Annotated in this window: 52 protein-coding genes (1 of these 52 running past the window's edge); 34 read left to right on the top strand and 18 right to left on the bottom strand. The window is 59.9% G+C overall.

Features of this window, described 5'->3' with window-relative positions:
• The 6 genes from fadB to BW33_RS16965 form a co-directional block, all read left to right on the top strand.
• Positions 1–1,079: the 3' portion of a fatty acid oxidation complex subunit alpha FadB gene (fadB, locus tag BW33_RS16990; RefSeq protein ID WP_024013640.1), read on the top strand. It extends 1,069 nt beyond the left edge of the window; only the last 1,079 of its 2,148 coding nucleotides appear in the window; its start codon lies off the left edge, out of view; it ends in the stop codon at positions 1,077–1,079.
• 29 nt (positions 1,080–1,108) lie between these two features.
• Positions 1,109–2,284, top strand: coding sequence for an acetyl-CoA C-acyltransferase FadA (gene fadA / locus BW33_RS16985; protein ID WP_047600135.1), 1,176 nt, complete (start codon positions 1,109–1,111; stop codon positions 2,282–2,284).
• Positions 2,285–2,383: 99 nt separating this feature from the next.
• Entirely contained in the window at positions 2,384–2,620 is a 237-nt protein-coding gene (locus BW33_RS16980; RefSeq protein ID WP_047600134.1) for a DUF1653 domain-containing protein, read from the top strand.
• Positions 2,621–2,734: 114 nt separating this feature from the next.
• Positions 2,735–5,365, top strand: coding sequence for a type I DNA topoisomerase (topA, locus tag BW33_RS16975; protein WP_047600133.1), 2,631 nt, complete (start codon positions 2,735–2,737; stop codon positions 5,363–5,365).
• A 144-nt stretch (positions 5,366–5,509) separates the two neighbouring features.
• Positions 5,510–6,034, top strand: a complete 525-nt coding sequence (locus BW33_RS16970; protein ID WP_047600132.1) for a DUF6586 family protein — start codon at positions 5,510–5,512, stop codon at positions 6,032–6,034.
• A gap of 106 nt (positions 6,035–6,140) precedes the next feature.
• Positions 6,141–6,374: a hypothetical protein gene (locus BW33_RS16965; RefSeq protein WP_003226592.1), complete on the top strand. Its 234-nt coding sequence runs from the start codon at positions 6,141–6,143 to the stop codon at positions 6,372–6,374.
• Positions 6,375–6,471: 97 nt separating this feature from the next.
• On the opposite strand, the gene sulA is transcribed toward BW33_RS16965, so the two are convergent.
• A complete protein-coding gene (gene sulA / locus BW33_RS16960) occupies positions 6,472–6,945 on the bottom strand; it encodes an SOS-induced cell division inhibitor SulA (RefSeq protein ID WP_047600131.1) in 474 nt (157 codons plus the stop codon).
• A gap of 10 nt (positions 6,946–6,955) precedes the next feature.
• Complete coding sequence (gene lexA / locus BW33_RS16955) at positions 6,956–7,564, bottom strand: transcriptional repressor LexA (protein ID WP_003226590.1); 609 nt, start codon at positions 7,562–7,564, stop codon at positions 6,956–6,958.
• A 229-nt stretch (positions 7,565–7,793) separates the two neighbouring features.
• On the opposite strand from lexA, the gene BW33_RS16950 reads away from it, so the two are divergent.
• The 3 genes from BW33_RS16950 (at position 7,794) to BW33_RS16940 (ending at position 10,421) form a co-directional block, all read left to right on the top strand.
• Positions 7,794–8,501 (top strand): TetR/AcrR family transcriptional regulator, encoded by a 708-nt coding sequence (locus BW33_RS16950; protein ID WP_007961819.1) that lies wholly within the window; start codon positions 7,794–7,796, stop codon positions 8,499–8,501.
• A gap of 158 nt (positions 8,502–8,659) precedes the next feature.
• Positions 8,660–9,670, top strand: a complete 1,011-nt coding sequence (gene nagZ / locus BW33_RS16945; protein WP_047600130.1) for a beta-N-acetylhexosaminidase — start codon at positions 8,660–8,662, stop codon at positions 9,668–9,670.
• Between the two features lie 13 nt (positions 9,671–9,683).
• On the top strand, positions 9,684–10,421 hold the full coding sequence (locus tag BW33_RS16940; RefSeq protein ID WP_047600129.1) for an S-methyl-5'-thioinosine phosphorylase: 738 nt from the start codon (positions 9,684–9,686) through the stop codon (positions 10,419–10,421).
• A 126-nt stretch (positions 10,422–10,547) separates the two neighbouring features.
• Here the strand turns inward: BW33_RS16940 and BW33_RS16935 are convergent, their stop codons facing one another.
• The 3 genes from BW33_RS16935 to mfd are packed head-to-tail and all read right to left on the bottom strand — an operon-like array spanning position 10,548 to position 17,276.
• The gene (locus BW33_RS16935; RefSeq protein ID WP_047600128.1) at positions 10,548–13,238 is read right to left on the bottom strand and encodes a DEAD/DEAH box helicase; all 2,691 of its coding nucleotides are present in this window, start codon (positions 13,236–13,238) and stop codon (positions 10,548–10,550) included.
• Positions 13,239–13,249: 11 nt separating this feature from the next.
• Positions 13,250–13,816, bottom strand: a complete 567-nt coding sequence (locus BW33_RS16930; RefSeq protein ID WP_047600127.1) for a CsiV family protein — start codon at positions 13,814–13,816, stop codon at positions 13,250–13,252.
• Between the two features lie 10 nt (positions 13,817–13,826).
• Positions 13,827–17,276, bottom strand: coding sequence for a transcription-repair coupling factor (gene mfd, locus BW33_RS16925; protein ID WP_047600126.1), 3,450 nt, complete (start codon positions 17,274–17,276; stop codon positions 13,827–13,829).
• Between the two features lie 354 nt (positions 17,277–17,630).
• Between mfd and BW33_RS16920 the strand changes: the two genes are divergently transcribed.
• Positions 17,631–19,094, top strand: a complete 1,464-nt coding sequence (locus BW33_RS16920; RefSeq protein ID WP_003226583.1) for a glyceraldehyde-3-phosphate dehydrogenase — start codon at positions 17,631–17,633, stop codon at positions 19,092–19,094.
• Between the two features lie 228 nt (positions 19,095–19,322).
• Here the strand turns inward: BW33_RS16920 and BW33_RS16915 are convergent, their stop codons facing one another.
• Positions 19,323–20,624 carry an MFS transporter gene (locus BW33_RS16915; protein WP_047600125.1) on the bottom strand — a complete coding sequence of 434 codons (1,302 nt, stop codon included), beginning with the start codon at positions 20,622–20,624 and terminating at the stop codon, positions 19,323–19,325.
• A gap of 74 nt (positions 20,625–20,698) precedes the next feature.
• Positions 20,699–20,914: a hypothetical protein gene (locus tag BW33_RS29420; protein ID WP_152546136.1), complete on the bottom strand. Its 216-nt coding sequence runs from the start codon at positions 20,912–20,914 to the stop codon at positions 20,699–20,701.
• 89 nt (positions 20,915–21,003) lie between these two features.
• On the opposite strand from BW33_RS29420, the gene BW33_RS16910 reads away from it, so the two are divergent.
• Together BW33_RS16910 and sthA are read left to right on the top strand one after the other, a co-directional pair.
• Entirely contained in the window at positions 21,004–21,990 is a 987-nt protein-coding gene (locus BW33_RS16910) for an FAD:protein FMN transferase (RefSeq protein ID WP_047600124.1), read from the top strand.
• 197 nt (positions 21,991–22,187) lie between these two features.
• Positions 22,188–23,582 (top strand): Si-specific NAD(P)(+) transhydrogenase, encoded by a 1,395-nt coding sequence (gene sthA, locus BW33_RS16905; protein ID WP_047600123.1) that lies wholly within the window; start codon positions 22,188–22,190, stop codon positions 23,580–23,582.
• 42 nt (positions 23,583–23,624) lie between these two features.
• Here sthA and BW33_RS16900 read toward each other — a convergent pair whose 3' ends face one another.
• On the bottom strand, positions 23,625–24,347 hold the full coding sequence (locus BW33_RS16900; RefSeq protein ID WP_047600122.1) for a glycerophosphodiester phosphodiesterase: 723 nt from the start codon (positions 24,345–24,347) through the stop codon (positions 23,625–23,627).
• 14 nt (positions 24,348–24,361) lie between these two features.
• Entirely contained in the window at positions 24,362–24,943 is a 582-nt protein-coding gene (locus BW33_RS16895) for a PilZ domain-containing protein (protein WP_039772787.1), read from the bottom strand.
• 94 nt (positions 24,944–25,037) lie between these two features.
• On the opposite strand from BW33_RS16895, the gene BW33_RS16890 reads away from it, so the two are divergent.
• From BW33_RS16890 to BW33_RS16880, 3 genes are all read left to right on the top strand, one after another.
• Entirely contained in the window at positions 25,038–26,288 is a 1,251-nt protein-coding gene (locus BW33_RS16890) for a lipoprotein-releasing ABC transporter permease subunit (RefSeq protein ID WP_047600121.1), read from the top strand.
• 7 nt (positions 26,289–26,295) lie between these two features.
• Positions 26,296–26,979 carry a lipoprotein-releasing ABC transporter ATP-binding protein LolD gene (gene lolD / locus BW33_RS16885; protein ID WP_177327499.1) on the top strand — a complete coding sequence of 228 codons (684 nt, stop codon included), beginning with the start codon at positions 26,296–26,298 and terminating at the stop codon, positions 26,977–26,979.
• A 64-nt stretch (positions 26,980–27,043) separates the two neighbouring features.
• Positions 27,044–28,288, top strand: a complete 1,245-nt coding sequence (locus tag BW33_RS16880) for a lipoprotein-releasing ABC transporter permease subunit (RefSeq protein WP_041068958.1) — start codon at positions 27,044–27,046, stop codon at positions 28,286–28,288.
• Positions 28,289–28,386: 98 nt separating this feature from the next.
• Here BW33_RS16880 and BW33_RS16875 read toward each other — a convergent pair whose 3' ends face one another.
• Positions 28,387–29,736: a heavy metal sensor histidine kinase gene (locus BW33_RS16875; protein WP_047600119.1), complete on the bottom strand. Its 1,350-nt coding sequence runs from the start codon at positions 29,734–29,736 to the stop codon at positions 28,387–28,389.
• Positions 29,736–30,416 carry a heavy metal response regulator transcription factor gene (locus BW33_RS16870; protein ID WP_047600118.1) on the bottom strand — a complete coding sequence of 227 codons (681 nt, stop codon included), beginning with the start codon at positions 30,414–30,416 and terminating at the stop codon, positions 29,736–29,738. Before BW33_RS16870 ends, BW33_RS16875 begins: the two co-directional genes overlap by 1 nt.
• A gap of 154 nt (positions 30,417–30,570) precedes the next feature.
• On the opposite strand from BW33_RS16870, the gene copI reads away from it, so the two are divergent.
• Both copI and queF read left to right on the top strand, forming a co-directional pair.
• Positions 30,571–31,104, top strand: a complete 534-nt coding sequence (gene copI, locus BW33_RS16865; RefSeq protein ID WP_047600117.1) for a copper-resistant cuproprotein CopI — start codon at positions 30,571–30,573, stop codon at positions 31,102–31,104.
• 61 nt (positions 31,105–31,165) lie between these two features.
• The gene (gene queF / locus BW33_RS16860; RefSeq protein WP_047600116.1) at positions 31,166–31,996 is read left to right on the top strand and encodes an NADPH-dependent 7-cyano-7-deazaguanine reductase QueF; all 831 of its coding nucleotides are present in this window, start codon (positions 31,166–31,168) and stop codon (positions 31,994–31,996) included.
• Between the two features lie 96 nt (positions 31,997–32,092).
• Here the strand turns inward: queF and BW33_RS16855 are convergent, their stop codons facing one another.
• Complete coding sequence (locus BW33_RS16855; protein WP_047600115.1) at positions 32,093–32,356, bottom strand: DUF4404 family protein; 264 nt, start codon at positions 32,354–32,356, stop codon at positions 32,093–32,095.
• Positions 32,357–32,465: 109 nt separating this feature from the next.
• On the bottom strand, positions 32,466–33,086 hold the full coding sequence (locus BW33_RS16850; RefSeq protein WP_047600114.1) for a hypothetical protein: 621 nt from the start codon (positions 33,084–33,086) through the stop codon (positions 32,466–32,468).
• Between the two features lie 197 nt (positions 33,087–33,283).
• Here BW33_RS16850 and BW33_RS16845 point away from each other — a divergent pair, with 197 nt between their 5' ends.
• Entirely contained in the window at positions 33,284–33,973 is a 690-nt protein-coding gene (locus BW33_RS16845) for an MlaA family lipoprotein (protein WP_047600113.1), read from the top strand.
• 52 nt (positions 33,974–34,025) lie between these two features.
• On the opposite strand, the gene BW33_RS16840 is transcribed toward BW33_RS16845, so the two are convergent.
• Positions 34,026–34,325, bottom strand: a complete 300-nt coding sequence (locus BW33_RS16840; protein WP_047600112.1) for a PilZ domain-containing protein — start codon at positions 34,323–34,325, stop codon at positions 34,026–34,028.
• A 274-nt stretch (positions 34,326–34,599) separates the two neighbouring features.
• On the opposite strand from BW33_RS16840, the gene rssB reads away from it, so the two are divergent.
• Both rssB and rssC read left to right on the top strand, forming a co-directional pair.
• Positions 34,600–35,784, top strand: coding sequence for a two-component system response regulator RssB (gene rssB / locus BW33_RS16835; RefSeq protein ID WP_007968217.1), 1,185 nt, complete (start codon positions 34,600–34,602; stop codon positions 35,782–35,784).
• Positions 35,781–36,263, top strand: a complete 483-nt coding sequence (gene rssC, locus BW33_RS16830; RefSeq protein WP_003226553.1) for an anti-sigma factor antagonist RssC — start codon at positions 35,781–35,783, stop codon at positions 36,261–36,263. The genes rssB and rssC overlap by 4 nt, the downstream gene beginning before the upstream one ends.
• 237 nt (positions 36,264–36,500) lie before the next feature.
• Here rssC and tal read toward each other — a convergent pair whose 3' ends face one another.
• Both tal and BW33_RS16820 read right to left on the bottom strand, forming a co-directional pair.
• The gene (gene tal / locus BW33_RS16825; protein WP_047600111.1) at positions 36,501–37,427 is read right to left on the bottom strand and encodes a transaldolase; all 927 of its coding nucleotides are present in this window, start codon (positions 37,425–37,427) and stop codon (positions 36,501–36,503) included.
• Between the two features lie 206 nt (positions 37,428–37,633).
• Positions 37,634–38,584, bottom strand: coding sequence for a hypothetical protein (locus BW33_RS16820; RefSeq protein ID WP_047600110.1), 951 nt, complete (start codon positions 38,582–38,584; stop codon positions 37,634–37,636).
• 291 nt (positions 38,585–38,875) lie between these two features.
• On the opposite strand from BW33_RS16820, the gene BW33_RS16815 reads away from it, so the two are divergent.
• From BW33_RS16815 to BW33_RS16780, 8 genes are all read left to right on the top strand, one after another.
• Positions 38,876–39,316, top strand: coding sequence for a low molecular weight protein-tyrosine-phosphatase (locus BW33_RS16815; protein WP_047600109.1), 441 nt, complete (start codon positions 38,876–38,878; stop codon positions 39,314–39,316).
• Between the two features lie 38 nt (positions 39,317–39,354).
• Positions 39,355–41,583 (top strand): polysaccharide biosynthesis tyrosine autokinase, encoded by a 2,229-nt coding sequence (locus BW33_RS16810; protein WP_047600108.1) that lies wholly within the window; start codon positions 39,355–39,357, stop codon positions 41,581–41,583.
• Between the two features lie 40 nt (positions 41,584–41,623).
• On the top strand, positions 41,624–42,706 hold the full coding sequence (locus tag BW33_RS16805) for a glycosyltransferase (RefSeq protein ID WP_047600107.1): 1,083 nt from the start codon (positions 41,624–41,626) through the stop codon (positions 42,704–42,706).
• A gap of 14 nt (positions 42,707–42,720) precedes the next feature.
• Entirely contained in the window at positions 42,721–43,833 is a 1,113-nt protein-coding gene (locus tag BW33_RS16800; protein WP_047600106.1) for a polysaccharide pyruvyl transferase family protein, read from the top strand.
• On the top strand, positions 43,830–45,059 hold the full coding sequence (locus BW33_RS16795) for a polysaccharide biosynthesis C-terminal domain-containing protein (protein WP_047600105.1): 1,230 nt from the start codon (positions 43,830–43,832) through the stop codon (positions 45,057–45,059). The genes BW33_RS16800 and BW33_RS16795 overlap by 4 nt, the downstream gene beginning before the upstream one ends.
• Positions 45,050–46,153, top strand: coding sequence for a hypothetical protein (locus BW33_RS16790; RefSeq protein WP_047600104.1), 1,104 nt, complete (start codon positions 45,050–45,052; stop codon positions 46,151–46,153). Before BW33_RS16795 ends, BW33_RS16790 begins: the two co-directional genes overlap by 10 nt.
• 12 nt (positions 46,154–46,165) lie before the next feature.
• Positions 46,166–47,209 carry an acyltransferase family protein gene (locus BW33_RS16785; RefSeq protein ID WP_047600103.1) on the top strand — a complete coding sequence of 348 codons (1,044 nt, stop codon included), beginning with the start codon at positions 46,166–46,168 and terminating at the stop codon, positions 47,207–47,209.
• Between the two features lie 222 nt (positions 47,210–47,431).
• A complete protein-coding gene (locus tag BW33_RS16780) occupies positions 47,432–48,559 on the top strand; it encodes an SGNH/GDSL hydrolase family protein (protein ID WP_047600102.1) in 1,128 nt (375 codons plus the stop codon).
• 87 nt (positions 48,560–48,646) lie between these two features.
• On the opposite strand, the gene BW33_RS16775 is transcribed toward BW33_RS16780, so the two are convergent.
• Both BW33_RS16775 and galU read right to left on the bottom strand, forming a co-directional pair.
• The gene (locus tag BW33_RS16775) at positions 48,647–49,051 is read right to left on the bottom strand and encodes a mannose-1-phosphate guanylyltransferase (RefSeq protein WP_047600101.1); all 405 of its coding nucleotides are present in this window, start codon (positions 49,049–49,051) and stop codon (positions 48,647–48,649) included.
• A 38-nt stretch (positions 49,052–49,089) separates the two neighbouring features.
• The gene (gene galU / locus BW33_RS16770; RefSeq protein WP_047600100.1) at positions 49,090–49,923 is read right to left on the bottom strand and encodes a UTP--glucose-1-phosphate uridylyltransferase GalU; all 834 of its coding nucleotides are present in this window, start codon (positions 49,921–49,923) and stop codon (positions 49,090–49,092) included.
• 389 nt (positions 49,924–50,312) lie between these two features.
• On the opposite strand from galU, the gene galE reads away from it, so the two are divergent.
• The 6 genes from galE to BW33_RS16740 all read left to right on the top strand — a co-directional run bounded on the left by galE (position 50,313) and on the right by BW33_RS16740 (position 56,510).
• Positions 50,313–51,329, top strand: a complete 1,017-nt coding sequence (gene galE, locus BW33_RS16765; protein WP_047600099.1) for a UDP-glucose 4-epimerase GalE — start codon at positions 50,313–50,315, stop codon at positions 51,327–51,329.
• Positions 51,330–51,560: 231 nt separating this feature from the next.
• Complete coding sequence (locus BW33_RS16760; protein WP_003226528.1) at positions 51,561–51,797, top strand: hypothetical protein; 237 nt, start codon at positions 51,561–51,563, stop codon at positions 51,795–51,797.
• Between the two features lie 144 nt (positions 51,798–51,941).
• Complete coding sequence (locus BW33_RS16755) at positions 51,942–53,003, top strand: polysaccharide biosynthesis/export family protein (protein WP_047600098.1); 1,062 nt, start codon at positions 51,942–51,944, stop codon at positions 53,001–53,003.
• Positions 53,004–53,011: 8 nt separating this feature from the next.
• Positions 53,012–53,677 (top strand): YjbF family lipoprotein, encoded by a 666-nt coding sequence (locus tag BW33_RS16750; RefSeq protein WP_047600097.1) that lies wholly within the window; start codon positions 53,012–53,014, stop codon positions 53,675–53,677.
• A complete protein-coding gene (locus tag BW33_RS16745; RefSeq protein WP_330217175.1) occupies positions 53,674–54,435 on the top strand; it encodes a capsule biosynthesis GfcC family protein in 762 nt (253 codons plus the stop codon). Before BW33_RS16750 ends, BW33_RS16745 begins: the two co-directional genes overlap by 4 nt.
• Positions 54,432–56,510, top strand: coding sequence for a YjbH domain-containing protein (locus tag BW33_RS16740; protein ID WP_047600096.1), 2,079 nt, complete (start codon positions 54,432–54,434; stop codon positions 56,508–56,510). Before BW33_RS16745 ends, BW33_RS16740 begins: the two co-directional genes overlap by 4 nt.
• The last annotated feature ends 837 nt before the right edge of the window (positions 56,511–57,347 follow it).

Raw genomic sequence — 57,347 nt, 5'->3', positions numbered from 1 at the left:
CCGCCAAGCTGCTGGTTGGCCGCGTTGACAAAGGCCGCATGACCGCCGCGAAAATGGCTGAAGTGCTCAACGGCATTCGTCCGACCCTGTCCTACGGTGACTTCGGTCACGTCGACCTGGTCGTTGAAGCCGTGGTCGAGAACCCGAAGGTCAAGCAAGCGGTACTGGCTGAAGTCGAAGACAAGGTCAAAGAGGACACCATCCTCGCGTCCAACACCTCGACGATTTCCATCAGCCTGCTGGCCAAGGCCCTCAAGCGTCCGGAAAACTTCGTCGGCATGCACTTCTTCAACCCGGTGCACATGATGCCGCTGGTGGAAGTGATCCGGGGCGAGAAGTCCAGCGAGCTGGCGATTGCCACCACCGTTGCCTACGCCAAGAAAATGGGCAAGAACCCGATCGTCGTCAACGACTGCCCGGGCTTCCTGGTCAACCGCGTCCTGTTCCCGTACTTCGGTGGTTTCGCCAAACTGGTCAGCGCCGGCGTGGACTTCGTCCGCATCGACAAGGTCATGGAAAAATTCGGCTGGCCAATGGGCCCGGCGTACCTGATGGACGTGGTCGGCATTGACACCGGTCACCACGGTCGTGACGTGATGGCTGAAGGCTTCCCGGATCGCATGAAGGATGACCGTCGCTCGGCTATCGACGTGCTTTACGAAGCCAAACGTCTGGGCCAGAAGAACGGCAAGGGCTTCTACGCCTATGAAGCCGACAAGAAAGGCAAGCAGAAGAAAGTCGCCGATCCGTCGGTGCTGGAAGTGCTCAAGCCGATCGTTTACGAGCAGCGCGAAGTCACTGACGAAGACATCATCAACTGGATGATGATTCCGCTGTGCCTGGAAACCGTGCGTTGCCTGGAAGACGGCATCGTTGAAACCGCCGCCGAAGCCGACATGGGTCTGGTCTACGGTATCGGTTTCCCTCCATTCCGTGGCGGTGCGCTGCGCTACATCGATTCGATCGGTGTTGCCGAGTTCGTTGCCCTGGCTGACCAGTACGCTGATTTGGGCGCGCTGTACCACCCGACCGCGAAGCTGCGCGAAATGGCCAAAAACGGCCAGAGCTTCTTCGGTTAAGCGCCCCCAACTAGAGTGAGAGTGAACTTATGAGCTTGAATCCTAGAGACGTCGTGATTGTCGACTTCGGTCGTACTCCGATGGGCCGCTCCAAGGGCGGCATGCACCGCAACACCCGCGCCGAAGACATGTCGGCGCACCTGATCAGCAAACTGCTGGAACGCAACGCCAAGGTCGATCCTGCTGAAGTCGAGGACGTGATCTGGGGCTGTGTGAACCAGACCCTGGAGCAGGGCTGGAACATCGCGCGCATGGCGTCGCTGATGACCCAGATCCCGCACACCTCGGCCGGCCAGACCGTCAGCCGCCTGTGCGGCTCGTCGATGAGCGCTCTGCACACCGCGGCGCAAGCGATCATGACCGGCAACGGTGACGTATTCGTGGTTGGTGGCGTCGAGCATATGGGTCACGTGAGCATGATGCACGGTGTCGATCCGAACCCGCACATGTCGCTGTACGCGGCGAAAGCCTCGGGCATGATGGGTCTGACCGCAGAAATGCTCGGCAAGATGCACGGCATCACCCGTGAGCAGCAGGACGCCTTTGGCGTGCGCTCCCACCAGCTCGCTCATAAGGCGACGGTGGAAGGCAAGTTCAAAGACGAAATCATCCCGATGCAGGGCTATGACGAAAACGGCTTCCTGAAGCTGTTCGACTACGACGAAACCATTCGTCCGGAAACCACTCTGGAAAGCCTGGCGGCCCTCAAGCCTGCCTTCAATCCAAAGGGCGGCACAGTGACTGCGGGTACTTCGTCGCAGATCACCGATGGTGCTTCGTGCATGATCGTGATGTCGGCGCAGCGTGCACAGGATCTGGGGATCCAGCCGATGGCGGTGATCCGTTCGATGGCAGTGGCGGGTGTGGACCCGGCGATCATGGGCTATGGTCCAGTTCCGGCAACACAAAAAGCCCTGAAGCGTGCGGGCCTTGGCATCAACGATATCGACTTCTTCGAGCTCAACGAAGCTTTCGCTGCACAGGCCCTGCCAGTGCTGAAAGATCTGAAAGTGCTCGACAAGATGAACGAGAAGGTTAACCTGCACGGCGGCGCGATCGCCCTGGGTCACCCGTTCGGTTGCTCCGGCGCCCGTATTTCCGGCACCTTGCTGAACGTGATGAAGCAGAATGGCGGCACCTTCGGGGTGGCCACCATGTGCATTGGTCTCGGCCAAGGCATCTCCACCGTCTTCGAACGCGTTTAAGCGTCTCGTCGATGGAAGCCGGGGCCAAGTGCCCCGGTTTTTGTTTTTGCGGATTTATTTTTGTATTTATTTTGAAAAAATTTGAGTGAGGGCCGAAGCGTGCCGATACAACCTGGGCTCTACCGACATTACAAAGGTCAGCAGTACCGCGTATTCAGTGTTGCGCGGCACTCCGAGACCGAAGAAGAAGTGGTCTTTTACCAAGCCCTGTATGAGGATTACGGCTTTTGGGTACGCCCTTTGAGCATGTTCGTCGAGTCGGTCGAGGTTGACGGCAAGCAGGTGCCACGCTTTGCTTTGGTGCAAGCCGAACCGAGCCTTTTTTCCAAGGCATAAGGCGAGTGCGCACAGAACCCTGTGCTTGACCTCACCTTGTAGCCACTATATATAGCGGTGCCGCGTCAGGCGCCAACCGCCTTTCACTTCTAGAATTCAGGAATTTTCTGATCCATGGGCAAATCGCTGGTCATTGTGGAATCCCCGGCTAAGGCCAAGACCATCAACAAGTATCTGGGCAACCAATACGTGGTGAAGTCGAGTATCGGCCATATCCGAGACCTGCCCACCAGCGGTTCGGCTAGCGCCAGCAAAGAGCCAGCCGCCAAGCGCGGCAAGGCCGCCGCGGGCGAAGGGCCGGTGCTCACGCCGAAAGAGAAAGCGCGCAAGCAACTGGTCTCGCGCATGGGTGTCGATCCCGATCATGGCTGGAAAGCCCAGTACGAGATCCTCCCAGGCAAAGAGAAGGTCATCGAAGAGCTGCGCCGGCTCGCCAAGGATGCTGACACCATCTATCTCGCAACCGACTTGGATCGCGAGGGGGAAGCCATTGCCTGGCACCTGCGCGAAGCCATCGGTGGTGACGACAGCCGCTACAAGCGCGTGGTGTTCAACGAAATCACCAAGAAGGCGATTCAGGAAGCCTTCTCCGAGCCGGGCGAACTGGACATCGATCGTGTAAATGCCCAGCAGGCGCGTCGTTTCCTCGACCGCGTTGTGGGTTACATGGTCTCGCCGCTGTTGTGGGCCAAGATCGCCCGTGGCCTGTCGGCCGGTCGCGTGCAATCGGTTGCCGTGAAACTGGTGGTCGAGCGTGAGCGCGAGATTCGTGCATTCAACCCGGAAGAGTACTGGGAAGTGCATGCTGATCTCGGCACCGCCAAGGGGGCGACCGTACGTTTCGAAGTGGCGCGCGAGAAGGGCGAAGCCTTCAAGCCGCTCAACGAGGCTCAGGCCACGGCTGCGCTGGAGAAGCTCAAGTCTTCCAGCTACAGCATCGTCAAGCGCGAAGACAAGCCGACCAGCAGCAAGCCGTCGGCGCCGTTCATCACGTCCACCCTGCAGCAGGCCGCGAGCAACCGTCTGGGCTTCGGCGTGAAGAAAACCATGATGATGGCCCAGCGTCTCTACGAAGCCGGCTACATCACTTATATGCGTACCGATTCGACCAACCTCTCGGCTGATGCCGTGGCGATGGCGCGCACTTACATCGAAGACGAGTTCGGCAAGAAGTACCTGCCGGAAACGCCGAACGTCTACAGCAGCAAAGAAGGCGCACAAGAGGCTCACGAAGCGATTCGTCCGTCTGATGCCAACACCACGCCGAGCAAGCTGGCGGGCATGGAGCGTGATGCGGAGCGCCTCTACGAGCTGATCTGGCGCCAGTTCCTCGCTTGCCAGATGCTGCCGGCGCAATATCTGTCGACCACCGTCAGCGTAGGAGCTGGCGACTTCGAGCTGCGCGCCAAGGGCCGAATCCTCAAGTTCGACGGTTACACCCGCGTCATGCCGCAGATCGCCAAGCCTGGCGATGACGATGTTCTGCCGGACATGGCACAGGGCGACGCGATGAAGCTGATCAAGCTCGATCCGTCGCAGCACTTCACCAAACCACCGGCCCGTTACTCGGAAGCCAGTCTGGTGAAAGAAATGGAAAAACGTGGCATCGGTCGTCCTTCGACCTATGCGGCGATCATTTCGACCATTCAGGATCGCGGTTATGTGACCCTGCACAACCGTCGTTTCTATTCGGAAAAGATGGGCGACATCGTCACCGAGCGTCTGTCGGAGAGCTTCTCGAACCTCATGGACTACGGTTTCACCGCCGGCATGGAAGAGAATCTCGATGATGTGGCTCAGGGCGAGCGCGACTGGAAAAACGTGCTGGACGAGTTCTACGGCGACTTCAAGAAAAAGCTCGAAGTGGCAGAAAACCCGGAAAGCGGCATGCGCGCCAACCAGCCGGTCATGACTGATATTCCATGCACCACGTGCGGTCGCCCGATGCAGATCCGCACTGCATCGACCGGCGTGTTCCTCGGTTGCTCGGGTTACAGCCTGCCACCGAAAGAGCGCTGCAAGGCCACCGTCAACCTGGTGCCGGGCGACGAGATCGCCGCGGACGACGAGGGGGAGTCGGAGTCGCTGGTACTGCGCGGCAAGCATCGCTGCCCGATCTGCAGCACGGCGATGGATGCTTACCTGCTCGATGAGAAGCGCAAGCTGCACATCTGCGGTAACAACCCGGATTGCGCCGGCTACGAAATCGAAGAGGGTAACTACCGCATCAAGGGCTATGAAGGTCCGAGCCTGGAGTGCGACAAGTGCGGCAGCGAGATGCAGCTCAAGACCGGCCGTTTTGGCAAGTTCTTCGGTTGCACCAATCCGACCTGCAAGAACACCCGCAAACTGCTGAAGAGCGGTGACGCGGCGCCGCCGAAGATGGACCCGGTGAAGATGCCTGAGCTGAAATGCGAAAAGGTCAACGACACCTATATCCTGCGCGACGGTGCTTCCGGCCTGTTCCTGGCGGCCAGCCAGTTCCCGAAAAACCGCGAGACCCGTGCTCCGCTGGTGATCGAGATTCTGCCGCACAAGGATGAGATCGATCCGAAGTACCACTTCCTCTGCGAAGCACCGCAGAAGGATCCTGATGGTCTGCCAGCGGTCATTCGTTACAGCCGCAAGACCAAGGAGCAATACGTGCAGACCGAGGTCGACGGCAAGCCTACTGGCTGGAAGGCTTACTACGACGGTGGCAAGTGGACTGTTGAAGACAAGCGCACGAAAGCCAAGGCTGAGTAAGCGTTAGCCTGATACACAAAAGGCCGCATGATGACCCTCGGGTTTTCATGCGGCCTTTTTGTTTTGTGCTTGCGGTCGGATCCGTTGATCCACGACACTGTCGGGTCTGTGTGACGCAATTATTTCGCTGTGGAGACTGCCGGCATGGCGCACGAACTCTATACCCGCACCAATCAGAAGATCTATTTCGCCGGCCTGTCGCTGGAGGCTCTGGCTCGCGCCGAAGAGGGGCGGGCGATGAATTCGTTGGCGTTGATTCAGGCTGGCCGCGAATCAGCGTTGTTTCACCTCTATGGCGCGCTTCTGGGACTGTGTCACGAGATCGCCGGTTTCTACCGTCTGCCTCAGGCCAATGCATCGCGAGCTGAAGCGTTACTGACTGGCGAAGTCCTGGAATCGATTGCGATCCCTGAGCTGGCCGAGATGGTGGAGCTGGCCGGTAACCCTGAAACCTGGCTGGCGAAACTGCTGGCGGCGCACTCGGCGTTGTTCCAGCCGCCACGGGTGCCACACAAGCCCAAGGGTGATGTGACGAAGCCATTGATTCAGGCCGTTAATCTGGATGAAGAAGAGGCGCCGCAGGAATTGAGTCGGGAAGAGCTGGAGAGCTGGCGGCAGCATCTCAAAGGTCTGGCCATCCGCTTTCGCGAAGGCTTGAACGAATGCTGAGGACCATTGACACGGTGGCAATCTGAAACATGCTGCTGGTCAAGATCCCGAGCGAAGCCTGAATGATGTCTATATAATGCCTGCCTTTCGTGGAGAACAGACCTATATGCCAACGTCCTTTCTAGAAATTGTCGAGCTACCAGACGGCCGAATCGAACTGCGCAGGGCTGAGGACGAGGGTTCTCTGGTGACTCTGGATTTCTCCGAGGATGCCAAGGCGTTCCTGCAAGGCCAGCACGTGGAAATCGCCAAGGCGATGTTGAGCGTCGGCGTACAGATGGCCGGTCGTATGGTCGAAGGCGAATTTGATAAGGAAGAAGGGCCGCGGGTTCTTCATTGATCCTCGCTGCTTTGAGGCGCTTGCCGCAACCGCATCAAGTCGGCTTCTCTGTCCCTGGAGAAGCCATGCGCTTCACACAGCGCGCGTTACAAGTGAATCAACCCAATCGAATGTTCAGGCTCTGAGCGTCGCCCGTGCGGGCTGCACTGATCAGTTGTTGCCGTGAACTTGTGTTCAGCGGATTGAGCCAGGTTACCACCGTATGGCTACGACCCAGGCGCAGTGCTTCGCAGGCCAGTTGCTGAGCGCTTTGCGCACCACGAGGTTGCAGCAGCAGAATGCGTTCACGGTTCAGGCCGGCCTCTCGCAGCCAGATCTGGGTCAGGCTGGCTGGAGGGGCGATCAGCGTCAGCCAGCGAGCATCCTGATCCTCGCTCAGTTCGCGAAGGATCGGAGCCAGCAGGTTCAGACAGTTCCCGGCCGCGCCGCGCAGTGACAGTTCACTGAATACTTCAGGTTCGGCAATCCATGGGCGCTCGACCACATCTTTCAGGATCGGTGCCATCGGTTGTGCAAGAAACGCTTCGAATAAAGGCAGTTGTGTTTGCTGAGGTGCGTGTGGGAACTGCATAAAGCCTCCTTTAGCGGCGGATTACGCCGACACTCAAGCCTTCGATCACCAGTTCCTGATCTTTCAGGTCGACTTCGATAGGGGCGAACTCGGGGTTTTCGGCAATCAGCCAGACTTTGCTGCCTTCGCGCTTGAAGCGCTTGACCGTCACTTCATCGCCGATACGTGCCACGACAACCTGGCCATTGCGTGCTTCACGGGTGGTATGAACCGCCAGCAGGTCACCGTCGAAAATGCCGATGTCCTTCATGCTCATGCCGTGCACGCGCAGCAGGTAATCAGCGCGAGGGTGGAAGAAAGCCGGGTTGATGTTGCAGGATTCTTCGATGTGCTGTTGGGCGAGGATCGGTGCGCCGGCAGCGACCCGGCCAATGATCGGCAGGGTAGAGTCGTCAGCCTTGGCCTCGAAGCCCGGGATGCGAATGCCGCGGGAGGCGCCCGGGGTCATCTCGATGGCGCCTTTGCGGGCCAGGGCCTTGAGGTGTTCTTCCGCCGCGTTGGGCGACTTGAAACCCAGTTCCTGAGCGATTTCCGCGCGGGTTGGCGGGTAGCCGTTGTCTTCGAGGCAGCGTTTGATGAAGGCCAGAATCTCGGCTTGGCGTGGCGTCAGCTTTAGCATATTGATCGCTCTGTCTTTTTATACAGTGACTGGGATTATATACAGTGAAGCGGTCTTGGCAATGCCCGTTTTTTTGCAGGCCGCCGGACGGTCGGTTGTCGTGCTTATTAATGCGCCGGGCGAGTGTGGTTAAATAGCTGACCGACCATTCCCAAAACGAACTGGCAGGCTTGACAAGGCTTGGGCTGAAACGTATGTTTCAAACAAGTGTTTGTCAGGCGGAGTAGCCATGGCCCAGTCGGAAACCGTTGAACGCATTCTTGATGCTGCCGAGCAGTTGTTCGCGGAGAAAGGTTTCGCCGAAACCTCATTGCGTTTGATCACCAGCAAGGCCGGGGTAAACCTGGCGGCGGTGAATTATCATTTCGGCTCCAAGAAAGCGCTGATCCAGGCGGTTTTCTCGCGCTTCCTCGGGCCGTTCTGCATCAGCCTCGACAAGGAGCTGGAGCGGCGTCAGGCCAAGCCTGAAAACAAGCCGACTCTTGAAGAGCTGCTGGAGATTCTCGTCGAGCAGGCGCTTGTGGTGCAGCCACGCAGCGGTAACGACCTGTCGATCTTCATGCGCTTGCTCGGCCTCGCGTTCAGCCAAAGCCAGGGTCACCTGCGTCGTTATCTGGAAGACATGTACGGCAAGGTGTTCCGCCGCTACATGCTGCTGGTCAACGAAGCGGCTCCGCGCATTCCGCCTATCGAGCTGTTCTGGCGCGTGCACTTCATGCTCGGTGCTGCGGCGTTCAGCATGTCCGGGATCAAGGCCTTGCGCGCGATTGCCGAGACCGATTTCGGCGTCAACACCTCGATCGAACAGGTGATGCGTCTGATGGTGCCGTTCCTTGCCGCTGGCATGCGCGCCGAAACCGGTGTCACCGACCCGGCGATGGCGACTGCGCAACTTCGCCCGCGCAGCAAATCGACTCCGGTGGCCGCCAAGGTTTAACCGCGCACGGGTGGGCGCGGCTGCTTGTATCCGCTAAGCTAGCCGCCCATGCCGACTCTCGTTCTGAACCCGTTCCCGATCAACATTGCCAACCTGCCGGGCACCGCCCTCAGTGGCGATGTCGTGCGGATCGGGTTTTTCGTTTTCAAGGAATCTCTATGACTGCTGGCCTGCAAGGCTCGTTGATGGTGGACGTCGCCGGTACCTGGCTGACGGCCGAAGATCGCCAATTGTTGCGTCAACCCGAAGTGGGCGGCCTGATCATTTTCGCGCGCAACATCGAGCATCCGCGCCAGGTGCGTGAGTTGAGCGCAGCCATCCGCGCGGTTCGCCCGGATCTGCTGCTGGCGGTCGATCAGGAGGGCGGTCGCGTGCAGCGCCTGCGTCAGGGCTTCGTGCGCCTGCCGGCCATGCGCGCCATTGCCGACAACCCGAACGCCGAATACCTCGCCGAACAATGCGGCTGGATCATGGCCACCGAAGTGCTCGGGGTCGGCCTCGACCTGAGTTTCGCCCCGGTGCTGGATCTGGATTACCAGCGCAGCGCCGTGGTTGGCACCCGTTCGTTCGAGGGTGATCCCGAGCGCGCCGCGTTGCTCGCCGGTGCCTTCATTCGCGGTATGAATAGCGCGGGCATGGCCGCTACCGGCAAGCATTTCCCCGGTCACGGTTGGGCTGAAGCCGACTCCCACGTCGCGATCCCGAATGACGAGCGCAGCCTCGACGAGATCCGCGCCAACGACCTCGTGCCGTTCGCCAGACTCAGCAAGCAGCTCGCGGCGGTCATGCCGGCGCACGTCATCTATCCGCAAGTCGATTCGCAGCCGGCCGGGTTCTCCCGCCGCTGGTTGCAGGACATTTTGCGCGGCGAGTTGCAGTTCGACGGCGTGATCTTCAGTGACGACCTGTCGATGGCTGGCGCCCATGTGGTCGGCGACGCCGCCAGTCGGATTGAAGCTGCGCTCAGCGCCGGTTGCGACATGGGCCTGGTGTGCAACGACCGTGCTGCGGCCGAACTGGCTCTGAGTGCTGCGCAACGGATGAAGGTCAAGCCGTCCGCGCGCATTGCGCGGATGCGCGGGCAGGCGTTCGCCAGTACCGATTACCGCCAGGATCCGCGTTGGCTCACCGCCATCGGCGCGCTAAAAGATGCTCAATTGATCGATTAAGGACTCATTCGTTATGACGGTTTACGCAATCATCGGTGGCACCGGCCTGACTCAGCTCGAAGGCTTGAGCATTCGTCAGTCGTTGGCGGTGGATACGCCCTACGGCGCGCCGTCGGCTGAAGTGCAGATCGGCGAATACGCCGGCAAGGAAGTGTTGTTCCTCGCCCGTCACGGCCATCCGCACCGTTTCCCGCCGCACAAGGTCAACTACCGCGCCAACCTCTGGGCGCTGAAGCAGGCCGGCGCCGAGGCGATCATCGCGGTCAATGCTGTGGGCGGGATTCATCCGGCCATGGGCACCGGCCATTTTTGCGTGCCGCATCAGATCGTCGATTACACCAGCGGTCGCGAGCACACGTTTTTCGCCGATGATCTGGAGCACGTCACCCACATCGACTTCAGTTTCCCTTACAGCGAGCCGCTGCGTCAGCAACTGATCGCCGCGCTGGCTGCCGAAGGCTGCGAATACAGTGATCAAGGCGTCTACGCCTGCACTCAGGGCCCGCGTCTGGAAACGGTCGCCGAGATCGTGCGTCTGGAACGTGATGGCTGCGACATCGTCGGCATGACCGGCATGCCGGAAGCGGCACTGGCCCGTGAGCTGGATCTGGATTACGCCTGCCTGTCGCTGGTGGTGAATCCGGCAGCGGGCAAGACCACGGCGGTGATCACCATGGCCGAGATCGAGCAGGCGCTGCATGACGGCATGGGCAAGGTGAAATCGACGTTGGCGCGGGTGCTCAAGGGCTGATCCGGGCTTTGCACCGCGTCGACTGCATCGCGAGCAGGCTCACGCCTACAAAAGATTTGTGAACACCACAGATCAATTGTAGGCGTGAGCCTGCTCGCGATTGCGATCGGTCTGGTAACGCAAATCTCAACGCTTGTCGAACTTGTCCGGCAACGGCGCAAACAGCGCCTCGATATCATCGCTCTGCAGTTTCCAGTCCCCGGCCTTGCGCCCATCCAGCACGCCCGCTGCCAGGTCAGACTTTTCCTTCTGCAGGTGCTGAATCTTCTCTTCCACCGTGCCACGAGCAATCATCTTGTAGACGAACACCGGTTTCTCCTGGCCGATTCGATACGCGCGGTCGGTTGCCTGATTCTCGGTCGCCGGGTTCCACCACGGATCGTAATGGATCACCGTGTCCGCTTCGGTCAGGTTCAAGCCGACGCCGCCGGCCTTCAGGCTGATCAGAAAGATCTGACGCTTGCCGCTCTGGAATTCCTTCACCGGCGTGCGCCGATCGCGGGTCTGGCCGGTCAGCAAGGCGTAGGCCACGTTGCGTTTCTTCAGTTCATCTTCGATCAGTGACAGCATCGAGGTGAACTGCGAAAACAACAGAATCCGCCGGCCTTCCTCGAACAGCTCTTCGAGCATTTCCATGAGGCTATCGAGCTTGCCCGAGGTGCTGCCACGGGCGGGCAGGGTAGCGTCGTTGACCAGGCGCAGGTCGCAGCAGACCTGACGCAGCTTGAGCAAGGCTTCAAGAATAATGATCTGGCTGCGCGCCACGCCCTTGCGAGTGATCTCGTCACGGACTTTCTTGTCCATCGCCAGACGCATGGTTTCGTACACGTCGCGCTGGGCTTCGTTGAGATCGACCCAGTGGATGATCTCGGTCTTGGGCGGCAGTTCGGTGGCCACTTGTTCCTTGGTGCGGCGCAGCAGAAACGGTTTTATCCGCCCATTGAGGTGCTGCAGCCTGACTTCGCTGGCGCGTTTTTCGATCGGCACGCGGTAGTCGGCATTGAAGCTTTTGACATCGCCGAGCCAGCCCGGCAGCAGAAAATGGAACAGCGACCACAACTCACCCAAGTGGTTTTCCAGTGGTGTGCCACTCAGGCACAGGCGCTGGCGTGCGTTGAGTTCGCGAGCGGCTTGCGCGGCCTTGCTGTTGGGGTTCTTGATGTACTGCGCTTCGTCGAGCACCAGAACGTGCAACGGCTGTTGTGCCAGCCGTTCGACGTCCTTGGGCAGCAGTGCATAGGTGGTGAGGATCAGGTCGAAGCCGGCCAGATGCTCGAAATGCTTTTTGCGGGCGGCACCGTACAGCGCGACCACTTTCAGTTGCGGCGTGAAGTGCGCAGCCTCGTCGAGCCAGTTCGGGATCAGGCTGGTGGGCATTACCACCATGCACGGCCGATCCAGGCGTCCGGCGTTTTTCTCACTGAGAATATGCGCCAGGGTCTGTAGGGTTTTACCCAGACCCATGTCGTCCGCCAGAATCCCGCCGACCTCAAGCTGACGCAGGGACTGCATCCAGCTCAAACCTTCGAGTTGATAGGGGCGCAGCGTCGCGTTCAAGCCCTTCGGCGCTTGTGCACTGTAGTCGCGGATGTCGCGCAGGCGTTGGGCGAAACTGCGAATCTGTTCGCCACCCTCCCACAGCAGGGGAAGGCCTTCCAGCGAGTTGAGCCGCGTGGCGTCGGCCTTGCTCAGGCGCAGGGTGGTTTCGCCCGGCTCCTGCAGGTAGAACTCGCCCAGCGTCGCCAGTACCGGTTTCAGTCGCCCAAGGGGCAGCGCCACTTGCAGTGGCCCGTGCTCACTGTTGCGTTGCGGAATATTGACCAGAATCAGCTCGTCATCGCGTCGCCGCGCCAGGCGTTCCGGGTTGAGGATTTCCGCGTGCGAGCGCATCAGGTTAAGCAGGATCGGTAGCAGGCTCAGGCGTTCGCCATTGACGATGATCCCCAATTCCAGATCGAACCAGTCGCGCTCCGGCGCCTGTTCGACGGTGGCGTACCAGTCGTCGACGGCGGTCAGGTCGAAACCGAATTCCTCGTCGATCTGCAATTCCCAGCCTTGGGTGCGCAGCTTCGGCAATTCGTTGAGGGTGAACGTCAGCCACGCGCTGTCGTTGACCATCTCGTACAGCTCGCCAGCGCTTTCCGGCAGCGCTTTGCTCTGACGCGTGGCGATGCGAAAGCCGAGGATGCGTAACTGTTCGCGGTAGGATTGTTCGACTTCAGGGTGGCGTTTTATCCGCAGGCTCTGGGTTTCCTGACGAATCAGGATGTCGCTGTTTTTCTGTCCGCTGACGTATTCATCCAGATAACTGAACGACAGCGCGGCGCGATGCTGGATGTAGCGCTGCATCTTGCCGTTGCGCGGTTCGAACGCACTGAACTCGACGCTGGCCAGCCATAGCCGCGGCAACGGTTGCACGTTGTCCACCAGCACTTGCGGCGGCGCTTTGGGGCTACGGTTCTCCAATACGGCCTGGAGCTTTTCCAGCAGTTCGGCGTCTTTGGCGGCGGCAGGGTATTCGAGGGTTTCCTGCACTTGCAGCAGCACCGCAGCGCAGTGTTTACAGTTGTTGCGCACCGGGCAGGTACAGGTGGCGTCAACCAGTAGCAGGGTGCCTTTGGCTGACTCGCGCAAGTGAATGGTCTGACGGTAGACGTTACCGCCAGAGCCTTCGCAACTGGCGGTGATGGTCGCATCGCCCACCTGCGCGATGCGTACCCGGTTCTCCAGGGCGTAGCGGCGGCCACGCTCCAGGCTCTGTTCCTTGAATCGGCTGACCCAGGAAGGTGCCAACGGTTTGCTCAGGGGCGGGGACATAAGGACTTCGATCAGTCCGGAATCGCTTCAGGGGCTTGCCGTGGGGCGGGCGCCGTCAGGGAAGTGATCTTGATCAGCAGCGCCAGGTGGCCATTGTCGAGATAGTTGAGCTGGCCGTTTTTGGTGTGGCTGTCCTGCTTCAGGCGTTCGCTGGCGGTGACCATGCCGTTGGCGTCGATCTGGTTGACCCAGAAATCGGCGTTCACGTCGGTGAAACGCCCGAGTTTCATTTCCAGAGTGCCCTCGATCGGGAACTGGCCGAACTGTTCCTTGCCGTCGCTGACGGCCACCTTGGTCGGCGCTTCGCCGAGGGGCTGCTGCCAGGCCTTGTGCATCAGCACGCTGTAATCACCGCTGGCGCTGAGTTTGCTGGCAACGTCGCCGAGCGCAGGTGTGCGCAGGCTGTCATCGCCCAGACGTTGAGCGCCGGCGGCCCAGTCTTCCGGGGCGGCGCGGCTGACGATAGCCGGCACGGCGTTCTGGCGCACCAGAATCATTTCGACCTGATACAGGTCATCGGCGAAAACCGAAGGGGCTACTAAAGCAAGTAGCAAAGTCAGTGAGCGAAACAGGCGCATGCGGCGTCCTTCAAACAGTTTTCGGGAGGAGGCGCTCGAACAGCGCCTCTACAGTATTAAAGCGCTCTTCCGGGCGTTCCATCGGCACCTGGAACTTGAACATCGTGGCGCCTTCGAATTTGTAGCGTTTTGGCTGAGTCTGGATCAGTTTGATCAAGGTCATCGGATCGACTGGCGTCTGTGCGGCGAACTCGATACGCCCACCCTGAGGACCGCCGTCGACTTTCTTGATGCCCAGCTGTTCGGCCTGCAACTTCAGCGCAGTGATGCGCACCAGATTCTTGGTCGGCTCCGGCAGCAGACCGAAACGGTCGATCATCTCCACTTGCAGATCCTTCAGGCCTTCCTCGTCGGTGGCCGAAGCGATGCGCTTGTAAAGAATCAGGCGGGCGTGAACGTCCGGCAGATAGTCTTCCGGAATCAGCGCCGGCACGCGCAGGTTGACCTCCGGGCCACCGCCGAGCGGTTGATCGAGGTTCGGCTGCTCGCCTTTGCGGATCGACTTCACCGCGCGTTCGAGCATTTCCATGTAGAGCGTGAAGCCCACGGCCTGAATCTGCCCACTCTGACCATCGCCCAGCAGTTCGCCGGCGCCACGGATTTCCAGGTCGTTGGTCGCCAGGACGAAACCGGCGCCGAGATCCTGGGTGTTGGCAATCGCTTCCAGACGCTTTTCCGCATCGGCAGTGATTTGCTGGCGCGGCGGCGTCAGCAGGTACGCGTAAGCCTGGTGGTGACTGCGGCCGACGCGTCCGCGCAACTGGTGCAATTGCGCCAGACCGAACTTGTCGGCGCGCTCGATGATGATGGTGTTGGCGCTCGGCACGTCGATGCCGGTCTCGATGATGGTCGAGGCGATCAGCACGTTGAAGCGCTTGTGATAGAAGTCGCTCATCACCTGTTCGAGTTCGCGTTCGCGCATCTGCCCGTGGCCGATGCCGATCCGTGCTTCCGGCACCAGTTCGGCGAGATCCGCCGCGCACTTCTCGATGGTCTTCACGTCGTTGTGCAGGTAGTAAACCTGACCACCGCGCAGCAGTTCACGCAGCAGGGCCTCTTTGACCGTGCTCTTGTTCTGCTCCATGACGAAGGTGCGTACCGACAGGCGGCGCGCCGGCGGCGTGGCGATGATCGACAGATCGCGCATGCCCGACACCGCCATGTTCAGCGTGCGCGGAATCGGCGTGGCGGTCAGGGTGAGAATGTCGACTTCGCTGCGCAGGGCCTTGAGCTGTTCTTTCTGTCGGACACCGAAACGGTGTTCTTCGTCGATGATCACCAGACCAAGGTTTTTGATCTTCACATCGTCGGACAGCAGCTTGTGCGTGCCGATGACGATGTCGATCTTGCCTTCCGCCAGATCGGCAATCGCCGCGTTGACTTCCTTGGCCGACTTGAAGCGGCTCATCACTTCCACGGTCACCGGCCAGTCGGCGAAGCGGTCGCGGAAGCTGTTGTAATGTTGCTGGGCGAGCAGGGTGGTCGGCACCAGAATCGCTACCTGACGCCCGCCGTGCACGGCGATGAACGCGGCGCGCATCGCCACTTCGGTCTTGCCGAAACCGACGTCGCCGCAGACCAGGCGATCCATCGGCTTAGGCGCGAGCATGTCTTCGCGCACGGCTTCGATGGTGGCTTGCTGATCCGGGGTTTCTTCGAACGGGAAACCGGCGCTGAAGGTTGCGTAATCGGCTTTCGGGTCGGCAAACGCATAGCCTTCGCGCGCGGCGCGACGGGCATAGATGTCGAGCAATTCAGCAGCGACATCACGCACCTGTTCGGCGGCTTTGCGCTTGGCTTTCTGCCAGGTCTCGGAGCCGAGGCGGTGCAGCGGCGCCAGTGAGTCATCGCTGCCGGTGTAACGGGCGATCAGGTGCAGGTTGGCCACCGGCACGTAGAGCTTGGCGTTCTCGGCGTATTCCAGGGTGAGGAATTCGGCTGCCTGATTGTCGATTTCCAGAATTGTCAGGCCCAGATAACGCCCGACACCGTGATCGATGTGCACCACCGGCGCGCCTTCGCGCAGTTCGGTGAGGTTCTTGATCACCGCATCGTTGTTGGCGTCGGCGCGTTTTTCTCGGCGACGGCGCTGCATCACCCGCTGACCGAACAGCGGACTCTCCGCCACCAGCGCCAACGCCGGGTCATCGAGCATCAAGCCTTCGTCAAGCGGGGCAATGGTGATCGCCAGGCGATCCTTGCTCGAAACGAAGTCCGGCCAGCTGTCGACGGTTTTCGGCCGCAGCTTCAGACGCTCCAGCAGTTCCAGCAGGACTTCACGCCGGCCCGCGGATTCGGCGGTGAACAGCACGCGTCCGGGGAATTCGTCGAGGAACGCCGAGAGCGCCGCCAGCGGTTGTGTGGCCTTGGCTTCGATCGCCAGGTTCGGCAGCGCTTGCGCCGGGAAGCGCTCGCGGCCGGCACCGGATTCGACGTCCTGCTGACTGGCGACTACCCGTGGCCAGCTCTTGAGGCGGGCGAAGCAGTCTTCCACCGGCAGGAACAATTCCGCTGGCGGCAATAGAGGACGGGATGGATCGACGCGGCGCTCTTCGTAGCGATTGCGCACATCGTTCCAGAAATTTTCTGCCGCTTGTTCGATGCCCGGCAGCGAGAACACTTGAGTGTCCTGCGGCAGGTAATCGAACAGCGTCGACGTTTCATCGAAGAACAGCGGCAGGTAGTACTCAATGCCGGCCGGGGTGATACCGCTGCTCAAGTCCTGGAAGATCGGGCAGCGCCGGAAGTCGACATCGAAACGCTCGCGGAACCGCGCCTTGAAGCGGGTCACCGCATCTTTCTGCAGCGGAAATTCTCGGGCCGGCAGCAGCTTTACCGATTCGACCTTGTCGATGGAGCGCTGGTTTTCCGGGTCGAAAGTGCGCAGGGTTTCGATTTCGTCGTCGAACAGGTCGATGCGATAGGGCAGTTTGCTGCCCATCGGGAACAGGTCGATCAGCGCACCGCGTACGGTGAACTCGCCGTGTTCGTAAACCGTATCGACGTAGCGATAGCCGCTGGCTTCGAGCCGCGCGCGCATCTGTTCGACATCGAGCTTCTGCCCGACATCCAGCACCAGACTGCTGCCGAGCAGGAACCTGGTCGGCGCCAGGCGGTGCAGGGCGGTGGTGATTGGCACCACCAGCACGCCGTGCGCCAGTTCCGGCAGTCTATAAAGGCTGGCGATACGCTGGGAAATGATGTCCTGGTGCGGCGAGAACAGATCGTACGGCAGGGTTTCCCAGTCGGGAAAATGCAGCACGGGCAAATCCGGGGCGAAGAAACTCAGCTCCTGTTCCAGCCGTTCGGCACTCTGGCTGTCGGCGGTCAGTAGCAGGGTGAAGCGCTTGGCAGCGCTGGCAGCCTCGGCAATCGCGAGGCTGAGGGCAGCACCGGGCAGGTTGCCCCAATGCTGTTTACCTGCCGCGGCAGGGAGAAGCGGTAGACGCAGAACGGGCACGGAAGGTTGAGCTCCAGGCTTTGCGACAAAGTCGGTAATTGTAGCGGCGTCCGGTGCCGGCTGTCAGTTGCAGACTGCGTCTATCTTCGCGGTTTACGCGAAATGTAGTGGTAACCATAAAAACGAGCACTTTTTTAGTGGTTATGTAGTGCCGAAACTGGCTGGTGTTACGGAGGGTTACAGACATCGTCTAACAGTCGTCGAAAAATTGACTGCGCTGAAAGCCCCGGTTTTACTGGGCTGGCGCGAGGCGTAATTTTTTTGAACGGAATTTTGTTACCGATTGCGCGACAAGCGCGCATTGCTACAAGAGGTTCTCGGCGGCATAATGTAGCCCCTTTTTTCTGCCCCTACATGTGGAAGGTTCCCGTGACTCAGAAGCCCGACCAGTGTCTTGGTGAATGGATCGACCGTGAAGCACTCGCAGAAGCGATGATTCCGCTTATCGGTCAGCTCTACCGCAATAACAACGTGGTGAGCTCGATCTATGGCCGCAGCCTGATCAACCAGTCTGTCATCGCGATTCTCAAAGCTCACCGCTTTGCTCGCCACCGTTCCTCCGACGATAGCGAACTCTCCGTCCACGAAACATTCCCTCTGCTTAAAGCCATGAGCGAGCTCAAGCTCGGCGCGGCTTCGGTAGACCTGGGCAAGTTGGCGTTCAAATTCCGCAGCGAAGGCAATGGCCGCAGCGCCGAGCAGTTCGTGCGTGAAGAACTGGCTGACGTGGTTGGTCAGCAAAACGCTTCGGCCCGCAAAGGCACTGACGTTGTGCTGTACGGCTTCGGTCGTATCGGCCGTCTGCTGGCGCGCATCCTGATCGAGAAAACCGGTGGTGGCGACGGTCTGCGTCTGCGTGCCATCGTCGTGCGCAAGGGCGCCGAAAACGACCTGACCAAGCGCGCCAGCCTGCTGCGTCGCGATTCGGTACACGGCCCGTTCAACGGCACCATCGTCATCGACGAAGAAAACAACACCATCACCGCCAACGGTAACCTGATCCAGGTGATCTATGCGAAGAACCCGACCGAGGTGGATTACACCCAGTACGGCATCAAAGACGCGCTGCTGGTGGACAACACCGGTGTATGGCGTGACGCCGATGGCCTGGGCCAGCACCTGCAATGCCCGGGTGTCGCTCGCGTTGTTCTGACCGCGCCTGGCAAAGGCAAACTGAAGAACATCGTTCACGGTATCAACCACAACGAAATCACCGCTGACGACAAGATCGTGTCCGCCGCTTCCTGCACCACCAACGCCATCGTGCCGGTGCTGAAAGCTGTGAATGACAAGTTCGGCATCATCAACGGTCACGTCGAAACCGTTCACTCGTACACCAACGACCAGAACCTGATCGACAACTTCCACAAGGGCGATCGCCGTGGCCGTTCCGCCGCGCTGAACATGGTGATCACCGAGACCGGTGCTGCCACCGCTGCTGCCAAGGCCCTGCCTGAGCTGGCCGGCAAGCTGACCGGTAACGCGATCCGCGTTCCGACGCCAAACGTGTCGATGGCCATTCTTAACCTGAATCTTGAGAAAGCCGCCAGCCGTGAAGAGATGAACGAGTACCTGCGCTACATGGCGCTGCACTCCGATCTGCACAAGCAAATCGACTTCGTCAACTCGCAGGAAGTGGTGTCCACTGACTTCGTGGGCTCGCGTCACGCCGGTGTGGTCGATGCTGAAGCGACCATCGTTCAGGACAACCGCGTTGTTCTGTACGTCTGGTACGACAACGAGTTCGGCTACAGCTGCCAGGTGGTTCGCGTGATGGAAGACATGGCCGGTGTAAACCCGCCAGCGTTCCCGCGCTAAGCCTTGGCTGCAAATGAATACGCCCCGACTTAGGTCGGGGCGTTTTTGTTTGGAGAAGATCAAAAGATCGCAGCCTTCGGCAGCTCCTGCAGGGGATCGCATTTGATCCTGCAGGAGCTGCCGAAGGCTGCGATCTTTTCTTTAAGGTCATTTAGAAATTTAGTGCCAGAAGGGGATCTGTGTCGTTCACAAATCCCCTGTGGGAGCTGGCCTGCCAGCGATGGCGTCCTATCGGGCGCCACCTGCCACAGCCGCTTGCGCAGTCCGCAGCTCATGTTTGTTGCCGCGGAACAGCACCAACGTCGCAATCAGCCCCAGCACCGCCGCACCACTGAGCCAGATACCCGGCGCAGCCTTGTTGTCCAGTACATGAATCAGATAAGTACAGGCTGCCGGGGTAAACCCGCCAAAGGTCGCCGTCGCCAGGCTGTAAGCCAGCGAGAACCCCGTAGTGCGCACTTCCACCGGCATGATTTCGGTCAGGGCCACCACCATCGCGCCGTTGTACGAGCCGTACAGGAACGACAACCAGAGTTCGACGATCAGCAAATGACTGAAGCTCGGGTTCGCCACCAGCCACGACAGCGCCGGATAAGCAGTCAGGATCGCCAGAAGGGTCGCCGCCAGCAGTAGGGGTTTACGCCCGATCTTGTCGGACACCGCGCCCATCACCGGCAGCCAGAAGAAGTTCGACAGACCAATGCACACGGTCACCAGCAGCGCGTCAAGGTCCGACAGATGCAGTTCAGCCTTGCCGAAGGTCGGGGTGTAGGCAGTGATCAGGTAGAACGAAACCGTAGTCATCACCACCAGCGCCATGCCGGCGATGACGATGCCAAAGTTCTGACCGATCGAGCGGACGATTTCCCGCAGGGTAGGGCGATGTTTGCGCGCCTGGAATTCCGGGGTTTCTTCCAGCGAACGACGAATGATGAAGATCACCGGAACGATCATGCAGCCGATCAGGAACGGCACGCGCCAGCCCCAGTCACCCATTTGTTCAGGGCTCAGCCAGTGGTTGAGGCCAACCCCGAGCAGGCCGGCGAACACCACCGCCGCTTGCTGGCTGGCGGACTGCCAACTGACGAAAAAGCCTTTGCGGCCCGGCGTGGCGATCTCCGCCAAGTACACCGAAACACCGCCCAGCTCGACGCCTGCCGAGAAGCCTTGCAGCAAGCGACCGAACAGCACGATCAACGGCGCGGCGACACCAAGGGTGGCATAGCCCGGCACGCAGGCAATCAGGATCGTGCCGGCGGCCATCAGCGCAAGGGTGATGATCAGACCCTGGCGACGACCGTGACGGTCAATGTAGGCACCAAGGAAGATCGCGCCCAGCGGACGCATCAGGAAGCCGGCACCGAAGGTGGCCAGGGAAAGCATCAGGGAAGCGAAGGCGCTGTCGGCCGGGAAAAAGGTTTTGGCGATGGCCGTGGCGTAGAAGCCATAGACCATAAAGTCGAACATCTCGAGAAAATTGCCGCTGACAACGCGAAAAATCGCTTTGCCTTTGCCCGTGGTCGAGGACATTGGTTCGTACTCTCTGTTGGCTGTCTTATTGGAAATCCCTGATCTAGACACGTCCTCGCCGTCACGCGGCAAACTCAGGCAGTACCCGTGAACAGTTTTGTAACCATATGTGTATAAAGATCGTTAGGCAACAACTGGTTAGGGCGCTGCTTAAACGATGTAGCCATTACAAAGGCCAGCATGGCGCTATCAAGCGGATGAAAAACATGTAGGCGCTGCGGCACGCTGCGATCTTTTGATCCTGACCTTGATTTAAAGATCAGGATCAAAAGATCGCAGCCTCGTTTCACTCGGCAGCTCCTACAGGTTCTGGCGCATAATCTTCAACTTTGTGTGGGGAGTAGGGGATTTGTCTAAAGGGGGGCTGATTGGCCTTTTGATGCTGGTGGGCAGCTTTTCCGGCTGCGGCAACGGCGACTCCATGGAAAGCTTCGGCGGCCCGACCATGGGCAGCACCTATTCGGTCAAGTACGTGCGCCACGCCGGCCTTCCCGAGGCTGTGCAGGTTCAGCTGGAAGTGGAAAAAATCCTTAGCGACGTTGATCGGCAGATGTCGACCTACCGCAATGACTCCGACATTGAGCGCTTCAATGCGTTGCCGGCGAACAGCTGTCAGACCATGCCGGCTGCCGTGCTCGAATTGGTTCGTGTCGGCGAACAGCTGTCAGAGCAAAGCGAAGGTTCCTACGACCTGACTGTCGAGCCGTTGATGAATTTGTGGGGTTTTGGCCCGCAAGGGCGTGGAGAGAAAATCCCCGACCCCACCGCGCTGGCCGAAACCCTGCAGCGGGTCGGTTATCACCATCTGCATATCGACGGCGACCGCTTGTGCAAGGACGCCGCTGTCGAAGTCGACTTCAACAGCATCGCTGCCGGCTACGCCGTTGACACCATTGCCGCCCGGCTCGAATCGATGGGCATCCATGACTATCTCGCCGAAGCCACCGGCGAGCTGAAGGCCAGGGGCAAGAAGCTCGACGGCTCGGCATGGCGCATCGCGCTGGAGGCGCCGCGTGACGATCAACAGGTGGCCGAACGGATCATTCAGGTCGATGGCTACGGCGTCTCCACCTCCGGTGATTACCGCAACTATTTCCTGCAGGATGGCCGGCGTTATTCCCACACCTTCGATGCGCGTAGCGGGGCGCCGGTCCTACACAGCCTGGCGTCAGTCACGGTGATTCATCCTTCAGCGTTGATGGCCGATGGACTATCGACGCTGTTGCTGATTCTCGGGCCTGAAAGGGCTTGGGACTATGCCGAAAAACACGACATTGGTGCATTCTTCGTCATTCGTGCCGATACAGGTTTTGTTATCCGCATCAGTACGGCTTTCGAACGCCTCGGTGGCGCAAAAGTTGACTGAAAACAGTACGAAAGCTGGCGTTGTAGTGCAGGCAAAAGTAGCCTACGACGCGACCAAGGGTTAATGTGCGCGGCGTTGACGCTTCTATAGACTGTGTCCGGGTTCTTTACTGACCCCCAATTGTTCCTTCGCGCCGCGATTCGGCGTGATTTAGCCGCCGGTGCTGCTGGCACCGCGGCCTGTTCTGAGGAGTACGCATGGCTGTCTACAACTACGACGTGGTGGTGTTGGGTTCCGGCCCGGCGGGAGAAGGCGCGGCAATGAATGCCGCCAAAGCAGGGCGCAAGGTGGCGATGGTCGACAGCCGTCGCCAGGTCGGCGGTAACTGCACCCACCTCGGTACCATCCCGTCCAAGGCCCTGCGTCACTCGGTCCGGCAGATCATGCAGTTCAACACCAACCCGATGTTCCGGGCGATCGGCGAGCCACGCTGGTTCTCCTTCCCGGACGTGTTGAAAAGCGCCGAGAAAGTCATTTCCAAACAAGTCGCTTCGCGCACCGGCTACTACGCCCGTAACCGCGTCGATGTGTTCTTCGGCACCGGCAGCTTCGCCGACGAGCAAACCATCGAAGTGGTCTGCGCCAACGGCGTGGTCGAGAAGCTGGTGGCCAAGCACATCATCATCGCCACCGGTTCGCGCCCGTATCGCCCGGCGGACATCGATTTCAATCACCCGCGCATCTACGATAGCGACACCATCCTCAGCCTCGGCCACACCCCGCGCAAACTGATCGTGTACGGCGCCGGCGTGATCGGCTGTGAATACGCTTCGATCTTCAGCGGTCTGGGTGTATTGGTTGAACTGGTGGACAACCGCGGTCAGTTGCTGAGCTTCCTCGACTCGGAAATCTCCCAGGCGTTGAGCTACCACTTCAGCAACAACAACATCACCGTGCGCCACAACGAGGATTACGATCGCGTTGAAGGCGTGGACAACGGCGTGGTCCTGCACCTCAAGTCCGGCAAGAAGATCAAGGCTGACGCCTTGCTCTGGTGCAACGGCCGTACCGGTAACACCGACCAGCTCGGTCTGGAAAACATCGGGGTCAAGGTCAACAGTCGTGGCCAGATCGAAGTCGACGAGGCTTACCGCACTTGCGTGCCGAACATCTACGGCGCCGGCGACGTGATCGGCTGGCCGAGCCTGGCCAGTGCCGCCCACGACCAGGGTCGGTCGGCTGCCGGCAGCATCGTTGATAACGGTAGCTGGCGCTTCGTGAATGACGTGCCGACCGGCATCTACACCATTCCGGAGATCAGCTCGATCGGCAAGAACGAGCAGGAGCTGACCCAGGCCAAGGTGCCGTACGAAGTCGGCAAGGCGTTCTTCAAGAGCATGGCGCGTGCGCAGATCGCCGGCGAGCCGCAAGGCATGCTGAAGATCCTGTTCCACCGTGAAACCCTGGAAGTGCTGGGTGTTCACTGCTTCGGTTATCAGGCGTCGGAGATCGTGCACATTGGTCAGGCGATCATGAGCCAGCCAGGCGAGTTGAACACGCTGAAGTACTTCGTCAACACCACGTTCAACTACCCGACCATGGCCGAAGCCTATCGGGTAGCGGCGTACGACGGCCTCAACCGGCTTTTTTGACGGGCTCCGGCCGGTGGCCTGAGCCGGCCGGGGAGACCGATTTCAGCAATTCTCGAGGGTGGCAGTGGCCAAACCGGGAAAGTCTGTAATCAGGCTGTCAACGCCGAAGTCGGCGAGTCTGCGCATCAGCGCGGGCTCGTTGACGGTCCACACCGACACATGCAGCCCCTGACGCTGCGCCTTCTGCAGACGTTCCGGCGTACACAGCGTCCAGTTCAAAGCCAGAATCTCACAGCCATAGCTGGCGGCGACCTTCAACGGGTCGAGCCAGGCGTATTCGGCCACCAGTCCGCGCGACACATCCGGCACCAGATCCAGCGCCGCTTTCAGCACTTCCCGTGAGCTCGAAGTAATGGTGACCTTGTCCAGCAAGCCGTGACGCTGGGCCATTTCGCGAATCGCCAGTACGGTAGTCGCGGCGCGGGTGCGTGAAGCGCTTTTGACTTCCAGTTGCCAGTGCTCGAAATCACACTGCTCGAACAATTCTTCCAGGGTCGGAATCGGGCACGGTTTGATCCAGCCCGGGCCGCCCTTGCGCGCGTCATAGGTCACCAGTTCGGCGGCGGTGTGCTCGACCACCTTGCCACGCCGGTCGGTGGTGCGCTTGAGGGTCGGGTCGTGGATCACCATCAGCTCGCCGTCCTTGGACAGGTGCAGATCCAGTTCGCAACGGCGCACGCCGTGCTTGAGACATTCCTGAAAACTGGTCAGGGTATTTTCCGGTGCTTCGCCCTTGGCGCCGCGGTGGCCGTAGATGAGGGTCACGGTGCTTCCTTAATTTAAATGCCTGATTCGTTCTGTTCACGGGCCAGGCGTCGTTCCTGGGCCTGTTTCTGCAAGATATAGCGGGCGAGCAACTGACGCTGGGCGTCGGTCAAGTGTTCGAACTCGGTGCCGACGTCGTAGCCGTCGCCCTTGCGGTCGCAATGGGTGACGCGGGCGCGCAGCAGCAGGCCCAGTGCCTGCGGCATCAGCACCAGTTTCACCGACAGGTGCGCGCCAGTGGCAATCGGGGTCGGGTGCTGAAAGTCGATCCCGCCTTCGGAGATGATCACCGGTTGTGGCTCGCCGATATGGCCGAGCACGGTCAGGGCGACCACCTGGCTGAGCAGATCGATGCGTTTGTTCTGGGATTTGAGGAACGCGGCGATAGCCCGGTCGCGCTCGCTGATCTGGCGCAACAGGTGCTGCGATTCGAATTCGCTCAGGTGCAGTTCGCTGAGCAGGTTGAACAGCGGGGAAGCATCCTGCAACACTTCCTGGCCTGCGGCTTCGGGAGCGGACAGGGGCCGAATTTCCAGTGCGATCGTGTCCTCGATACGGTAGTATTCGCGGCGATCTTCTTCATCTAATGTCGACATGGCGAACCCATGGTAGCGGCGGTGGTCTGAGTGTAAAGCTGGTTATCGACCCCCGCCACAAGGACGTTCCTTTTCCCTCCGAACAAGCCCCGACATGTTCAGACCTCTCTTCGTATTTATCGGCACGCGTTATACCCGTGCAAAGCGTCGCAATCATTTTGTGTCATTCATTTCCCTGACTTCGATGATCGGGCTCGCCCTTGGCGTGGTCGTGATGATCGTGGTGCTATCGGTAATGAACGGCTTCGATCATGAGATGCGCACCCGCGTGCTGGGCATGGTGCCCCACGCGACTCTTGAAACCGGCGAACCGATCAACGATTGGCAAAGCCTCGCCGCCAAGGTCAAGCGCAACCCTGAGGTGACGGCCGTTGCGCCGTTCACCCAGATGCAGGGTTTGCTGACCAACAACGGCCAGGTGTCCAAGGTGTTGCTCAACGCCATCGACCCCGCGCTCGAGCGCAATGTGTCGATCATCGACAACTTCATGAAGCAGGGCAAACTCGATGACCTGACGCCGGGCAGCTTCGGCATCGTCATCGGCGACAAGGCCGCGACCAAGCTCGGCGTGGGCCTCGGTGACAAAGTCACCTTCGTCGCGCCGGAGGTCAGCGTGACCCCGGCCGGAATGTTCCCGCGCATGAAGCGCTTTACCGTGGTCGGCATCTTCCATGTCGGCGCCGGTGAGCTGGACGGCTATCTGGGCGTCACCAACCTGCAGGATCTGGCGAAGATGCACCGCTGGAAGCCTGATCAGGTACAGGGCATCCGGTTGAAGTTCGATGATCTGTTCCAGGCGCCGCGCGTGGCGTGGACCATCGCCCAGCAGTTGGGCGAAGACCATTACTACGCCCGCGACTGGACCCGCACCCACGGCAACCTGTATCAGGCAATCCGCATGGAAAAAGCCATGATCGGCCTGCTGTTGCTGCTGATCGTCGCGGTGGCTGCGTTCAACATCATTTCCACGCTGGTGATGGTGGTGAACGACAAGAAGAGCGACATCGCCATTCTGCGCACCCTCGGCGCTACGCCGGGGACGATCATGCGCACGTTCATGGTGCAGGGCACCGTGATCGGCGTGGTCGGCACGGCGATTGGCGCCGTGGTCGGGATCTTCGCCGCGCTCAACGTCAGCGCCGCGATTTCCGCCCTCGAAGGGCTGATCGGCCACAAGTTCCTCAACGCCGACGTGTATTTCATCGATTACCTGCCGTCGCAGGTGCAGAGCCAGGACGTGGTCATGGTCTGCGCCGCTGCGTTGGTCCTGAGTTTCCTCGCCACCCTGTATCCCGCCTGGCGTGCTGCGCGCACCCAGCCGGCGGAGGCGCTACGTTATGAGTGAGTCGGGCATGAGTGATAAAGCAATCTTGAGCTGCCGCAACCTGGGCAAATCCTACGAGGAAGGCCCGGAGTCGGTGCAAGTGTTGGCCGGTCTGCAACTGGAGTTGCACCCGGGCGAGCGTGTCGCGATCGTCGGCAAATCCGGTTCGGGCAAAAGTACCTTGCTCAACCTGCTGGGCGGTCTCGACACGCCGACCGAGGGCAGCGTCTGGCTCGACGGCGAAGAGCTGTCAGCGCTCAGCGAGAAGAAGCGTGGCCTGCTGCGTAACCGTGCCCTCGGGTTCGTTTACCAGTTCCACCACTTGCTGCCGGAATTCACCGCGCTGGAAAACGTCTGCATGCCGCTGCTGATCGGCAAGACTGCGATCCCGGAAGCACGTCAGCGCGCTACCGCGTTGCTGGAACGCGTGGGTCTGGGCCATCGTCTGGAGCACAAACCGGCCGAGCTGTCCGGTGGTGAACGCCAGCGTGTGGCCATCGCCCGGGCGCTGGTGAACAATCCAGGCCTGGTGATGCTCGACGAGCCAACCGGCAACCTTGATTCGCACACCGCCGAAGGCATTCAGGACTTGATGCTGGAACTCAGCACCTCGATGCGCACGGCGTTCCTGGTGGTGACTCACGACATGAACCTGGCCCGCCAGATGGACCGCGTCCTGCAGTTGCAAGAAGGCTGCTTGACCACCATCTGACCGACCGAAACCCGGTGTCTGTGTAAGGCATCGGGTCTTTTATTTTTATACGGTGCCCCAGCGAATGTTCAGACCGTTATCGATCTTTATCGGCACGCGCTATACCCGCGCCAAGCGCCGCAATCGCTTTGTTTCGTTCATCTCGATGACTTCGATGATCGGGCTCGCTCTCGGCGTGCTGGCGATGATCGTGGTGCTGTCGGTGATGAACGGCTTCCAGCGCGAGATGAGCTCGCGCATCCTCGGTATGGTGCCGCACGCGACCATCGTTGGCGTCAAGCCGATCGATGATTGGCAGCCGGTGGCCGCCGCCGCGTTGAAAAATCCCGAAGTGACTGCCGCCGTGCCGTTCACCGAGATGGAAGGCATGCTGTCCTACAAGGGCTTGATGCAGCCGATCCAGATCAGCGGTGTCGATCCGGCCCAGGAAGGCAAGGTATCGATCGTTGCCCAGCACATCGTGCAGGGACGTCTCGATGACCTGAAACCGGGCGAGTTCGGCGTGGTGATCGGTGAAATCACCGCGCGCCGGTTCCGCCTCAACGTCGGCGACAAGATCACTCTGATCGTCCCGGAAGTCAGCACCGCACCGGGTGGCATCACCCCGCGCATGCAGCGGCTGAACGTGGTCGGTGTGTTCAAGGTTGGCGCCGAACTGGACGGTTCGATGGGCCTGATCCACGTGGCCGATGCCGCGACCATGCAGCACTGGCAACCGAATCAGGTGCAGAGCGTGCGCCTGGCGGTGAAGGATCTGTACGCCGCGCCGAAAGTCTCCTCGGACATCGCCGCCGGCCTCGGTGCCGAGTTCAAGGCTGACGACTGGACTCACACCCAGGGCAGTCTGTTCAGCGCGATGAAAATGGAGAAAACCATGATCGGCCTGCTGTTGCTGATGATTGTCGCCGTGGCGGCGTTCAACATCATCGCCACGCTGATCATGGTGGTGAACGACAAAGGCGCGGACATCGCGATCCTGCGCACCATCGGCGCCACGCCACGGCAGATCATGGCGATCTTCATGGTGCAGGGCACGGTGATCGGCATTGTCGGCACATTGATTGGCGGCGTGCTCGGCGTGATCGCCGCGCTGAACGTCAGTGAAATGGTTGGCTGGGTCGAGCGCGTTACCGGGCAGCATATCTTCAGTTCCGACGTGTACTTCGTCAGCAACCTGCCTTCGGAATTGCAGGGCGGCGATGTGCTGTTGATCTGCTCGGCAGGCTTTATTCTGAGCTTCCTGGCGACGGTGTACCCGGCGTTGCGAGCGGCGAAGATTGAGCCGGCGCATGCACTGAGATATTCGTAAGCGCCAATACCGCCTTCGCGAGCAGGCTCGTTCCCACAGGGAAATGCATTCCAATTGTGGGAGCGAGCCTGCTCGCGAAGAGGCCGATCCTATCGACCTTATTTTCCTTTGGGCAACTCAATCACAAACCGCGTCCACCCCGCAGCCGATTCGCAATGAATTTGCCCACCATGCGCGCGGACGATCGATTGGGTAATCGCCAACCCCAGCCCCGCATGCTCACTGCTGCCTTCCTGTCGCGCCGGATCCGCCCGATAAAACCGGTCAAACAACCGCGGCAACAATTCTGCTGAAATGCCTTCGCCACTGTTCTGCACCGACACCTGCGCCATGTGCGGTTGATCGACGATGCGCAAGCGCACGCTGCCCGCCGCGGGGGTAAAGCGCAGCGCGTTATCCAGTAGATTCGACAAGGCCCGGCGCAGCATGCTGCGATCGCCTTCTATACGCGCATGACCTTCGCGGCTCAGCGTCACCCCGGCGTCCTCGGCCAAGGGCGCAAAAAACTCCAGCAACACATCGCTCTCATCCGCCAGCTCCAGCGCCTCACGGTTAGGCATCAGCAATCCATGGTCAGCCTTGGCCAGATAGAGCATGTCGTTGACCAGTTGTGCCATCCATTGCAGTTCTTCGAGGTTGCTGTGCAGGGCTTCGCGGTAATCCTCGATCGGGCGTGGGCGGGTGAGGGTGACTTGGGTATGGGTCAGCAGGTTCGACAGCGGTGTGCGCAATTCATGGGCGATGTCGGCAGAGAACGCCGACAGCCGTTGAAACGAGTCATCGAGGCGTCCGAGCATGGCGTTGAAGCTGTGAGCCATTTCCGCAAGCTCCGGCGGCATTTGCGCTTCCGGTAGTCGGGCGTTGAGCGAATGCGCAGAAATCCCACGCGCCACTGCACTCATACGGCGCAACGGACGCAAACCGCTGCGCGCAGCCCACGCGCCGAGCAGCGCGGTGGCCAGGGCCGACAAGCCGATGGTCAGCCAAATCAGATGCTGCATGCGCTGCAGGAAGTGCTGGTGATGGGTGATGTCCAGCAGCAGCGTCAGTTGCGGCGAATCGGGTTGCTCTGGATCGAGCGGGGCTTTGAGCACGCGGTAGTCGGCGCCGTCATGGCTGATGGTCGACAGGCCCGGCTGTTGCGGTAAGTCCTGCGGTAAATTGATCGAGCTGTCGTACCAGCGCTGGCCGTCACTGCCGGTAATACGCAGCGCCAGATCGGCCTGACGGCTCAGCTCATCCGCCAGCTGCGCCTCACGCTGAGCGGGTTGCACATCCTGCAAGGCCCGGCGCAAACCGATCAGCTTGCCGTCCAGCAATTGCTGATCGAGCTCAATGAAGTGCGCCTCGCTGGCGCGGTTGAACAGCACCCCGGCGAACAGCGAGACCACGGCGGTGCAGGCGGCAAACAGCAGCGCCAGACGAGAACTCAGGGACAGACGACGCATCAGGCCGGACGCTCTTCAAGCACGTAACCCATGCCGCGCACGGTGTGGATCAGTTTGTTGGGGAAGTCATCGTCGATCTTCAGGCGCAGGCGACGGATCGCCACTTCGATCACGTTGGTGTCGCTGTCGAAGTTCATGTCCCAGACCTGCGAGGCAATCAGCGATTTCGGCAACACTTCACCCTGGCGGCGCAGGAGCATTTCCAGCAGGGCGAATTCCTTGGCGGTCAGGTCGATGCGCTGGCCGTTGCGTTCGACCCGGCGGCGAATCAGGTCCAGACGCAGGTCGGCCAGTTGCAGACTGGTTTCCTGGGGCAGGGCGCTGCCACGGCGCAGCAGGCTGCGCACCCGGGCCAGCAATTCGGAAAAGGCGAACGGTTTCACCAGATAGTCGTCGGCGCCGAGTTCGAGGCCATGCACCCGGTCTTCCACGGCGTCCTTGGCGGTGAGAAACAGCACCGGTGTGTCGAGGCCGGCGCTGCGCACCGCCTGCAGAATCTGCCAGCCACTGCGCCCGGGCAGCATCACGTCGAGAATCAACAGCGCATAATCACCGCTCAAGGCCAGTTGCTGGCCGCTGACGCCGTCGGCCACCAGTTCTGTGTTGAAGCCGGCCTCGGTCAGGCCCTGGCGCAGGTAGTGGCCGGTTTTCGGTTGGTCTTCGACGATCAGCAGTTTCATGGGCGGCTCGGGTTGTAGGAACAAAAGCGTTATACCGTGGGAGCAGGTGACACGCGCCAACCTGACAAAGTTGTAATCTGCCTGTCAGGTAGCTGCCAGCGCAGGCGGGCTAGAGTTTCCCACAGGCTGAACCTTATCTTGTTGGAGTATGACTATGTTTTTGCGCAATCCTCTGGCCCTCGCCGCTTGTGTGCTGGCGCTGAGTTCACCTGTCTGGGCCGCATCCGCGCACAGCTATGACTTCGGCCAGCCGGCCCCGGCGGCCCAGGCCACCCGCAGCATCGAGGTGGTGCTGAGCGACATGTCGTTCGACCCCAAGGCGATTCAGGTCAAGGCCGGTGAGACGGTTCGCTTTGTGCTGGTGAATAAAGGTCAGTTGCTGCACGAATTCAACCTCGGTGACGCGGCGATGCATGCCCAACACCAGCAGGAAATGTTGCAGATGCAGCAAAGCGGCATGCTCACGCCTACCGGTATGAAGGAAATGTCCCACGACATGGCGGGCATGGATCACGGCAGCATGGACCACGGCATGAAACATGACGACCCCAACAGCGTGCTGGTCGAGCCGGGCAAGACCGCCGAGCTGACCTGGACCTTCAGCAAGGCAACCAGCCTGGAATTTGCCTGCAATATTCCCGGTCACTACCAGGCGGGCATGGTCGGCAAACTGACTGTCAGTCAGTAAGCACTCAAAGGCGGGCGCAAAGGCTGATAGAATCCGCTGATTATTCAGTCAGGTTTCCGCCATGCATCCCGCAGCCGAACATTCGCCGCTGGGCAAGTCCAGCGAATACATCGCCACGTACACGCCGTCCCTGCTGTTCCCGATTCCGCGCACCGCGAAATGGGCCGAGCTGGGCCTGACCGCCGAAACCCTGCCGTATAAAGGTGTGGATTTCTGGAATTGCTTCGAACTGTCGTGGCTGCTGCCGTCGGGCAAGCCGGTGGTGGCGATCGGTGAATTCAGCATTCCGGCGGACTCGCCGAACATCATCGAATCCAAGTCGTTCAAGTTGTACCTGAATTCGCTGAATCAGACGCCGTTTACCGATATCGCAAGCCTGGAAGCGACACTGGTCAAGGACCTGTCGGCCGCTGCCGGCAAGCCAGTGGGCGTGCGGGTGCGCAGCCTGAAAGATGTCGAAGCCGAAGGCGTTGTGGCGTTGCCGGGCGTGTGCATCGATGATCTGGACATCAGCGTCAGCAACTATGAGCATCCGCGTCCGGAACTGCTGCGTTGCGATGATTCGCGGATTGTCGAAGAGAGCGTGCACAGCCATCTGCTCAAATCCAACTGCCCGGTGACCAGCCAGCCGGACTGGGGCAGCGTGGTGGTGGAATATCGTGGCGCGGCGCTGGATCACGCCAGTCTGCTGGAATACATCGTCAGTTTCCGTCAACACTCGGATTTCCACGAGCAGTGCGTGGAGCGGATTTTCCTCGACCTGCAGCGCCTGCTGAAGCCGGAGAAACTCACGGTGTTTGCGCGCTATGTGCGCCGGGGTGGGCTGGATATCAACCCGTATCGCAGCACCGAAGCGGTACAACTGCCGAACCACCGCCTGGTCCGTCAGTAAGATCAAAAGATCGCAGCCTGCGGCAGCTCCTACATGAGATTCCCTGTAGGAGCTGCCGCAGGCTGCGATCTTTTGCTTTTTAGGGTTACCCGGAAATCAGATCCCCATACTGCCCAGCGCATTGACGATATTGCGCAGGGTGCCGGCAATGGCCGGGTGTTCGAGTTCGAAGCGGTCCACCGCCAGATTCACGCCATCGGCGATGCTGGTGTCCTGAGTGGCGCTCTCCAGTTTGATTTCCGATTCGATCTGCACCATCAGATCATGCAGATCTTTACGCTCGGTTTCGGACAGCGGTGGACTCTGCTCCAGTTGCTCGCGCAGGGTGTCGAGTTGTTTTTGCAGTTCTTGGGCGGGCATGGTGGGGTTCCTTTTATCAAGAGGCACTGGCATTGACCGCAGCCGCGCGCCAAAGGTCTATGACTGACCTTTAGATTAATCCACTCTCGTCCACCCTGCATGATCCCGGTCAGGGCTTTTCGCCTTTGAGGCGGCGCAGGTTGATGTCGGCCAGGCAGGTGTCGAGTTCGCCCAGATGATCGATCACCGAATGCACACCCAGCCCGAACAGTTGCAGGGTGGCCTTGCCGCGCCGCTGCTCGCGCTCCCGCTGGTTCAAGGCTTGCCACTCGCTCGGCGACAGGCCGCACAGCGAACCGCAGGACGCCAGGCCAATAGTCCACAACCCGGCGTTGAGGCCCGATTGCAGTAACCGAGGCTCGCCGCTGACCAGCACGCAGCCATCCAGACGGCTGACGTTCAAGCCCATCAGTGCCTGCCAGCAGGCATTCGGCGCGGGCCATGGATTGATTGTTGCTGAATATTGCGTCGGTTTGATCCACCCCGGTAGTGCGGCCGCCAAGGGTTGGGCGAGGGCAGGGGGCAGTTCATCGATCCACGCACAGGGAATCTGCTGGCGCTGCAGGCTGAGCAGGCTGTCGAGGGCGCCAGGGGTGGCGTCGGCGTGCTCGGGCAGTACGCTGGCGTGTTGATGGGCACGGGCGCCGAAATCCACCAGACAGCCAGAGAGTCCGAACAGCACGGCGGTCAGGCCGGGCGCGGCGACAGGCAAGGCTTCAGCGTGGGTCATGGCAACGTCCCTGAAATAGACATGAGGCTAGGGGACATCAGTGACAGTTGGATGACAGGTGTGTGAAGGCGCGCTCTGGAAACGTCCTGCATTAGTCTTTACGAGTGGACTGCCCAAAACGGCTTTTGCGCTTATACTAGCGGTCTTAACGCCTGGGCCCGGGTGCCCGCGCCAGTAAAAATCCAAGGAGTTTTTCTATGCGCTGGAGCAATCCTCTCGCTCAGCTATGTGTATGTGCCAGCGTCCTGCTGGTTCCGTTCGCCGCCAACGCCGCAACGGAAGAAGACCCTTGGGAAAGCGTCAACCGCCCGATCTTCCAGTTCAACGACTTCGTCGACACTTACGCGCTCAAGCCGCTGGCGCAGGGCTATGAGTTCGTGACGCCGCAGTTTCTCGAAGACGGCATCCACAACATGTTCCGCAACGTCGGTGACGTCACCAACCTGGCGAACAACATTCTGCAGGCCAAGCCCGCAGCAGCCGGTGTCGATACCGCGCGTATCATTTTCAACACCACCTTCGGCCTGCTGGGCTTCTTCGACGTCGGCACCAAAATGGGCCTGAATCGCAGTGACGAAGATTTCGGCCAGACCCTCGGCTACTGGGGCGTCAGCAGCGGCCCGTACGTGATGCTGCCATTGCTCGGCCCGAGCACCCTGCGTGATGCACCGTCGAAGTACGTCGACAGCTACACCAGTCCGTACCGTTACATCAACGACGTGCCTGTCCGTAACTCGGTGTTTGGCCTGAACATCGTCGACACTCGCGCCAGCCTGCTGTCGAGCGAGAAGCTGATCAGCGGCGACAAGTACACCTTCATCCGCAACGCCTACCTGCAGAACCGCGAGTTCAAGGTCAAGGATGGTCAGGTCGAAGACGATTTTTAATATCGACCGATGACAAGAAGGCGGCCCATGAGGCCGCCTTTTTTGTGTGCGCTTATTTCATCTTCAGAATGGTCAGGCCGAGCTTCTGGCTATCCCCATCCTCGGCCTTGACCCAGACCACTTCGGTCTCCGCTTCCAGCCCGCTCAATGCGGCATGCTCGGAATCGATGCGCACGCTCAAACGGTCGCCAACCGCGAACTGGCGCGGTGTCTGGACCTGCATGCCGCTGCTCGAGAGGTCGATGCACACCGCTGATACCTCGTCACCCTCATGGATCAACACCACATCGGCGTCGACCCGCATGCGGATGAAATCACGCTTTTCGCTGTAGTCCCGACCGGTTTGACTCATGGCTTCGTCCTTCCATTGGGTTACGGTTTGAGCTGTTCTTATAACTCTCGGTGATTTGACAAGTAAAGTCGTCAAGCGACCATCGGCGCATGCTTGAAACGCCCCGCGGATGGGAGTACCGTCTGCGCCTTAGAAGGGCACCTCTGGTGCAATCGCGTTCCGGCTCAGTGCTCGAAAGCGGTGCAGCAGAGAGGCTAGAAAGCGAATCCAGTAGTCTGAGCCGGGCCGATGCCCCGCCTGCTACGCCAACCTAATTCTGGCGCCGTTTGCCCACATGCCAAAAACCAGTGCCACGCTGCTGATAATCGATGATGACGAAGTAGTGCGCGCGAGCCTCGCGGCCTATTTGGAAGACAGTGGTTTCAGCGTCCTGCAGGCCAGCAACGGCCAACAGGGTCTTCAGGTATTCGAGCAAGACAAGCCCGACTTGGTCATCTGCGATCTGCGCATGCCGCAGATGGGCGGTCTCGAACTTATCCGTCAGGTCACCGAGCGGTCACCGCAAACGCCGATGATCGTCGTTTCGGGTGCCGGCGTGATGAACGACGCGGTCGAGGCGCTGCGCCTGGGTGCGGCGGACTACCTGATCAAGCCTCTCGAAGACCTGGCCGTGCTCGAGCACTCGGTGCGTCGTGCGCTCGATCGTGCGCGCCTGCTGCTGGAGAACCAGCGCTACCGCGAGAAGCTGGAGAAGGCCAACCGCGAGCTCGAAGCCAGCCTGAACCTGCTCCAGGAAGACCAGAACGCCGGTCGCCAGGTGCAGATGAACATGCTGCCGGAAAGCCCGTGGCGCATCGACGAGTTCCAGTTTGCTCACCAGATCATCCCGTCGCTGTACCTGTCGGGTGATTTTGTCGACTACTTCCGTGTCGACGAGCGCCGGGTGGCGTTCTACCTGGCCGACGTATCGGGCCATGGCGCCTCTTCGGCGTTCGTCACCGTGCTGCTGAAGTTCATGACCACGCGCCTGTTGTTCGAGTCCAAGCGCAACGGCACGTTGCCGGAATTCAAGCCTTCGGAAGTCCTGGGTCATATCAACCGGGGGCTGATCAGTTGTAAGCTGGGCAAACACGTCACAATGGTCGGTGGAGTCATCGACGAGGAGACCGGTTTGTTGACCTATAGCATCGGCGGCCATCTGCCGTTGCCTGTGTTGTACACGCCTGACAGTGTTCGTTACCTCGAAGGCCGTGGTTTGCCGGTGGGCCTGTTCAATGAGGCCACCTACGAAGATCACGTGCTTGAGCTGCCTCCGACGTTCAGCCTGACGCTGATGTCCGATGGCATTCTGGATCTGTTGCCAGAACCGACGCTCAAGGAAAAAGAAGCTGCCTTGCCTCAACGGGTGAAGGCGGCGGGCGGCAGCCTGGATGGTCTGCGGCAAGTGTTTGAATTGGCCACGCTAGGGGAGATGCCGGATGATATCGCCCTGTTGGTGTTGAGCAGGAACCTTCAATGAGTACCGGTAGAATCCAGTTCGCCGAACAGGACGGCACCTTCGTCCTGAAGTTCGTCGGTGAAGTTCGCCTGACCCTGTGTTCGGCGTTGGATGCGACTATTGAGAAAATCTTCACCGCGTTGAATTTCAACGCGATCGTGATCGATTTGACCGAAACCCGTAGCATCGACAGCACCACCCTCGGCCTGCTGGCCAAACTGTCGATCCTGTCGCGGCAAAAGGTCGGCCTGCTGCCGACCGTCGTCACCACCCACGAAGACATCACCCGTCTGCTGCAATCGATGGGCTTCGAGCAGGTGTTCAACATCGTCAACCACCCGGTGCCGTGCCCCGAGTGCCTGGACGACCTGCCGGATCAGGATCAGTCCGAGGAAGTGGTGCGGATCAAGGTGCTCGAAGCGCACAAGATCCTCATGGGCCTGAACGACTCCAATCGTGAAGCCTTCCATGACCTTGTGAACGCCCTCGAGCGCCACTGAGTGGTCTCTGTGGCGAGCGAGCTTGCTCCCGCCTGGCTGCGCAGCCGCCATAAACCTGCCGGCACGGTGTTTCTGAAGAGCCCGGATAGCCAATAGGGCCGCTTCGCAGCCCAGCGGGAGCAAGCTCCCACGCCACAGGGACACTACCTGCCATAAGTCATCATTTGCACTGGACAACACCAACAAAAAGGGCGAACCCAACCGGGTTCGCCCTTTTTTGCATTTCAGTGTTTCAGATCACAGCTTGGCCTGCAGCAGCGCCTCAAGCTTCTCCTGGTCACGGGCGAACTGACGGATGCCCTCAGCCAGTTTCTCAGTAGCCATTGCGTCTTCGTTGGACAACCAGCGGAATTGCGCTTCGCTCAGCTTCAGGCGCGCTTCGCCGGCGTGGCCCGGGGCGAGTTTGCGCTCCAGTTTGCCGGTGTCTGCCGCGAGCTTGTCGATCAGGTCCGGGCTGATGGTCAGACGGTCGCAACCGGCCAATTGCTCGATCTGGCTCAGATTACGGAAGCTGGCGCCCATGACCACGGTCTTGTAGTCATTGGCCTTGTAGTAGTTGTAGATGCGGGTGACCGACTGCACGCCCGGATCATCGGCACCGGTGTAGTCGTTACCGTTGGCCTTCTTGTACCAGTCGTAGATGCGGCCCACGAACGGCGAAATCAGGAACACCCCGGCGTCAGCACAAGCGGCCGCCTGAGCGAAGGAGAACAGCAGGGTCAGGTTGGTCTGGATGCCTTCCTTCTCGAGGATCTCGGCAGCGCGGATGCCTTCCCAGGTCGAAGCGATCTTGATCAGCACGCGGTCGCGGCCGATGCCGGCCTTGTCGTACAGCTCGATCAGGCGATGCGCACGCTTGAGCACGGCGTCCTGGTCGAACGAGAGGCGCGCGTCCACTTCGGTGGAAATCCGGCCCGGAATCACTTTGAGAATTTCCTGGCCCACGGCGACGCCGAAACGATCGCTGGCCAGTCCCACGTCACCCTTGCAGTCGCTGACGCAGGCGTTCAGCAGTTCGGCGTAGGCCGGGATTGCTGCGGCCTTGAGCAGCAGGGAAGGGTTGGTGGTGGCGTCGACCGGCTTGACCCGGGCGATCGCTTCGAAGTCGCCGGTGTCGGCAACCACGGTGGTCATCTGTTTGAGTTGTTCCAGCTTGGAAGTCATGGGTGTGCTCTGTCCTGTGGGTTTGACGACATTACCCGAGCGCTGACGGCCACTCAAGGGCATCGAGGCGTAACGGGTTCCCCGGGGGCAACAACCTGAGAACGGCTGTTTGAACGGTGGGGCGCGGTATCGATAATACGATGCCAAAATCGGCCGCAGGTTCAAAGCAACTGACGGCCAGCGCCCCTTGAGGACATCGATGGAGGTTATTGCTGGCTTAGCTGGGTTTTGACTGCAGTTTCTGCCGGTTTCGGTTGGCCATCGGAAGTCAGCAGGCCGAAATTCTTCTCGCGGTCATTGCTGCCGGTGTCGCTGTTCTTCCATTCGTAGATCGAGGTCAGGGCGATGTTGCGGGTTTTGATATCGGCGACGAATGCGCTGATTTTGCTGGCCTGACCCTCAGTCCCGCCGTTGGAGGCGAGCGCCGAAATGCCCCATTCGCTGATCACCCCCGGCAGATGGAAGTTTTGCTGGATAAACGCTTGGGCGTTGCTGATCTGTGTGCCGCTCATGCCGTATGGATGATAGGAAATCGCGTTGAGGCATTTGGGGTATTCGCTGACGATTCGGTTGAGTGCAACGGTGGACGCCGAGCCGGCGGTCGGTGGCCGGGCAAAACCAAAGCCGATGACCGGGACAGTCTGGGGGTTGTCTTGCAGGGTCTTGCACGCTGCGCTCATGAACGGCACGAACGTCGTATCGAAATTGCCGGTCGGCCAGTAGGTGCCAAGGTCCGGTTCATTCCACAGCTCGATGGCGACCAGTTGTGAGCCATAGGTCGCTGCCAGGCTGTTCAGCGCATTGGCATACGCGACCCCCGCGTTCGCCAGATCATTGGCAGGTAACGGCTTGGTCGCGCGCAGGGTCATCAGCACCGGCAGACCGGCTGCGCGGGCCACGGCAAAGGCGTCGCTGATCTGCTTCTGATAGGCCGCGCTGGACAGGCTGTCAGTCCATACGCCCAAGCGCACGAAACTGAAGCCGGTGGCTTTGACGTGCTCGGCGTCGGCAGCGGAGAAGGTCTGGACCTTGACCTGAACCCCGATGGTTTTATTGGCGGGCAATGCCGGGAACAGTTCATTGGCCTGACTCTGGCCGGTTGCCGCCAGCAGTAACAGGGTCAGGGCGCTCAGGTGTTTGAGATGGGCTGACTTCATGTCGGTTCTCCTGATGAGAAATGACAACGGCGAAAAGGTATCTCGTGATAACTGCTTTGAAACTGACAATGGCACTAAGTGCGTCAATGTTAGTTTTTGTCAGGAAAACCAGACCTGAAAATCACAGTTATTTTTAGTCCGGTAATTCTGTTTTGGCGGCTTTTGACGCTGTGGTACTTAATACGCTGGTACTAACAGGGCGAATCTATTTCTGAGTGCAGAATGATCTAGTGGGTTCATTAAGATCCGCTCTAGATGTTGGCAGAATGATATTACACAGGAATGTAAACCTTGTTCAAAAAGATCCTTGTCGTGTGCGTTGGCAATATTTGCCGAAGTCCGACAGCAGAACTTCTGCTGCGTAGCGCGCTGACCCCCTCAACCATTTCGGTGACTTCCGCAGGTCTCTCTGCGCGGGTCGGCGAAGGCATGGAAGCATCGGCGCGCCAGGTGCTGGAAGACCACGGGCACAGCGCCGAGGGTTTTCAGGCCCGGCAATTGACCGCCGATATCGTCAATGAATCAGACCTGATTCTGGTCATGGAAAAACAACATGTGAATCAGGTGCTGAAGATTGCCTCGCACGCCCGAGGCAAAGTGTTTCTTCTTGGCAAGTGGCAGAGCGAAAGAGAAATACAGGACCCGTATCGTCAAGGTAAGGCCGCTTTTATTCATGCCCATGCATTGATTGAAGATGCTGTTAGCTCGTGGGCGCAGCGCCTCGGACATTGATGAATATTCTTCAGATCAGTGAATGGTAAGAAAGACTTATGCAGTTACCGTCAGTAATCGCCAACCGTGATAACGATCAAGACAGTATTGATCTTCTCGGTATATTCGGCAGTTTGATCGACCAGAAATGGTTGATCGGTGCATTCACCGGTGCCTTCATGGCCGCCGGCGTTGCCTATGCGGTATTGGCGACGCCGGTGTACCTGGCGAATGCGCTGGTGCAGGTCGAACCGAAAAAGAACGACATGCTTGGCTTTTCCGACCTCAGCAGCATGCTCGGCGGGCAATCGCCGTCGGTGACCGAAATCGGCATCATCAAGTCCCGTGCAGTGATCGGCAAAACCGTCGACGACCTGCGTCTGGACATTGACGTCACGCCCAACGCCTTCCCGCTGATCGGCGGTTTTCTCGCCCGGCGTTATCGCGGCGAAACCGAGTTCAGCGTGGCGCCGCCGCGTTTTGGCTTCAACAGCTACGCCTGGGGTGGCGAGCGTCTGGAATTTACCCGGCTCAATCTGCCCAAAGAGTTGTTGGGCAAGAAGCTCACCCTGGTTGCTGGTGAACAACAGCACTTTCAGTTGCTCGATGACAACGACAACCTGCTGGTCGAGGGCGTCGCGGGCGAAGCTTTCGCCCAGGACGGCGTCGAAGGTTTGATCGAGCGCCTGCAAGCCAACCCAGGCACCCGCTTTGAAGTGGTGCGTAATCCACGGATCGTGACCATTCAGGGTTACCAGGATGCGCTGGATATTTCCGAGCAAGGTAAAGAGTCGGGGATTATCCGTCTGGCGCTGGCCAGCGCCGACGCCGCCGAGGCGGTGAAGATCCTCAACAAGATCGCTGCGCTCTACGTGGATCAGAACGTGCGCCGCACCTCGGCGGAAGCGGCGCAGAGCCTGGCGTTCCTGCAAAGCCAGTTGCCGCAGGTCAAGCGTGATCTGGCCAAGGCCAGCGATGCGCTCAACGCCTATCAGACCCACGGCAAGACCGTGAACATTTCCATGGAAACGCAATCGGTGCTCGGTCAGTCCGTAGCGCTGGAAACGCGGATTTCCGAGCTGAAAATGCAGCAGGCGGAAATGGATCGCAAATTCACCAAGCAGCATCCGGCGTATCGCGCGCTGATGTCGCAGATTGGCGAGTTGACCCAGCAGCAGAAGTCGCTGGAAGGCAAGGTCGGCGATCTGCCGGCCACCCAGCAGGAATTGCTCAACCTGACCCGCGATGTGGAAGTGGCTTCGCAGATCTATACGCAATTACTGAACAAATCCCAGGAGCTGGACATTGTTCGCGCCGGTGCGGTGGGTAACGTGCGTTTGATCGATCCGGCGGATGTTGACCTGAGCAGCCCGGTCAAACCGAAAAAAGCCCTGATCGTGTTGATCGCGACGTTCCTCGGTGCCTTTGTCGGCGTGGCCCTGGTGCTGTTGCGAAAATCCCTGAGCAAAGGCCTGGAAGGGCCGGAAGCCATCGAGCAACTCGGGCTGCCGGTGTACGCGTCGATTCCTTACAGCGCCTTGCAGCGCGACGAGGACACGAAAAAGGGCCGGGTCAAAAGCACCGCCGAGACGCCGGCTTATCTGTTGGCCTTGCGCAACCCGACCGACCTGTCCATCGAGTCGATCCGCAGCCTGCGCACCTGCCTGCACTTTGCCGCGCTGGATTCGACCAACAACCGGATCATGATTTCCGGCCCCAGCCCGCAGGTCGGCAAGACCTTCGTCTCGTCCAACCTGGCGGCGGTCATGGCGCAGAGCGGTCAGCGCGTGCTGCTGATCGACGCCGACATGCGCAAGGGCCACCTGCACAAGACGCTGAATGTGCCGATCACCAATGGCCTGTCGGATCTGCTGGTCAAGCGCTGCAGCATCGAGCAGGCGGTCAACACCGTGGAAATCGACAACCTGCACTTCATCAGCCGTGGCCAGGTTCCACCCAATCCTTCCGAGCTGCTGATGCACGCCAACTTCCGCGATCTGCTCGCCGAGCTGAGTCAGCGCTACGACGTGGTGATCATCGATACGCCGCCATTGCTGGCGGTGACCGACGCGGCGATTGTCGGGCGCGAAGCCGGCATCAGCCTGATCGTCACCCGGTTTGCGGTAAACCCGGCCAAGGAAATTGAAGCGACCATTCGCCGCTTCGCGCAGAACGGCATCGAGCTCAAGGGCGCGGTGTTCAACGGCGTCGAGAAGCGCGCTGCCAGCTATTACGGCAATGGTAGCTACGGCTATTACAACTACGAATACGCGTCGGACAAATCCTGAGATTCAGGGACGTTCCAACAGGCATGAAAGTGGGTGGGTTGTGAAGAAAATACTGCACGTGGCTGAAACGATAAAAGGTGGAGTCGCCACCGTTATCCGCACCATCTCGGCGTCGCCCGAAGGCCATGACTCGAACTACGAGCTGGTCTATCTGGTGCCGCTCGATCAGAAACAAGAGCTGCACGGCATCGAAGCACAGCAGATTCGCACGTTCGAACGCAGCGGGCGGGATGTGCGTTCACTGCTGCGATTTGCCTGGCAACTGACCCGGGTGATGCTCAAGGAAAAACCCGATGTGGTGCATCTGCACAGCACCTTTTCCGGGGTGATCGGCCGTTGCGTGTGTGTGCTTCTCAAACCATGGCGTCGACCCAAAATCGTCTACTGCCCGCACGCCTTTTCGTTCCTGATGGAAAGCTCGCCGACCAAGCAGAAGATCTACGCATGGATCGAGCGGGTTCTGCAGAGAGTCACCGACGTGATCATCTGCGTCAGCCGCTACGAAATGGACAAGGCCGCGCGGTTCGGCATCCAGCGCAAGCGCATGAAGCTGATCTACAACGGCATCCACCAACGTGACGAAGCGCCGAAGGCCGAGAGCCCCGCGCCGATTCATCTGCTGTTCGTCGGTCGCCTCGACTACCAGAAAGGCTTCGACGTGTTGCTCAAGGCGTTTGCCAAGGTGCAGCGCAGCGATCTGAAACTGACGGTGGTCGGCAGTGCGGTCAACGAGGACACGGTCGAGTGTCCAGAAATGGACGCCGTCGAGTACCTGCCTTGGGTTACGCCGGCCGAAGTGCAGGCGCTGTATCAACAGGCCGACGCGCTGATCGTTCCGAGCCGCTGGGAAGGTTTTGCCATGGTGCCGCTGGAAGGCATGGCCATGGGCTTGCCGGTGATCGCCAGCAACTGCACGTCGCTGCCCGAACTGGTCACCCATGAAGTGTCCGGCTACGTCTTTCCCACCGGTGATCATCAGGCGCTGGCCGACGTGCTGGCGCGAATCCAGAAGCCGAGGTTGCTCGACCTCGGCAGCGAAGGCCGGAACATCGTGCGCGAGCGCTTCAGTGCCGCGCTGATGATCCGCCAGACCTACGACGTGTATTGCGCTCCCACTTATTAAGTAGAACTCAGCTTATGAACGTAACGATTTTGCATGGTTACAGTGCCTCCAACTCCGGTGACGGCCTGCTCGTCGATCTGGCCATCGCGCTGGTGCAGCGCAACTTTGGCGAAGACACCGCGATCAATGTCGTGGCATCCGACCCGCAGTCTTTCGCCTACCTGCCGCACCCGCGTTTCGACGCGCCGGTGATGGCGGCCAAGGGCCTGGGGCGGGTCAAGCAGGCGGTGTTTCTCAATCAGTCGTATGCCGGGCTGGCGGATCTGTTGCGCAAGACCGATCTGATCGTCGGCGTCGGTGGCGGCTACATGCGCTCGAAAAGTGCCTTCGAGCACATCAAGCTGAAACTCGGCCACGCCAAGCAACTGGAAACGGCGATCCTCAGCAAGGTGCCGTCGGTGTACCTGCCGCAAAGCATCGGCCCGTTCCATGGCGAGAGCCGCAAGATCGTTGATCACTACGCCAGCGCTGACGCGGTGTTCGTGCGCGATAACCGTTCCTCGGCGATGTTCGATGCCTGCGAAAACGTCTACCGCGCGCCGGATCTGGCAGTGCAGTCACTGGCCGGCAAGATCCTTCAGCAACCGAAGTTCACCCGCTGCGCCGTATCGCCGGCCACCGTGTGCGTGGTGCTGCGCAAGCCGCCGGAGTGGAGCAAGGAAAAGAAAGTCGCCTACGTTGCCAACCTGAAGTTGCTGCTGCAGCGCCTGAAGAACAAAAGCAAAGTGGTCTGCGCCGTGCAGAGCGCCGTTCGCGGCAACGACGACGGTGCGTTCTATCGCGAACTGGGCATCACCGAAGACCTGCTGTCGTTGAAGGCGACGATTGCCAAATATCAGCCGGACCTGGTGATTTCGGTGCGCCTGCACGGCGCCATCGAATCGCTGCTGTCCGGTGTCCCGGCGTACCACATCAGCTATGAGCGCAAAGGCTTTGGCGCCTATCAGGACATGGGCGTGGAAGACTGGGTGATCAATGGCGGCGACATTAATGTCGACACCATCATCGACACCGTGTACGCGCCGAATGTCCTGTCGAACTTCGGCAAGCGCCTGACCGATACCTGCCGTGAAATCGAAGCCAAGACGGTGATGATGGACGAGATCATCAAAGGCGTCGTTCGATGATATTTCGGTTACTGCTTCGCGGCGGAGCCTTGGGCGCGAAGTTCTTGCTGGTGTTGGCCATCACCCATTACCTGGGCTACGAAGCGCTGGGGTTTTACGGGGTGGTGGTCGCCGCGTCGCTGATCGCCTCGAAGTTCTACAGCGTCGGTTTCAGTTCCGAGATCAATCGGTTGATCAGCGTTGGCGGCAGTTCGCGGCGAGTGGTCGACAAAGTCCTGCTGCTGTACCTGGCGGTAGGGCTGCTGCTGTCGCTGCTGACGGTGGGGATTTACTCGCTGTTTCAGCAGGTCGAGGCGAGCACCGCGTTGATCCTTTGCGTGACGCTGGTGCTGCTCACCGAACACCTGTCGTTCGAAATCAACTCGTTCGTGTTTTCCGCCCAGAAAGCCACCGCGGGCGCGCTGCTGTTCTTCGTCAAGACCGGCCTCTGGGCACTGCTGGCGGTGGGCGGAATGATGCTCGACTGGGTGTCCGGCATCGCCAGTGTGCTGTGGCTGTGGGTGGCCGCCAACGTGCTGGTGATCATCGCCGGTTACCTGATCGTGGTAAACGCGCACAAGGGGCGGGTCAGCGAAACACTGACAACCGCAACCGTGTGGAAAGCCGGGTTGCCGTTCTATTTCGGCACGGGGTTGATCGCCTTGAGTCAGTCCGTCGAGCGCTTCCTGATTGCCGATCTCGAACCCTACGCCAGCTTGGGTAAATATGTGTACGCGTGGTCTGCGGCGAATACCTTGCAGGCGCTGTCTTACGCAGTGGTGGCGGTGATCGGCATTCCGGTGCTGGCCAAGCGTTTCCAGGCTGATCAACAGGCGTTCACGGTCAGGCACTTGTTCATCAACAAGTGGGTGATGCGCTCGTTGGTGGTGTCGGCGGCGGTGGCGGTGCTGATCTATCTGTTCTTCAACGTGGTGCTCGATTACATCGCCACCAGCGTGCCGCGTCCGGATAACGCGATCCTTGGCGTGCTGATCTTTTCCTTTGCTCTGCGAGCCATCGGCGATATTGTCTGGGGCGGTCTGATCGCCTCGAAAAACAGTCGGGTGTCATTCGCCAGCGCAGCGATTTGTTTGCTGGTGTCGGTGCCGGTCAGCTATCTGCTGATCAAGCACTACTCGATTTATGGCGCGGCGTGGGGCAATGTCTTCGCGATCATCGTGCAGCTCGGGGTGATCGCCGTGTTGACTCGGGCGACCCGCGCCAAAGGGGCGCTGGCATGGGGTTGAAGTTGCCGTGCATCGAGTTTCGCGGGCGCAAACTCGATTCCTCGCTGTCGTTCCTGATCCTGTTCACCGGGTTGTTTCTGTCGGTGGCGATGCCGCTGCTGATCCCGCGCGATCCGGGGCCGGATGCGATGACGTTGTGGTCGTCCTACGCCCGCGCCGACAACTGCAATTTCTGGAACCCGTTCTCACCGGATCGCTCCTCCTACGAGTGTTCGGCCTTCCTGCTGCGGCCCACCGGGATCAACCTGACCAACGCCTGGGCCTACGGGATGTTCTGCAACTTCTTCCTCACGGCGATCCCGGTGGTGGTGTTCCGGCGCATGCCGCTGGCGATCTTCGGCACCCTGTGCCTGTGGGGCGTGGTGCGCTCGTTTTTCCTGGAAAACCTGACCAAGGAAATCATCGTTTCGGTGGCGGTGCTGAGCATTCTGTTCAGCGCATTGACGCGTAAATACCGCGGCGGATTTTTTCTTTCGGCGGTGATCTACGGCGTTCTGATCCGGCCTTACTGGATTCTGTTTTCGTTGTCGTGGGTCGGCGTCTGCGTGATGAAAAAGTACGTGTCGCGCTTCACTTTCTTCCTGATGCTGTTCCTGTTTTATCTGGCGGTGGCCATGGCGATTCAACTGGCGCTGGGCTTCCCGGTGTCATCGATTCGCGCCAGCAACAACGAGTTGCGCACGGCGGGGGAGGAGGGATCGAAATCGCTGATCGTCTCGTGGCTCAGTGGCAGTGACTTCGTCTCCCAGGCACTGGACTCGATGATCATTTTCTTCCGGCTGTCGTTCCCGGTGGAGCTGATTCTGTTGTCCGGGCCGGGCCAGGTGATTTTTGTGGCGCTAATGATCATGACCGCGCTGCTGCTGTTCAAAGTCATCACCTCCACCGATTACAAAGGCGCGCCGATCGAAACCAAACCCAAGGAACTGATCGCGATTCCGCTGGCGTTTTTGCTGGTGCAGGGTTTGTTCGAGCCGGACTTCGGCTCCTTCGCCCGGCACTTTTCCATGGTGGTGCCGGTGTTGTTTGTCGGCCTGGGTCTGATGTTGCGCGCCAACAAACCGGTGCGGGTTGAATCAAGAGTTCTGAATTAAGGCAGGTGTTGTATGTCGAGCAAGAAAAAATCGCTGGAGATCGAAACCCTGCGTGGTCTGGCGTGCCTGCTGCTGGTGCTCTATCACGTCATTGGCCCGTTGGGCGGAGGGTTGAAAATCGATCTCGGCTCTCCGTTCCGAGTGATTGCCGACTCGATGGTGTACGTGCGCATGCCGCTGTTCACCTTCATTTCCGGCTACATCTATTCGATCTACAAAATCCGTGGCAATGACTTTTCGGCGTTCTTCAGTGGCAAGGTGCGACGGCTGATCGTGCCGCTGTTTTGCGTCGGTGTGCCGTTCTCGGTGTTGCAGGCGGTGGGGCCGGGGGTGAACAAGGACGTCGGCGTGATCGATGCGTTGCTGTCGTTCTGGGTGCCGGTCAACCACTTCTGGTTCCTGCAGGCGGTGTTCATCATTTTCATGTTCGTCGGTCTCCTGGAATGGCGCGGGATGCTGCGCTCGATGACGCGCTTGTATCTGCTGTTCGCCTTCGCTGCGGGGGTGTTTCTGTTGCCGCCGTTCAAGTTCGATGCGTTCGGCATCAATGGTGCGATTTACCTGCTGCCGTTTTTTGTGGCGGGGATGATCGGCCAGGAAAATGTCGAGGCGTTGAAGCAACGGTTCAAGGTGATCGGGCCGCTGGTGTTTGTGCTGATTTCGCTGACGCTGCTGTATGTTGCGGCGATTGATCGCGAGTTGATTGTCGACCGCCGCAGCCTGATCGGTCTGACCGTGGGGTGCGTATCCTGCATTGCTTTGCTGTCGAGTGACATGCGCTCGAAGTGGCTGACCTGGCTGGGCGGCTACTCTTACGCGATCTTCCTGTTTCATGTGCTGTTCGCGGCGACTTCGCGGTTTGTCATGGGACGGCTGGGGGTTAAAGACGAAAGCATTCTGGTGCTCAGCGGACTGCTGTTCGGTCTGTTGGGGCCGGTGGTGCTGTCGATGATTTTCAGTCGCTTCAATGTCACTTCGGTGCTGTTTTTGGGCGAGCGTGCGGCAAAGAAAAAACCGCTGGCGAGCGTTACTCCGGTGGTGCAGACCAATAGCTGAAAAGCTTCGCGAGCAGGCTCACTCCCACAGGGTTCAACGGAGGACACAAGACCCCTGTAGGAGCTGCGGCACGCTGCGACCTTTTGATGTTGATGTCAAAGATCAAAAGATCGCAGCCTCGTTTCACTCGACAGCTCCTGCAAGGGATTGTGTATGACGCCGATCCAATGTGGGAGCGAGCCTGCTCGCGAAGGGGCCATTCCAGACTGAAGGAAATAATGCATGTTGGCAGTAAATGACGCTCAGCCCGTCGCGGCGTCGGTGGTTGAAGTGGGTGATGCCCGCGAGCGCTTTGCGCAGTGGCGCGAAGGCAAGGCCGGGAAGGTTTTGTCGGTCTCGGTGATCGGCGACAGCTACAGCGCCGGGCAGGATTTTTACCTGAACAAACTGGTGCAGCGTGTGGCCGGCGAAGTCGGTTTTGCCGGTCCCGGTTACGTCGGTTTCAACCACGGCGCTGCGCTGGGTGGCACGCATTTCAAATACACCCGCAACAGCGAAAAATACTTCGGCGGTGACTGGCAAGTGTCCGGTCTCGGTCAGGCCAGCCCCGACAGCCGCACGGTAACCGGCAAGCCCGGTGCCTGGCTGCAAATCGATGCTAGCCCGACACCGGCCATCGACACCCAAGTCACTCAGGCGAAATTGCTCTACCTGGGCAACGGCGAACGGAGCGAGCTGCGCTACCGCTGGACACCCTCGGAAGACTGGCAGCCATTGACGCTCAAGGGTTCGGGCGTTCAGGAAGTACCGCTTGCAGGTCTCTCTTCAGCGGCAGACTGGGCATTCAGACTGGAAGTGGTGAAGGGCGCACCGACCTTGTTCGGCCTGTGGCTGAGCAACGAACAGAACGGCGTGCGGGTCTCGAAACTGGCGGCATCGGGCGCGGCCTCCGCTGACTTTTATCACCAGGACCCGCAATGGCAGGTGCAGTGGAAGGCCGTCGTGTCGAAGATCCCCGCCGACGTTTACCTGATCATGCTCGGCGGCAACGATCAGGGTTTCGGGGTCAAACCCGAACAGTACCTGCACAACGTTCAAGGGCTGGTGGCGATGATCCGCGAGATTCAACCGGCGGCGAGTATCAACCTGATCATGCGTCAGGACACCACGCGCTCAAGCGCCTATCCGATGTCGGCGTATGCGCAGGTGCTGCAGCCATGGGTGCATGAGCAGCAGTTGGGTTTTGCCAATCTGCAATGCGCGTTCGGCCCTGACGTCAAACGCTATGCAGCGGCGATGATCGGCCCGGACAAGATTCATCCGCAGCCGGCCACGGGCGGTAAGGTGATTGCCGATTACTTCTATCGCTGGATTGTCAGTGGCATCAACCCAGACAGTTGCGACTTGTAGGAGCTGCGGCACGCTGCGATCTTTTGATCTTGTTCAAGATCAGGATCAAAAGATCGCAGCGTGCCGCAGCTCCTACAGGGGCGTGTTTTATTGGAATTGATCGATGTGGCTCAACAGCTCCGCAGTCTTCTGCGGCATCAGTTGCGTGGCACAACGGGTCTCGACATTGATGATGATCGCCGGCTCGTTGCAGCACAGGCGTACGCGGAAGCGCCAGTCGCTGAAGATCACCTTCAGCCCATCACGATCGTCCATTTCCAGCGCCTGCTCGGCATACAGTTGTTTCAGATGGGCGAGCAGGGGATAGGGATCCGCCAGCGCTCGGCGAATGTCGCCGGACGCCGGAAACATGCCAATGCGCTCCACCAGCAGAATGCTGCCCAGCCACGACTCGTTGGCGCTGGGCAATGGCTGATGGCGTGCCAGCCAACTCACCGCCCCGAGGTTGCCCACCTCTCGTTCAATCTCTGCTGCATGCTGTGCCATGTTCATGGGTTGCCTCCTGAAAAGAGAAGTGGGCGGGGACCGTCTCAGCGGCCCTTGAGGTAAACGTTGTCGTAGCAGAAGTTGGTCGCCTGCAGGTAACCCTCGGCGTCGCCGCAGTCAAAGCGCAGACCCTTGAACTTGTAGGCCAGCACGCAACCGTTCTGCGCCTGTTTCATCAGCGCGTCAGTGATCTGGATCTCGCCGCCCTTGCCCGGTTGGGTGTCGGCGATCAGGTCGAAGATGTCCGGGGTGAGGATATAGCGGCCGATGATCGCCAGGTTCGACGGCGCGTCCTGCGGCGCTGGCTTTTCCACCATGTTATTGACCCGGTAGATGCCGTCGGAGATCAGCTCGCCGGCGATCACCCCGTACTTGTGGGTCTGGTCGGCCGGGACTTCCTGGATGGCGACGATCGAGCAGCGGAATTTCTTGTACAGCTGGATCATCTGCGACAGCACGCCGTCACCTTCCAGGTTCAGGCACAGGTCATCGGCCAGCACCACGGCGAAGGGTTCATCGCCGATCAACGGGCGGCCGCTGAGAATCGCGTGACCGAGGCCCTTCATTTCCACCTGACGGGTGTAGGAGAAGGTGCAGGTGTCGATCAGTTCGCGGGTGCCGGCGAGGAATTTTTCTTTCTCGGTGCCGCGGATCTGGTGTTCGAGTTCGTAGCTGATATCGAAATGGTCTTCCAGCGCACGTTTGCCCCGACCGGTGACGATGGCCATGTGTTGCAGGCCGGCGTCCCGTGCTTCTTCAACGGCGTATTCGATCAACGGCTTGTTGACGATCGGCAGCATTTCTTTCGGCATGGCTTTGGTCGCCGGCAAGAAACGCGTGCCGTAACCGGCAGCGGGGAACAAACATTTACGAATCATAAAAATATCCTGGACAGTCATGGAACACAGGCAACGGAGGCGCGCACTTATCAAGACGCACAAGTTTCAATGGTTATTGAACGAGTACTTTAATACCTGAGTCCGGTTGTTAATGGCAATTGGCGCAGGGGGTAAAACATGACAATGTTATGAGATGTCGGTAATAACGTTGTTAGTTATTTTTAGTCGGTATCTGTTGATAGTGACGAGTGGACTTGGGGTGCTAATAAGTACCGGGCAATACAGTTTGACCTGCAAAAATATTTATTGCCAGTGGTTGAACTAATTTAGTTTGAGGCTGTTGTCGTCCTTATTTGTGTGGTGCGCCACAGATTCAATGAAAGGGACTTGACAGGCTACTTGTCACTTATCCAATGACGGACCGCGCTATGAAGATTCTGGTAACGGGTGGCGCCGGCTATATCGGCTCGCACACCACACTTGCGCTGCTTGAAGCAGGTTATGAAGTTGTTGTACTGGATAATCTTTGCAACAGCAGCGATGCGGCACTGCACGCGATAGAAGGTATCTGCGGCAAAAGTGCGCTGATGATTCGCGGCGATGTCTGCGACCGGGCGTTGCTCGACCGGATTTTCCGCGAGCATCAAATCGACGCGGTGCTGCATTTTGCCGGGCTCAAGGCCGTCGGCGAGAGCGTGCGCAAGCCGCTGGATTACTATGAGAACAACGTCGGCGGCAGTATCACGCTGTGTCAGGCGATGGCCGCGGCCGGGGTGTTCCGGCTGGTGTTCAGTTCGTCGGCCACGGTGTACGGCGAGCCTGAGCAGATGCCGATCCGCGAGGATTTCCCCACCGGTATTCCGACCAATCCTTACGGTCAGTCCAAGCTGATCGTCGAAAACGTGCTGCGTGACCTGAGCCAGGCCGAGCCGCGCTGGAGCATCGCCTTGCTGCGTTACTTCAACCCGATCGGCGCACATCACAGCGGACATATGGGCGAAGACCCCAGCGGCATCCCCAACAACCTGCTGCCTTACATCAGCCAGGTCGCGGTCGGCAGCCTGCAGGAGTTATCGATTTTCGGCGACGATTACCCGACGATCGACGGCACCGGGGTGCGCGATTACATCCATGTCGTCGACCTCGCCGATGGCCATCTCAAAGCCTTGCAATCGATTGCCGACCGCCCGGGCATTCATACCTGGAACCTCGGCACCGGCGACGGCTACAGCGTGATGCAAGTGCTGCATGCCTTCGAACAGGCCAGCGGACGTCCGGTGCCGTACCGGGTGATGCCGCGGCGCAGCGGGGACATCGCCGAGAGTTGGGCCGACGCCTCGAAAGCGCAAAAAGAACTCGGCTGGAAAGCCACGCGCAGTTTGCAGGACATGGTCACCGACACCTGGCGCTGGCAATCGAATCATCCGCGCGGTTATCTCGAATGATGTCGTTCTAATACTGAATGTTAGTTTCGGTCAGCTGTTAGATATCGTCGGGAAAATACGCTGGAAATGCCTTTTGCAAGTCCGTAGATATAAACCTGCCGTTCGACTTTTATCAGTTGGGTAAGACTGTGAAAGAACGACGGATCTTGTTCGCGCTTTTCGCGGACTTGAACGCTACCACCTCTAACTCAGGCCGGTTTTTAACAGGTCGAATGTTAGAAAGGAGTTGATATGAAAAAAGTGATGGCGATTGCCCTGTTGACGATGTTGAGCAACTGGGCGTCCGCTGCTGAAGCGCCGCTTACTGCGGTGACCAATGTATCTGGCAGTGTTGCGGCTTCTACAGCGCCTGCTGCCAGTACTGCAATGGTTGCCAGTGCAGTCGCGGCGTCCAACAGCGGCGGAAGTGCCAACGGCGGTACCACTGGCACCACCGGTACTACCGGCACCACCGGCACGCACAACTAACAGGAACATTTGTTAGTGCAGTACAGGGTCGCCCGGCGCAAGTCGGGTGACTTTATTTTTAGATTCGCCCTTGAATAGCGTAGTGCCATTATGACTCGTAGTTTTTCTCTTTTGCTGTTGGCAAGTATCGCTTTGCAAGGTTGCATGTTTTCCCCCGGCCAATACCTGAGCACTGGCGACATCACGCGCCAGGGCGCCAGCGAAAGCAGTCGGGTCGAGCTGATCCCGATCACGCCCAAGCTGATCTCGATGACCCGCGCCACGCAGAAGCGTGAGACGGTACCGGCGGAGTTGTTATCTACGCCGGCGGAATACCGCATCGGCAGCAACGATGTTCTGTACATCACGGTCTGGGATCACCCGGAGCTGACCGCGCCATCGGGGGCACAACAGCAGATCGACGCCAACGGTCGACTGGTGCGCTCCGATGGCACGCTGTACTACCCGTTCATCAAGGAAGTGCAGGCGGCCGGCAAGACTATTCAACAGCTGCGCTCGGACATCGAATCCCGCCTGTCGGCGTTCATCGCCGAGCCGCAAGTGGATGTCGCGGTGCTGCGTTTCGCCAGTCAGAAAGTGGTGGTTTCGGGCGCCGTGGCCAAGGCCGGTCCGCAGCCGATTTCCACCAACCCGCTGAGCGTGGTCGAGGCCCTCGGTACTGCCGGCATCGACACCAATAACGCCGACCTGTCGGGCCTGCTGCTGACCCGCAATGGCCGGGTGTATCCGCTCAACCTCGACTCGCTCAACCAGCAGGATTCCGAGTTGCAGCACGTCTTCCTCAAGGGCGGCGATCAGCTGTATCTGCCGTACAACGACAACAAGCGCATCTACGTCATGGGTGAAGTCAATCAGCCCCGTGCGCTGAGCTTCAAAACCGCGACGATGAACCTCTCCGACGTGCTCGGTTCGGTCGGCGGCTTGAGTCAGACCACTTCCAACGGCAACGCGGTGTACGTGATTCGCGGGGTGGAAAACCTCGATGTCGAGCCGGCGAAAATCTATCAACTGGAAGCCCAGTCGCCGACCGCCATGGCACTCGCTTCGCACTTTGAAGTGCGTCCGCAGGATGTGGTGTACGTCGGCCCGGCCAACGTCACGCGCTGGAACCGCTTCATCAGCCAACTGGTGCCGTCGGCATCGATTGTCGGGACCGGGGCTTCCGCTGCGAAGAACTGGAGCGAATTCAGTAACAACAGCAAATAAGGCCGACCGTGAAAACCTTGAAAGTTGGCGTCTGCCTGATGGCGGCCTTGATGTTGTGTGGCTGTAACCCGCTGATGACCGCCTCGGTGCGCAACCTCAAGTCGGCGGTGCTCGGCCCGGACGAGCTGGACGTGAGCGCGGCGCAGGTGGCCGAGGTCAAGTACCCGCAAGTCAAACTGACCACGCCGTCCGGCTCCGGGGTGCTGGCGCTGGTGCGCGAGCGTGAAGATCTGCAGTTCTGGGTCGCTTCCGGCAAACAGGTGTTGCTGCTGCGTGACGGCCTCGCCGTGCGCACTATCGGCCTTGGCGTGGAGGGCGATCTGGACGGCACGCGGCTGGCCGACAACGCGCCGTTCAAACGCGGCCTGCATCAAGTCGCCGATGGCTTCACCAGTCAGCGTTGGATCGACCTGTACAAGGGCCAGGAGGTTGGCTTGATCGTCAACAGCCGGTTCTCCCGCCGATCCACGCAAACCCTGCAAATTCTCGACAAGGAATACACCGTGCTGCGTGTCGACGAGCGCATCGACGTCCCGGCCATCGGCCTGCGCGCGACCAACCATTACTGGGTCGATCCGCTGGACGGTTTCATCCTGCAGAGCGAGCAGCAACTGACCACGCAAATGCGCGTGCGCATCGTGCAACTGACCCCTGATCGCAGGCATCTGCCGTGAAGCGCTGGCGGATGTTATCGGCGGGCTTGCTGTTGCTCAGCGGCATCAGTCAGGCAGCGGTCACGGTCAGTGGCGATGTGGCCAACCCGGGGCCGGTGGAATTGCCGCCGGGCGGGCGCTTGCTCGACGTGATCAGCGTGGCGGTGCCGAATGCCGAAGGTTACTGGCTGGCCGGCGTGTTGCTGCGCCAGTCGTTGCTGGAACAGCAGGCCCGGCTCAAGGCCGGGGTGTTGTTTGATCTGGATGTGTTGCAGCGCATGGCCTCGTTGTTTGATCGCCCGAGTCGCGCGGCGCTGGCGCTGCGCCTGGCCGAGCAGGTGCGGCAGATGCCGGTCACCGGGCGTCAGGTCGCGGACCTCGATCCGGTCGCGGTGGAAGTCGGTTTCGCGCGCAACATTCGTCTCGACGATGGCGATCGCCTGATCTACCCGAAACGGGTCGACGAGGTGCAAGTGTTGGGCGCCGTCGCCGAGACCTGCCACCTGCCTTATCAGCCCCTGCTGGAGGCGCGTGAGTACCTGGAAAGCTGCACGCCGCTGGACGATGCCGAGGCCGATTACCTGTGGCTGATCCAGCCCAATGGGGCGGTGCGACGTGTGGGCATTGCGCACTGGAATCGCGAGAGCGGGCAGTTCCCTGTGGCCGGCAGCAAGATTCTGGTGCCGGTGAAAAATGATGATCTGGATCCGCCTGTTCCTGAACTGAATCAGCAGTTGGCCGAATTGATTGCCACGCAGCTGGCTGAGGTGGTTCGTTGAAGTTACGTTTTGCAGCTGTGTTGTTATTGCCGTGCGGTCTGGTGCATGCCGAGCCGCGTATTACCCAAAATGATTTCGGTGGCACCGGTCTGTTGCAGACGCCGACCGCGCGCATGGTCCCGGCCGGCGAACTGAGCGTCAACGCCAACCGCACCGAGCCTTACAGCCGCTACAGCGTGTCGTTGCAGCCGCTGGACTGGCTCGAAGGCTCGTTCCGCTACACCGCCATCACCAACCGGCCGTACGGCTCCGAGGCGCTGAGCGGCAGCCAGAGCTACAAGGACAAGGCGGTCGACGCCAAAGTCCGGTTGTGGCAGGAAAGCCACTGGGCGCCGGAAGTCGCGCTGGGCTTCCGAGACATCGGTGGTACGGGCTTGTTCTCCAGTGAGTTTTTCGTCGCTAACAAACGCTTCGACAATTTCGATTTCAGCGCCGGCATTGCCTGGGGTTATCTCGGTAATCGCGGTGATCTCGACAACCCGCTGGGTTACGTCAGCGATCGCTTCGATACTCGACCGGCCCTTGAGGGTACCGGTGACGTCAACTCGGGCTCGTACTTTCGCGGTCGGCCGTCGTTTTTCGGTGGCGTGAGCTATCAGACGCCGTGGGATCGACTCAGTCTGAAGCTCGAATACGAAGGCAACGATTACAAGCACGAGCCGAAGGACAACGTGATCAAGCAGGACTCGCCGATCAACTTCGGCGCGGTGTTCAAGGTGGCTGATTCGGTAGACGTCAGCGCGGCGTGGGAGCGTGGCAACACGGCGATGTTCGGCATCACCTTCCACACCAACTTCGTCAGCCGCAAGGCGCCGGCCAAGACCTACGATCCGACGCCCGAACCGCTGCCGGCGAAGATGCCGACCACACCGATGGAGCAGGTCAACTGGGCCGACGTATCGCAACGCCTGCAGCAAAATGCCGGGTACAAGGTCGAGCGCATCAGCCAGCGGGATTCCGAGCTGATCGTCTACGGCGAGCAGCAGCGCTACTTCCATTCGTCGAAGGCTGTCGGCCGCGCGAGCCGGATTCTCGACAACAGTGTGAACGACGACATCAACTGGTTCACCGTGGTTAACAAGCGTTACGACCTACCGCTGGAAGAGACCAGTGTGCCGCGTCAGACCTTCCGCGAAGTGATCAACAACGAGGAGCCGCTGGAGTCGTTGCACCGCACCACCGAGATCAACCCGGCGATGCCGCACAACGAGAAAACCCTCTACAGCGAAGCGCCGCAGCACTTCAATTATGGCGTCGGACTGGGCTTCAAGCAGAACGTTGGCGGCCCGGATGGTTTGCTCTATCAGTTCAGTGCCGATGCGGACGCCGAGTACCGCTTCAACCGCAACACCTGGTGGAACGGCCTGCTCAGTGCCAACCTGGTGAACAACTTCGACAAGTTCACCTACGATGCGCCGAGCGGCCTGCCGCGGGTGCGCACCGATTTGCGTCAGTACCTGACCACCTCGGAAGTGACCATGCCGTTGTTCCAGGTCAGTCATGCCGAGCAGTTGGACAAGGACTTGTATGGCATGGTCTACGGCGGCTATCTGGAGTCGATGTTTGCCGGCGTCGGCGGTGAGGTGCTGTTCCGGCCGACCGGTGAGCGCTGGTCGGTGGGGGCGGATCTGAACTACGTGCGCCAGCGCGAGTTCGACCAGGGTTTCGGCCTGCGCGACTACTCGGTCTGGACCGGGCACATCACTGGCTACACCGACTTGCCGTATGACACGCTGGCCGCGGTCAGCGTCGGTCGTTATCTGGCTGGCGACTGGGGTGGCACGCTGGACATCTCTCGCGAGTTTTTCAACGGCGTGCGCTTTGGCGCCTGGGCGACGATCACTACCGCCGGCAGCGCCGAGTACGGGGAGGGTAGTTTCGACAAGGGCATCTACCTGTCGATCCCGTTCGACGAAATGATGAGCATGTCGACGATGCGCCGCGCCAACCTGGTCTGGGCCCCCCTGACCCGTGACGGCGGCGCCAGGCTCAATCGCAGCTTCCAGCTGCACTCGATGACCGATAGCCGCGAGGGCGACATGTTCTACCGCAACTTCTCGAAGATTACCGAGTAACCCCCGGGCCACCCCACACCCCTGCAGGAGTGAGCCTGCTCGCGAAGGCGTCAGCCCAGACAACATCCCTGTCGCCTGACACACCGCTATCGCGAGCAGGCTCACTCCTACAATGGGGCTGCGGCGAAGGCACACATCCCGATCCGATCCCCGATCCCTGTGGGATGAACCAAATACCCGATCCATACCCCAATCCCTGTAGGAGTGAGCCTGCTCGCGAAGGCGGCGGCACATTCAACATCCATGTCGCCTGACACACCGCTATCGCGAGCAGGCTCACTCCTACAATGGGCTGCGGCGAAGGCACGCATCCCGACCCGATCCCCGATCCCAGTGGGATGAACCAAATACCCGATCCACACCCACAATTCCTGTAGGAGTGAGCCTGCTCGCGAAGGCGTCAGCCCAGACAACATCCATGTCGCCTGACACACCGCTATCGCGAGCAGGCTCACTCCTACAATGGGCTGCGGCGAAGGCACACATCCCGACCCGATCCCCGATCCCTGTGGGATGAACCAAATACCCGATCCACACCCCCAATCCCTGTAGGAGTGAGCCTGCTCGCGAAGGCGTCAGCCCAGACAACATCCATGTCGCCTGACACACCGCTATCGCGAGCAGGCTCACTCCTACAATGGGCTGCGGCGAAGGCACACATCCCGACCCGATCCCCGATCCCTGTGGGATGAACCAAATACCCGATCCACACCCCCAATCCCTGTAGGAGTGAGCCTGCTCGCGAAGGCGTCAGCCCAGACAACATCCATGTCGCCTGACACACCGCTATCGCGAGCAGGCTCACTCCTACAATGGGCTGCGGCGAAGGCACGCATC

The sequence above is a fragment of the Pseudomonas sp. RIT288 genome, assembly GCF_000631985.1.
Lineage (GTDB): Bacteria > Pseudomonadota > Gammaproteobacteria > Pseudomonadales > Pseudomonadaceae > Aquipseudomonas.
Note: the sequence above shows the minus strand (reverse complement) of the source record. Positions and strands in the feature narration are given on the sequence as shown.

Bases quoted from the DNA above. Each gene is read 5' to 3' on its own strand.
- BW33_RS16950 (WP_007961819.1), top strand. From the start codon at position 7,794: ATGGCCCAGTCGGAAACCGTTGAACGCATTCTTGATGCTGCCGAGCAG.
- BW33_RS16840 (WP_047600112.1), bottom strand. From the start codon at position 34,325: ATGAGTCAAACCGGTCGGGACTACAGCGAAAAGCGTGATTTCATCCGC.
- galE (WP_047600099.1), top strand. From the start codon at position 50,313: ATGAAGATTCTGGTAACGGGTGGCGCCGGCTATATCGGCTCGCACACC.
- BW33_RS16760 (WP_003226528.1), top strand. From the start codon at position 51,561: ATGAAAAAAGTGATGGCGATTGCCCTGTTGACGATGTTGAGCAACTGG.
- copI (WP_047600117.1), top strand. From the start codon at position 30,571: ATGTTTTTGCGCAATCCTCTGGCCCTCGCCGCTTGTGTGCTGGCGCTG.
- BW33_RS16930 (WP_047600127.1), bottom strand. From the start codon at position 13,816: ATGCGCCTGTTTCGCTCACTGACTTTGCTACTTGCTTTAGTAGCCCCT.
- BW33_RS16920 (WP_003226583.1), top strand. From the start codon at position 17,631: ATGTGGAAGGTTCCCGTGACTCAGAAGCCCGACCAGTGTCTTGGTGAA.
- BW33_RS16915 (WP_047600125.1), bottom strand. From the start codon at position 20,624: ATGTCCTCGACCACGGGCAAAGGCAAAGCGATTTTTCGCGTTGTCAGC.
- queF (WP_047600116.1), top strand. From the start codon at position 31,166: ATGCATCCCGCAGCCGAACATTCGCCGCTGGGCAAGTCCAGCGAATAC.
- topA (WP_047600133.1), top strand. From the start codon at position 2,735: ATGGGCAAATCGCTGGTCATTGTGGAATCCCCGGCTAAGGCCAAGACC.
- BW33_RS16780 (WP_047600102.1), top strand. From the start codon at position 47,432: ATGTTGGCAGTAAATGACGCTCAGCCCGTCGCGGCGTCGGTGGTTGAA.
- BW33_RS16890 (WP_047600121.1), top strand. From the start codon at position 25,038: ATGTTCAGACCTCTCTTCGTATTTATCGGCACGCGTTATACCCGTGCA.
- tal (WP_047600111.1), bottom strand. From the start codon at position 37,427: ATGACTTCCAAGCTGGAACAACTCAAACAGATGACCACCGTGGTTGCC.
- BW33_RS16870 (WP_047600118.1), bottom strand. From the start codon at position 30,416: ATGAAACTGCTGATCGTCGAAGACCAACCGAAAACCGGCCACTACCTG.
- BW33_RS16785 (WP_047600103.1), top strand. From the start codon at position 46,166: ATGTCGAGCAAGAAAAAATCGCTGGAGATCGAAACCCTGCGTGGTCTG.
- nagZ (WP_047600130.1), top strand. From the start codon at position 8,660: ATGACTGCTGGCCTGCAAGGCTCGTTGATGGTGGACGTCGCCGGTACC.
- BW33_RS16875 (WP_047600119.1), bottom strand. From the start codon at position 29,736: ATGCGTCGTCTGTCCCTGAGTTCTCGTCTGGCGCTGCTGTTTGCCGCC.
- BW33_RS16880 (WP_041068958.1), top strand. From the start codon at position 27,044: ATGTTCAGACCGTTATCGATCTTTATCGGCACGCGCTATACCCGCGCC.
- BW33_RS16850 (WP_047600114.1), bottom strand. From the start codon at position 33,086: ATGACCCACGCTGAAGCCTTGCCTGTCGCCGCGCCCGGCCTGACCGCC.
- BW33_RS16935 (WP_047600128.1), bottom strand. From the start codon at position 13,238: ATGTCCCCGCCCCTGAGCAAACCGTTGGCACCTTCCTGGGTCAGCCGA.
- BW33_RS16940 (WP_047600129.1), top strand. From the start codon at position 9,684: ATGACGGTTTACGCAATCATCGGTGGCACCGGCCTGACTCAGCTCGAA.
- BW33_RS16965 (WP_003226592.1), top strand. From the start codon at position 6,141: ATGCCAACGTCCTTTCTAGAAATTGTCGAGCTACCAGACGGCCGAATC.
- BW33_RS16845 (WP_047600113.1), top strand. From the start codon at position 33,284: ATGCGCTGGAGCAATCCTCTCGCTCAGCTATGTGTATGTGCCAGCGTC.
- rssB (WP_007968217.1), top strand. From the start codon at position 34,600: ATGCCAAAAACCAGTGCCACGCTGCTGATAATCGATGATGACGAAGTA.
- BW33_RS16800 (WP_047600106.1), top strand. From the start codon at position 42,721: ATGAACGTAACGATTTTGCATGGTTACAGTGCCTCCAACTCCGGTGAC.
- BW33_RS16810 (WP_047600108.1), top strand. From the start codon at position 39,355: ATGCAGTTACCGTCAGTAATCGCCAACCGTGATAACGATCAAGACAGT.
- lexA (WP_003226590.1), bottom strand. From the start codon at position 7,564: ATGCTAAAGCTGACGCCACGCCAAGCCGAGATTCTGGCCTTCATCAAA.
- BW33_RS16775 (WP_047600101.1), bottom strand. From the start codon at position 49,051: ATGAACATGGCACAGCATGCAGCAGAGATTGAACGAGAGGTGGGCAAC.
- sthA (WP_047600123.1), top strand. From the start codon at position 22,188: ATGGCTGTCTACAACTACGACGTGGTGGTGTTGGGTTCCGGCCCGGCG.
- sulA (WP_047600131.1), bottom strand. From the start codon at position 6,945: ATGCAGTTCCCACACGCACCTCAGCAAACACAACTGCCTTTATTCGAA.
- BW33_RS16795 (WP_047600105.1), top strand. From the start codon at position 43,830: ATGATATTTCGGTTACTGCTTCGCGGCGGAGCCTTGGGCGCGAAGTTC.
- lolD (WP_177327499.1), top strand. From the start codon at position 26,296: ATGAGTGATAAAGCAATCTTGAGCTGCCGCAACCTGGGCAAATCCTAC.
- galU (WP_047600100.1), bottom strand. From the start codon at position 49,923: ATGATTCGTAAATGTTTGTTCCCCGCTGCCGGTTACGGCACGCGTTTC.
- fadA (WP_047600135.1), top strand. From the start codon at position 1,109: ATGAGCTTGAATCCTAGAGACGTCGTGATTGTCGACTTCGGTCGTACT.
- BW33_RS16910 (WP_047600124.1), top strand. From the start codon at position 21,004: ATGCTGGTGGGCAGCTTTTCCGGCTGCGGCAACGGCGACTCCATGGAA.
- BW33_RS16820 (WP_047600110.1), bottom strand. From the start codon at position 38,584: ATGAAGTCAGCCCATCTCAAACACCTGAGCGCCCTGACCCTGTTACTG.
- BW33_RS16855 (WP_047600115.1), bottom strand. From the start codon at position 32,356: ATGCCCGCCCAAGAACTGCAAAAACAACTCGACACCCTGCGCGAGCAA.
- BW33_RS16755 (WP_047600098.1), top strand. From the start codon at position 51,942: ATGTTTTCCCCCGGCCAATACCTGAGCACTGGCGACATCACGCGCCAG.
- BW33_RS16895 (WP_039772787.1), bottom strand. From the start codon at position 24,943: ATGTCGACATTAGATGAAGAAGATCGCCGCGAATACTACCGTATCGAG.
- BW33_RS16790 (WP_047600104.1), top strand. From the start codon at position 45,050: ATGGGGTTGAAGTTGCCGTGCATCGAGTTTCGCGGGCGCAAACTCGAT.
- rssC (WP_003226553.1), top strand. From the start codon at position 35,781: ATGAGTACCGGTAGAATCCAGTTCGCCGAACAGGACGGCACCTTCGTC.
- BW33_RS16970 (WP_047600132.1), top strand. From the start codon at position 5,510: ATGGCGCACGAACTCTATACCCGCACCAATCAGAAGATCTATTTCGCC.